We start from the raw sequence: 57671 nt of genomic DNA on the forward strand, positions 1-57671 counted from the left end.
TGGAATTATTTATTATGTAACTTAGTAAAGACTTTAATTAAGTGTTTAATATTTGATGTGATTGGGCTGCTGCGGGTTACGAAAAGGATTTGGTTCGCCTTCCGTGGCTGGTGGGGATCAAATCTTTTCGCAGCAGCCGATTTTACTCAAGCAGTAGATCGATTGAAGATAATGCGTATCCTAATGTTACCGATGAAATTCAATCTGCTTCAAGAGAATAGAAGAAGTGAAGGGATTTATAGAATAGTTTGTAAGGCAATTCTAGATTTTATCAAGAATAAAGAAAATAAATTAAGCGAAGGACAGAGAATATATTTTCTCGATAAGAAAAGTATTGCTAGAGAATTAGAGATTCCATACGTATCGTTGCTTAGATATTTCATGGGCAATCAGGAGTTAAGAGAAGCACTGATGGAATTAAATAATAAAATAAAACAGCATAATAAAATTCTTAAAGCTCGTAAGCTGAAAATAACTGTTGAGGTAGTAAGATTGGTGCTTGAGTTAACTCGTCAAGAGATGTCCCTTGGGAAAGCTGTGTCAAGATTAACCCAGCTTAAGTTGGCAAATCGTTTGGCAGTCTCAAATGGATATTTAGGGTTGTTCTTAAGAAAGAATGCATTTCTAAAAGGTGAGTTAATTGATTTAAATAAACAGATAAAGGCTCATAATAAACAATTCAAACCGCTTAAGAAACATAGACATTATAAACTTTCGCCAAGGCTTAAAGAGGCACGTGAAAAATTGCTTACATTTTTAGGAGGTATAAAGCTTTGGGGTTTACCGAAAGAATTTATTCCTAAGAAAAAAGGAGTATTAAGTATCGCTGAAATAGCGAAACTTGCGCAGGTGCATCCAAAAACCGTGCGTGCTCTCATAAAGCATAGCCGAAGTGTGAGCAAGTATTTCTCGTGTGTAAACCCAGCATTGATTATGTTGACAACAATAGAGCCGCGCATGGACACTATTATTTTAGCCTGCTTAGGATGCTGGTTGTTTGTAAAGATTTATCAAGTAGCCAGGGATTTATTAAGAGCAAAGAAAGAGGAGGTCTTACCAATTAACGAGCTTGATTTTAATCCTGCTCAAATAATCAGCGAGAAAATTAGAATTCTGAAAGATAAAATTTCTGATCATCTTGAGATAATGAGCGGTTTAATTACAAGTTTATCTAAAGCTAAGGCAGGCGAGCTGACGGCTGAAACGAAAATTAAGCTTATGAGCTTAGAGAATAAAGTAAAACAAATTAATGGGATTGTTTCTCAGTATGTTTATTCCTTAAACAGCCAATCTTTTGATGAAACTCAAGCTAATAGGGAAGATTTAGCTATTCTTTTAAGAATAATAGCGGCTACTTTGAGGCATGTTATTCTTACAAGGCTTTTTATAATTCGTGTTCCTGTCAATGACAGCATTCATAGGAATCGCATAGATACAGAAGATATTAAAACTATGCCGGAAGAATTTTTACGTATTAAAAAAGTATTTAAGCATCTTAGCAGAGTTAAGTCTGAAACGTATTTAAAAGCAGACATCTTGGATTTATATATACCCGGAGTAACATCCGGAAATCTATCGGAATATTGCAGTTTCAAAGAATATATCGCGAGAAAGAAACTGGCATCTACACCAAAACCAGCTTTTGTTCCGCAGCGCAATATTCTTACTTCTTTTGGCCGCGTAGCTTCTGCCGCAAGAATATCTCCTATTATTATCATATGTATTGCCGGATGCACCTTAAAAGAAGATATTTATGGTATTGAACCATTTTTTGTATTGACGGCCGCAGTAATTGCATACCTTATCTATAAATTAAGAAAATCAAAGCTTACCAATGAAGAAATCATCAGGCAAAATGTAATCCAAATCTGGCAGAATAAAATTTATCTATTGATTGCAGGATTAATCGGATTGCTAGGCTTAGGTATATACGAATTAATTTCATGGGCTTATTATTCCGGTTTTGTCCCGCCGGCTGGAAATCCACCTTTTTATAAAGTCCCGTTTGGGCTTACAGTGCTTATGGGTAGTATGGCTTTTGCGCAAAATTTAATGAAGCCTTATGATATTGCTACATCTTTACGGGAGATTAGGCCGTTTCCTTTGTTCGTGATTAACGGAGCTAAAGATTATAAGATTATTGCGGAAATTCCTCAAACACACATTGTTTACGGGAATTTCTCATTACCTGAAGAAGAAAACTTGCGCCGCAAGATAGAGGAAAGGTATTGTGTTGGTTGCAATTGTGCAGAGAGAGTAGAGGCTGTAATCCGTAATCTTAAAGTATTAATTTTAGAATATGCCAGGTTGCAGGATGATTGGCAGGGGCAGTTGCCAAACGCAAATAAAGGCTTAATAATTTTTAGCGGTCCGACTTCCGGAGCCTGCCTGTTGGGGAACAATTTACAGACTCATCGGCCCGGAATAAATATCCGGCTTTTGGACGATAGCCTTATAAACCGAGGATTAAGCCGCGAAGGATTAAGGTTACTGACACTGATGAATAGGCTTCATGAAGAAGGTGAGACCTTAAAATGGAAACAGAGTTTGATTCTTGAGGCAGAGACGTTGTTCTTTTTAAGCCTTAAGAAATATGAAAATCAACAGGAATTTCTAAGTAGTTTAGGGCGGGTGGAAAGTACATTTGGGCCGCAAGGTAAAATTATGCCAAGGCCAAATTTTGATTATTTCTCAAGTGTGTTTTCGGAGCAAGAAAAATTATTCACATCCGACAGGAATTTCCAATGGATTGATTTACAGGAAAAAATGTGGCAAATCTTTGAAAACGATGCCGTATACGATAACTCTATTAACTTGGTTGAACATTCAATAAGAATACATCAGAGAATTAACCATGTTAACAAAAATAAAAGCGTTGAAATGTACAGGCTTATTGTTAGCTCTGGTTTATCCAGGCAGGCTCAAATGGCCTTGCAACATATCATGCTTTCTTTTTACGGTTGTTGGTCTACGGAACAGCTGGATAATCTTAAGGGTATCGTAGAAGAGCTTATCCGTATGTTTGCTAAATTTGATAAGGCTGCCGGGTTTAATCATTGCTTGGAAACCATAATGCAAACCCAGAGCCCTAAGTCAATTGTCGGGGTTTTGGATGAACTCTGGCATGTAGATTTCTTAACCAAGTTATTAAGTAATAGATTTAATGTAGAGGTTATTGCATTTAGGGTTATTGTTAAGGATCAAACTGGGAATACGCAGACAGATATCGATTCTGTAATCAAGCTTTATAATAAAGAAAACCAGGAACTATTGGGAAATTACTGGGTACAATCTTCTTCAAAAAAGAATGGCATAGAAAGAAGATTGCGTAATATGTCAAAGGTTATAAAGTTTCTTGGTAATCCTGATTCTCATTGGAGCGTTTATCCAAAAGAATCTGAGTTTGTGATGATGGATGAAGAACATTGCTTTATTCCTGTTAAAGGGGTCTTTTTTACCTTCCAAACATTATACAAAGATTTAATGACAAGTTTCCGCAATTATGCATTGGAAGATGAATTGCCTAGATTAGTTAAGGATTTGCCGAATTTGAAAAATATACCGATACAATGCTATTTTGTTCCCGAAGCCAGATTTGTTCCCGCTATTGGTTCATTTAAAGCAAGGCCGAAAATATATGATGCAGGAGTTGATACAGCCCGTAGTAAGCCAAATTCTTTAATGGGTAAAATGAACAGCATACTAAGAGACCTGCAGGTTCTACAAGCTGATTTCCTATCGCCTGTTCCCGCAAATATTGATTCTGGAGCAAGAATTAATACTATGAATAGCCGGTTCCATCTGGATTTTGATAGCAGCGAAGAAGATTTAGGGGTTGTAAGAGGGAAAATTATTTTGCCGTCTTTTAAATTTGTTCCGCTTGATGCGCTTACCGAACGCCAGGAAAGGGCACTTGAAGGAATTGATATCAAATTACAAGAAGTAAAAGAGATTATTAAAAGAATAGGTTATCCGCAATGGTTGATTCAGGAAATGCCTTGCGGGGAAATTCCCGTAAAATTCAAAGTTACTACCAGCATAGTACATAATAAATTAGCCAAAGTTGAAATAGCAGAAGGCTATGGGCCTAATTCCATAAGTTTTTCCTGGGCAATGCTTACAAGGGCTCCGCCATTGATCGCTTTGCTAACCTTTGCCGAAGAAATCCTGCATTTTGTTATTGATGAAGATTTAGAGGTGCATAATGCTATTGATTGCTATGTTGCAAATAACCTTTATGATTATTTCTTAAGTGAAATTGAAAAAGCTAAAAGAAAAGGAATAAATCCGCATGATAATTTGTATAAATATCTCAATCGTTCCCGCCCAGTAAGCGCCAAGCAATCAATGTCAACCCCTCAGCCATATTGGAAGGCAATAGATTTAGTTAATAGTTCACAGTGCCTTCCTCCCAGAGAAAGATTACCCGTCTTAATAGATGCATTTGAGTTAGATCAAAATAATATAGTTATTGCAAATATTATTGCCCAGGAATACCTGCAAACAGCGCATCATCAATATAATACCCCGGAAGAAAAAGATGCTTGTGGGCAAGCTGTGTTTTGGGCGAAAAAAGCTATTGATTTAGGTGGTAAACTCATCCGGGAGAATGAAGAGTATTGTGTTTTCGTTGTATACAATCAAAAAAGAAGCTATGCAATTATTTTTAAGGTTCATTTGATTAGCGGCAGCTATAAAGAGGCTAAGAGAGCCGCGCAGAAGATTATTGAAATTGATCAGAGCGATTCTTTTGGGCATTTAAATTTAGCTGCTGTCTTGGCTAAGCAGGATAAGTTAGGAGAAGCATTGAAAGCCAATGATTGGTTTAAAGATAATAATGTGGAATTTCCTATAGCGCGTAAACAGCGTTGCGAAATTCTGCAGAAATTACAGAGATTGGATGAGGCGCGCGAGGAAGCCAGGAAATATATTGAGTTGGATCCTTATGACCCTGATGGTTATGAAGACCTCTGCCGGATAAGCCTTGGATTAGGTGATTTTGATACGGTTATTGCTGCAGCAGATAAAATTATTTTCTTTAATCCCGATAGTGGCTTGGGACATAGTAGAAAGGTTCAAGCGTTGCGTGCTAAAGGCGAGATTAAAGCAGCCTTAAGAGCCGCAGTAAAGTTCGTAAATCTATTTCCCAAAGATTCCATAGGCTGGAGCCAGTTGTGCGACGTGTATTATGATTTAGGTGATATGGAAGGCGCTTTAAGTTCTGCTTACGAAGCTATTAGTTTAGATCCGTCCAGCCCTTACGGTTATGGACAGTTATCAAAGGTGCTTCATTATTCTGGTTTAGAGTTTGAAGCAGCGATTGTTAGTGCTATTTCTAAGGCTTTGACTCCTGTGGGCCGGGGTTCTTTCGACAGCCGTTTTAATCTTATGTACATTTTAATTAAGGAATTAGATCTTAAGTGGTTAAACGGGAATATTGATTTACAAGAGCGCAAATTTGTCCCGTTGTTTACCCCAACCGTTGAACAAAACGAAGCCATCAACATATTTAATCAGCTTATTGCAGAAGCAATTGAAATTATCGGGAAAATGGGGGTAGTTTTAGAACCAGAATTAATCCGCACAAAGTTAAGGGTGGATACATCAAATGGTAAACTCGCTTGCGCAGCTGTAGAGGAGGCAATAGGAGTTACCAATGCAATTATTATATCTTGGGCGATGTTCGGCCGCGTGCCAAGATTAATCGCTTTGTATACTCTTGTAGAAGAAATATTGCATTATAGTAAAAATAAGGATAAGGAAGTCCACGACCTTGTAGATGATTATATCGCAGAAAATATATATGATGATTTTCTGGCGGCTGTCAAAGAAGCTGCTGATAATGGAATTGTTGCTTATGATCATTTTGTAGAGCGATATCTTTTAGAGGCACGGACTCGAGTTCTTGCGTTAGGGATTTTAAGAAATCTTCTTTTAAAAAGATATTCACAAGCATTTGAATCAACATCAAAGTTACTGGCTTATGCTACTTCTGATGAGGCACAGATAGTGTTAAGAGATGCGTCGGACATGTATCCCGAACGATTAAATCAAATAGATAGAAGCCTTTTAACTGATACTGAATGGAGTTTTTGCAGAAATTTATCTTTAGGTAATTCTCTCAAGGCTCTATATGCAGCAGCAGAATTTATCAATAAAGAAAAAGAAAGCCCTGTTGGGCATTGGCTGCGCGCAATCGCTTTAGCCCTTCAAGGACGAACATTAGATGCGTTAGGAGAAGAAAAGAAAGCAAGAGAGTTTGATTTGCAGAACTCTTTTAGTTCTTCATTCTGCTTATCTCTGCCGGTTTTGGCGCTTTTTGGCATCAATGCTTCAGGTGCATTTCCCGTAGCTGTAATTGCTATTCTTGCTATCTTTATTTTAATTCGTCAAGGTAGTTTCTCTTTTGCCCAATACGAAAGTCAATCCTTCCAGCCCAATGCATGCGAAAGTAATGATCAGATAGAAGTAGCCTTTTTCAATAGGAAATATTTTACGCAGTGCGGTAAAAATATTTACGGCCTCCATATAGGAGATCAAACATATCTTTTTGTGGTTCCTAATACGTTACCAGCCAGCCAAGATATGGCAAGTAGTATCACAAATTTGCGTTTAAGCGGCGGTAATGAAACACTGGATTTTGGTAACAGTAGTTTTGATATTGAAGATAAGAAATTCCAAAGGTATTTTAAATATCTTTTAAGATTTATGACTCAATTGAGTAGTAATGAATTGAATTATAGTGATGGTAAAATTGCGATTAAACTGTCGATTAAGTATGGTTTAGAAAGAACTCAACTAAAAATTGATTTCCCGAAAACAGAATTTTCAACCGATATTATAGATATCGAGCACAATAAAATGACTATAGATTTTCATAATTCGCCAAATTGGAGAGAAAAATCTTTAGCAGAAAGAAGTGTGTTATGTTTTATATACCTCCCGGCAATTATGCAGCGTGAAAATCTTAGACTTGGAGATATTGCATTGGAGCTTCTTTCAAATTTGCATTTGGAAATGCACCAGAAGAAAATAAGTAATATAGGCGTTAGGTGTGTAGATTTTCTTAAGTTTATGGCAGGCCAGCGCCGCGAAAAAGACTTAAGATTGTTATTGAGAAAATGGGAAGATGCAGATGAGGTATTAGCTGAAAGAATTGCGGCAAAGTTGAATGATGATTTACCGTATATAGATACGGGTCTTGTTAATTTAGTTTTACTAGGTAAAAATCCGGAAGCCAATTTCCATAAAGCAATTGCTAGTATTTTTTCCGGTTTTGGTATTTCTTTGAAATTAGAAGAATTAGCTTTCTCGTCAAGAGCATTGCATATTGTTGAATTGGTGTCTAGAAAAATCGGTTTTAATTTAGGTCCGCAGTCTACTATAAAAGAAGAAAACAAATCAACTTTGTCTTGCCATGCTTGGTCAGTTTTAGCGCTTTTTGTCGGAAGTTATCAGCAAACATCCGTCATTGAGTTTCTCTGGGCAACCGGACCGCTGTGGGTGGTGGTTGCCTTAGCTGCAGTTTTATTCTTATCGATGATGAATTTTTCTAAATTAAATCCTTGCCGCGTACCATCAACCCAAACAACTTTAAAACAGATACTTGATTCTAAGAAGATTGATATTAATTTCAAGAGAACAATTCTTTATCCGGATATCCTTTTGCTTCTTTTGGGTGAAAGGCCGGGGTATATAAGATGCGAAGACAACGGTGACCCAGATATAAGCAAGATAGTAAGAAGTAAGATCGGAAATAAGTTAAGATTATTTAAAGCCGGAGATGTCACTATTTCTATCCCTCTTTTTGTTGCAAGGTTGAAGAAAGAAGGTTTATTCTTGGTAAAAAGCGGGATTATATCAGAAAGTGATTTACGTGCAATCGTTTCAAATTCAGCTTCAACTTGTAGTTTATTAACCGAACTTCTACTCAAATACAAAGAAAATGAATCTGATAGCGTTCAATTAGTAAAGTTGTGTGGTTTCATAAGCGGTTATCCTTTAAAAGATATAGAGTATGCGTTGTCAGGTAATAATCCGCTTAGAAAAGCATGGAGTTTATACGGCCTTAAGCGTTATTCAGACCAGGGGAGGAAAGAAGCTTTATTTAATCGCTGGGATAAGTCTTTAACTGATGCTTATTCTTTATTGGCCAATGAATCATATTTTAATTCAGTAATGCCGGCTCGGGCTTTAGTTGCTTATTTGGGCCTTAAAGTTAAATCTGAGGAAAAATGGATTTATGTCGCAAATTGGTTTAAACGTTTAGCCGGATTTTTTAAGAATATGAAGTTAGCTGATTTTGAAAGAACCAAATATAGTTCAGATATAACGGATTCCCATATTATTATCAATAAGCATAAGAGTTCAGGATGGTCTGCCGACCAATATGATGAGGAAAGAACAAGAGTCAGCGTAAGCGGTGGAGAAATAACGTTTGATTACCGGTATACATCGAAAATCCATAGCGGCGGGCATGAAGATAGCTTTAAGGTTGTTTTTAAAGGGAATGTAACTGAGTGCGAAGCAAGCAGGGAATGGTCTCATTATACTGACCGTTTAACACGATATGGATTTGAATTTACATATAGAGGGCCGAGCCCGCTTGTTGATTTTGTAGGAGATTTAGATAATCTGCGCGCGGTTGTAACTCCTGATTTCTTAATCTGCTTAAGGTCAGCAATAGAACACTTTGATTATAAAAATAGAGGTTGTCGTTGCCAGGCTAAAATGCTCGAACCTGTAGAACTTAGCAATATATATTTACCTTTTGTCACAGAAACAGGTATTCAGAATAGCCCTGAGTGGAGAAGAAGGTTTTTATTTGAGCGCTTATCTTCGCATCCGCAAGAAAGCTATCCGTTTATTTTTAAAGATAGTGCAGCTGATTTCTCTAATTCTTTCTACAGTTTCTCCTTTTTGGCGATAGGGCTACCGTTAGTTTTTGATTTTCAAATAAGAGTGGTCCATATTATCCTAATTTTAGCTATTCTTATGTCTCTTTTTTATAAGTATGTTGTAAGGAAACATCTTTCTTTGAACCAAAGTGGACATAAATCAAATTATTATAAGTATGCCATATTTATTATTGTAGCGTTATTGTCTATAGCCGCCGAACTTTTTTCAAACTATACAAAACGCATTTATGACAAATTCACGGTAGTTGTAGTTAATGCTAATAATGTAAAACCATCCGAAGCCGCCACTACTCCAACTGAAACAAAGAGAAAAAATATTCTGGCGATTGTTGATAAGCGTCTTTCGGAAATGCCCGAATCTGAATTCAAAGAACACGCTAGGAGATTCAGAAGGGCACTTCTGTGCGCATCCTCTTTTGAAGAAGGGGCTTTTATTACTTCTACTATTATGGATGTTAAGAAGCACAAGGTCGGCCTTTCTATAAATTATCAGGTTTTTGTTGAATCCAAGGCGTTAGCGCAAAAACTATTTATGGTGGTTGAAGGCCGGCAGCTTTTGAATATTGCCTGTGTTGAGCAACTCATAAATATATCCAATGAGATTCCTGTAGTTCTTGATAAACATAATATTCCCCGCCATGATACTGATGCTATCGTACGTTTTGCTTTGCAAAATTCTGAATTTACAGATTTACTGCGAAGGGTTGCTAATTTAATTGTTGATGGAACGTATTTTGGGTACAGGGAGGCCATGGAATTCTTGGTTGCAGAAACAAAAAGAATGAATAATGGTAAATTCAGCCTTTCGGAATATGAAACAATGGTGAAGCAGTATATTAATTCAGGATCCGAAATGTTTATGTTTGTCTGTGAGGATGGAAGCATTGATACCGGCGCATTAAGGAGCCATTTATTTATAAACCCGGCCAGTCAAAATTTATTATCAGAATTGATTCTGTTTATTGAAATGAAACGAGTGGGCAGCGATAGCAATGCTTTGACGTCTCCCGAATTTAGTAGCCTGTTATTCTGGCTTGATTACCCTAAATATTTTTGTGATTATTCTAAGGTAAAGATAGATCATCGTTGGAAGGATAATTCTGACTTGAAAAGAATATACGGGGAGCAAGGTGATTGGTTTAAAGATTATTCGCCTCTATTTAAGCATAATTCTGATGTTCCTTTGCATTGTTTTGCGTCTGTTCCGCTATTGGCGCTTCTTGGTCCCTGGTCCATCGGACCGCTGTGGATTGCGTTAGGTATTTTTGCTTTGATATTTGTTCTGCAGTTTACACAGACAAATTCCACTTTTCCTTGTAATCCTATCGTAAAAACTATTATTGCTGCCACTAGAATACATGCCCGGCAGTCTGAAAGCCTTGCCGTGATTTCTACCTTAATTAAGGAAAGAATAGGGATTAGTTTTAATATTAAAAGTAATAAATATAACCGTGCTACAGATCCTGTTTCTGCAATTGAATTATTAAAGCTAGCCATAAATCCAGGTGATTCAATCGAAATATCTGTCCAAGGAGATTGTTCTATAGAATTATTGAATAAGGTTTTAGATATATTCATCAGAGCCTTTCAGGATCATAATCTTGATGCATTCGGATCATATGATCATAGGGGTGATGTATTGCGTTTATCAATAGATAATAGCAGAAATGGGGGAGGTTCTATTCTATCCTGCCACGCTTGGCCTGTCTTAGCACTCTTAAGCTTTAACTCGCTATGGCTGGCGGTTGCCTTATTTGCATTCTTAGGTGTTTTCTATCTTGAGAAGGCGATTAAGAACCCCAATTTATCAGCTGCTATGTTTACACCAACCCGCGGATATGGCAAGCGTAAATTCTGGTTTTTAGATAAATTTAGGTCATATATACATGAATCATGGCACATTATAGCGTATATTATTTTACATCCTTTTTCTTCGCTTCTTGGGAAAGACAGGATTACTCTTGAGTTATTAAAGGCTACTTATGGAAGTAATCGTTTTGATCCTCCGAAATCTGAAGAAGGATTGTTTGGTGCAATAGGTTGTCTGGCGGCTCCGTTTGGAAATGCCGCTTTTCAGGCATTGCTGACTTATGCTGCTATAGGGCTTTTTTCTGACGCATCCGGCATAATAGACTATGTTAAGGGGGCTTTTGTTCTTTCTATTGCTGCGATTGTTGCCCTTGATAATTTTGGCTATCTTTTTATAAATTTTGTCGCGAAAGAACCGTCCGCTGATTGGAATAAAGCTTTCTGGATGCTGACCAAAGGGAACCGAGGGCTTAGCGTAATTATAACGTCCGCAATTTCCATTTGGCTTGCGCATATTGGTTTTACGCAGATTCCTTTATTGTTGAACGGAGTAACTTCTTTATCAGTAGTTTTCTATTCCATTATTGTGCTGACATTTTTGCCTTGGACAATAATAGATACTTTAATTGTCATGAAATCCGGCAGGCTAGAATCCTCGCTCTTTCCTTTTCGCTTCTGGAATAGATTTGATTCCTCTCATCAATTGGGAAAGGATATATTATCCGGTAAAGTGCCTCCAAATATTTATGATCATCCTAATGATACCCAGATGCTTTGGCTGGGTAATGCCGAAGCGGTTTTTGCTTCTTTGAAATATCCTCAAAAAACAGAAGAATTATTATCAAAAGTTGTTTCTGAGGCGTTGGCGAGAGGTAAGAAAAGCATTGGTTTTAAGTTAACCATGACTGTAGCTATAGAAGAATTCTTAAAAGCTTTCTGTGAAAAAATGTACCTCGGTTTTAAAAAAGAGGAGCAAGCCGGTGGAGAAATAACCTTAACGCTTATACAGAAGCCGAGAGAAGATGTCTTAAGTATTAAAGGGCACATAGTAAAACCTAATTATAAAATAAAGGTTCTTGGCTCAAATATTATAGTTTGTTTTGCAGAGAGGCATTTAAGCAATATTACGAAAAAGCTTTGTTGGAAGTGCAAGTTTCATATTGATACTATCCCCGGGGTTATCGCGGTTAGAGGAAAGATCGATGATGATAGAGTGTCATATTGTCCTATAGAAAAGCACGACCCTATAATCCTATTTACTGATACTCCTAAAACTAGTACATTCTTGGTCCGAAAAGTTTCTGAAGAAACAAGGGAACTTGAGGCAAAACTTACCTTTACTGTTCTTTCCGTAAAAGAAAATGGCGAGATAGAATTGGATATTAAATCTTCTGTAGAGACGAGGATAAATATTTTCTTTAAGAAAAGTAAGGTAGATTCTTTTGTTGTCGGGCCGGAAGATGATCCAGCCCGAACAGTTCCACCTTTAAAGAATCGTCAGGCAAGAGAGGAATTAAGGGCAATTAGGAATAGGTATGCTGGAGAAATTTCAGCTTTTGCTGTAACTAATAAATATGACCCATTCCGCAGTATGGGTTGTGGTATTCTTAAAATGCTTAAAGAGAAGAAGGTCGCCAATATTCTTAAGGGAGCAGTTATTGCGCGCGCTCCTCCTGAATCAGCTTTAGTAAGTGAAATTAATGAGTTTGAAAAAAAATATCAAGTTAAAGTCCGCGCTTTAAATCTTGCCCCAAATATTATCGCAATGCTTGCTCCGAACCCTAATCTACAAGATTTAGTCCATGAAGCATCTTCTTTATCCGGCACAAATGATTTTGTCAGCGAGTCATTAGCTAAAAAATGCGCTTATTATAGGCATGCTCTTCCAAAAATAATCGGCAAGCCCGAGAAAACTAAAAAAGAATTTATTGAAAAAGTTAGAAAAGAGTTGCTGAAAAATCCTGTCATCGATATTAGCCAGATAAATATATTAATGCCTAAGATAGAATTCTTGGCTGAACTTTCCGCTAATACAGAGTTTACAGGCAGAAGTGAACAAAGAGTAGTTGTTGAGCATATACTTGGCAGGTTGAGGGATTTAATTTCTCCATGCATTATCGGAGCATCACAATCTGAGAGATTAAGGGAAATAGGCCAGCAGATAAGATGCAGCCAGATTTTGCTTGAAAATATGTGGTTAAAGCGTAAGTTTGAAGCAATTGCATACAACCGTATGGGTTGGATATGGGGAGTTGCCTTCCAGCGCGAATTTGCTTATCTTTCAGAATATATATTAGCCTTAAGGGTTTTTGGTTATCCTCAGTCAGCTGTTTCTTGCACAATAGAGAGCATGGATTATTGCCTTGCCCGCCTATTTACAGCGATAGAGCATTTTATCCCTATGTCTTCTTACGATGACGATGAATTGCGCAGAAAAGTATTCTCTCGCCTTATGGCTGATCTGGTTGAAGATAAAATATATAGCTTAAGATGCCTTTCCGTTAAAGATAGAAACAAAAATCGATGTATTAAAGTTTTGAATGAAATTGATTTTGAGCAAATAAAGCAAGTTATCAAGAATGTAAAAAGAAATGAAATGCTTCGTGAAAAAGAGTCAGAAAGAAAGTTGGCAGGAGAATCATCTTCAGGATTCTCAGGTGGTGGGTTAGGTCCGTCATTAAGGCTATATCCTCTTCAATCACAGGTTCATTCATTAGAACAGCGGTTAGCATTACTTCAGAAGACAGCCGCTATTAAAGATGAACCGATCGATGAAGTCCCGGAAGAGTTTAAGGTTGAGCTATCTACTTTTAGCATTGATTCTTTTTCTTTGAAGAGTACGATTGTAAGTTTGCAAAATCCGCGGACCTACCGATCTCCAAATGGCAATGTTTTCGTGGATTATTCCGGGAATACCATATTAATCCAAGTAGAAGGGCCTGATGCTGAGCGGGTAAGAGGCGATTTAGATATTTTTAAGATAATCGTTGAGCTGGATAAAAATGGTGGTTATAAGAAAATATCTACATTTCCCGGATTATCCGGACTAAACTTTAGAACCATTGCAATTATTCTGCAGGATTCAGAATTTAATCAAAGTATTACAAACTTACCACCGAGATTAAAAGAATATTTTGTTTTACCAGAAGTAGATGATGCTTTACGCAGACAAGAAGCTTTAGCTACTAAGGAAATACCTTTATTTGAATATCAGCAGCAGATAAACGCTTTAAAAATAGATGAAGACCTATTGGCTGCGCTTGAGGATTTAAAATTCGCAGACTCTCAGACGATCAGGCGCAAGGCAGTTGTTTACCTTGGGCATCTTGTGAATGAACAAAAACTAAGCGTGAGGAGATTCAATTCATTACAGGCAGAATTCTTCCGTCAGGATGTCCTTGAAGACTTATCTTTAATCCAGAGGGCATTTCATTCTGATATGGATTTTGTCAGTGGTATATTCCGCAATATCTTCGGCAGGGAAATTGCACCTCAGGAATACGATTATTCAACAATAAATATCAGGTATTTTGCCCGCGGCGCAAATAAATTAATTTATCTTGTGAATTGGAAGTTTTACGGTGGAGTTGAGATGCCCGCGTTTACAATTTCTACTTTACGCGAATCCCAGCTTGGTATCGGCGATTTTGATGAAGAGAAAATTCAGACAGCAGTAAATTATTGGGAAGAAGCATCTTTCTCCGGTTCATCTGGAATAGCAAAATTTGGCGCTTTACACAGAGTTGTAGACACAAGAGGCCAGAGTGTTGTTATGGACGCACATGGAGGAAAAGAATGGTGCACTGTTTATAATAATGTTTTCTTATTGGCAAAGCAGTTTATCCCGGGGATGCCTTTACATAAGGCATTAACCTCCAGCTATTCAAGAAAGAATAGCGCGTTATCGGCTGCTCAAAAAGGTTATTTTGATGTTTGGGAGAGAACAAAAGGCGCAGAAGGCACGGGCGTTTTCTTGAGAAATCCTCGAGCAGCTGACATTGTGGTTTCAAATGAAGATGAAGAGACAATCCAGGCAACGATTATCGATCCCGATACTCTTGATAGAGGTGGCCGGGAAACTCTTAAATCAAACTTCCAGAGGCTTGAGGGTTGTCCAGCCAGATTTACGAGCCTTCTTAGGCAAAGCTGTATTATTGCACCATTGGGTTTTATTGATTTTTCGGGTCTTACGCAATTTTCATTATCAAGTGTTGAGCTAACAGTATTGTTGGTTGTATTTAGTATCTTCGCACTTTTGTTTATTCAATCTTTTAGTCAAAATAAAGCAACGATTTTCCCTTCTAATCAGACCAATTTAATACTTGATATTGGAGGCGCTTGGCCTACTGCTATCAAGTTAACTCTTCAGCATCTTCATCCCAATGATTTAGTTGTTATCTTGGATATCGATCCAGACAAGATTGAATTGGCTAAACAGTCTGTTGTGCAGGCAGGGAAATTAAATCAATTTATATTCATTGAAGGCGATGTAAGGGCTCTGCCTATTGAAGTTCAAAAGTATAGGTTTAATGAAATACATGCCTACAACATTTTAAAGAAGGCTCTTACTGATTTTGATAACGGTAAGATGGAATTAGTTATACGAAGCCTGGTTCCATTGTTACAAGATGGCGGAAAATTCTATCTTGCGGGTGTTGAGGGGCAGTGCGAGCTGGGTTTATTTAGTAAAGTATTTAGTGAAGAAGGTTTTGTTTTGTCTAGAGAAGAAAAGGGCGAAAAGGCAATGGGGCATTTTGTTTCTTATGATAAGGAAAATCATTGTTTTTGTATATGGGAGAAGCTTAAGCGAGAAAATTGCGATGTAATTATTGTTGGTTCTGGGCCTGCAGGGCTTTCCGCAGGGTTATATCTTTCCAGAGAAGGATATAAAGTTGTAATCCTTGAGAAATCATTTATCGGGGGGAATCTTATCCTTGCCGCAAATATTGAAAATTATCCGGGATTCTTGAATGTAATTGGATTTGAATTAGCGGAGAACATGAGGAAGCAGGCAGAATTAGCGGGTGTCAAGTTTGATATTAAAGAAGTAAAAGACGTTGTGATTAATGCTCATAATCAAGAAAAACTGATAAGAACAGAAAATCTGGTATATGCTGCTAAGGCTGTAGTTATTGCGACAGGCACAAGCTACAAGAAATTAGGATTGGAAAAAGAAAATGAATTTACAGGAGCAGGGATTTCTTACTGTGCTGTTTGCGATGGGCCTTTCTTCAAGGGTAAGAAAGTAGTAGTAATAGGTGGAGGCAATACTGGCGTAGAAGATGCCTTGCATTTAGCAAAAATAGCTTCTCAGGTGACGCTAATTGTGAATAAAGATTATCTTAGCGCAGATAATGTATTAATAAAACGTATCCAAGCCCTTCCGGAAATAATTATTAAATATGGCAATAAAGTAATAGAGTTAAAGGGCGACATTAAGGTAAGCGGAGTAGTGATTGAGAATATTAAAACCGGCCTTAAGGAAACAATTGATGCAGAAGGTGTTTTTGTGGCAATTGGCGTTAAGCCGAATACAGATTTTATACAAGGATTGGTTAATTTAGATGGCAAAGGTTCTGTTATTGCAGATAAAGGCTATAGGACCTCTCAAGATGGTATTTTTGCTGTTGGCAGCGTAAGAAGTGGTAGTTATAACCAAATAATTTCTTCTGCAGGAGAGGGAGCAGCTGTTACAAAGTTTGTTACTGAATATCTAACCTCTTTGAGTAATTATCCTGCAATACTTTTTGGGAAGTGCGCAGCTCCTACACCGAAGCAAATAGATAATTTTCAAAAGTATATTAGTAAAGCAGAAGACGAATTGTATGAAGATTTCCAAGATAAAATAGTATTGGTAGATAGAACTAAAACAGGCAAGGTTGCGGATTTAACAACAGTTTCGGGGAAAATCGCAATCCTAAAGAATTTAGCTGCAAGGGCTCCTCCGTTTGAAGAAGCTAAGAATTCTTCGTATTTCCAATTCCTTCTTAATAAGATTCTGCTCCATGAGCTATCCGAAATAAGCAATCATTCCCATACAACAGCCTGCCAGGAAGATTTCCAGCGGTTTGATGAAGTAATAACTGATTTGGTTTCATTGATTTTTTCTTTTAAGGAATTCGGGCTTTATCCCGATCATGATTATCTCTTAGGCCTTAATAAACTGCATAATGGCATAGCTGGAGATTTGATTAAGATTGGTAATTTCCAGCGTAGAGATTTTTCATTTGAAAGGTTAGTTTTCAAAGTCATCGGGTTACTTTCTTACGAAGGGCCAAAGGCGGATTTAATCCATAAGGCAGTGTTTAACGGTTTAAGAGGTATGGCTGAGGGTGTAGATTTAGGAGAAGATGGCACAGGCAAGGTATTGGGCCTTGCTGGCGAGATATCCGGTTTATTTGAAGTAGTAATTAAAAGAGGAAGCACTTTAGAGAAAATAGCTTTAGGAGAACTAGAACAGATAAATAGGATAGTTTCTGATAAAACCGGAGTTGTTAAAGAATTTGACGCAGTTTCAAACAATACAGTTTATGAATTTAAATTTCATCTTTCTCTACGCAAGCTTTATCAACAGGTAATTGGAATTGATTCATGGCGGACACCTCATCTTGAAGTGCTTACGGATGTTAGGGAATTCAGTGGGGTACGAAATCTGGTTTATTTTGGAGAAACAGACGGCGGCAATGTTATTAAGGCTTTAAAAGAATTTATCCGAAACAATCCTGAAGTTTTACCACAATTTAATCTTACCGAAACTGGAATTTCAGTTAAATTAAATCTTGAACAGGTAAAAGAATTTCTTTTTTCCGATTCTATAATCATGTTAGCAGGGGAAGAAGAATACCAGGGAAGATTTGCAGGATCTTTTGTTGATTATAAACGCCATCATGAATATACAGAAAAGCTTATTAGCAGAAAAATTAAGCAACTAAGAGGAGAAAAGTTTGACGTTATTATCGCAGTAGGCAATGTTAAACCGAAAGATTTAGAGCAGATTAAGGAAATGTCCAGAACTAGACAACAAGAAGCTAAGCCAATAGATTCAAATGTGCTCATTAATAATTCTTATATAGCTATTCCAGTCGATACTCTGGCTAGTCCTTGTGGAGTTAATGGCCCTATTTCTAATACAGAGTTCTCTGCGAATCTTCTATTCCAAGAAGTATATGGAGGTTCTTGCTATGAAAGCTCGCTTTGCTATAGCCAGACTCCTATTGACCCTCAAATTATTACAGAAAACGCACAATTTATGTCAGATGCTAAGCTGACTTTTGAAGAAAAAGTAGATAAATTATTCGATCTTTTATGTACTGCATTTATTCGGCCCGAATATGAGGCAGTTAAGCCTTTGCATCCGGGCTTGTGTTTCCGGTTAGCTGGATTTGTAGCTATATATTTTGCTGCAGCCGGCTATTATGCATACAGGGTTAAGCAGAATGGACAAAACTTTGCAATTGTCTATGATATTGTTTCAAAGCGATATCATCTTATTGATTTTTCTGCAGCCCAATTTGTTTTAGGAGATGCCTTTGGGCATAATTATGGAGATAAATATAGGGCTTCTTATTTAGAATTAGCTACTGCCAATCCTTTTGTAGCCAATCGTCTCGGAAAATATGCAAAAAATGGAAAGAGCAACTCTGTTTTATCCTGCTGCGCTCCTTTGGCTATGGCTTTTAGCAGCAACTTTGGTTTAACTAAAACAGTATTAGAAGCTGTAGGAATATTAGTTGCGGGGTTCATAGTATTATTTATTCTTTTCTACATATTCGCAGATAGTTCCATGAAAGAAGATCAAGCAGCAGGGAAGGGAAAACACCCGGATACTTATGAAAGAATTATTAATGTCTTAGATGGAATTGTTAATGCGATTCCCCGGGTTATTCAAGGTAAGGAAGGTATATCATTTTCTGAAACCTTAAAAGAAAAAGTTTGCATTGTCATTACACAAGAGAGAAATATGGCAAGCATTTTGGCAGCACGCAAAAAAATATGGCTTAAAGTGAATCCCGAATTTGCCAGATATTTAAATAATAGCGCGCTTGCTTTTATGCTGGGACATGAGATGGCCGAAGCATGTGACTTGAATAGCACTTCGCGATATTTTCTCGATGTCGCAAGATCATTCTTGTGGCGTATTGCCAACTTGCTTATATTGTTTTCTCCTTTTGGTTTAATATTTATAGTTATTTCTCCCGGCTATTCTTCTGAGTTCTTTGCTATTTTGGTATTTAGTATAATACTCCGTCAAGCAATTAAATACTCCATGTATAAAAAAGAATTCAAGGCGGATAGTTTGGGGTATCTTTTCATGAAAAATGCCGGTTTTGATGCAAACGGAGCAAGAGATTTCTTTGAGGTTTATTCCAAATGTAAAATCAAATGGAATATTTATTCAATATTAGGCCTATTGCTCTTTTGGCATCATCCAACGATTAAAGCAAGGATCAAAAGCTTAGAAAGAAAACAAAAAATAGGCAGCTTAGTATTGCCGTCTTTGTTGTTTGTCTGCGCTCTTGGCTTGCTTTTCCTCAGCGGCTGCGGTACATCTCCGCATCATACAGCCTATACCATTCAAATTAATTCAATTATTGCTGGCCTTGGTTTATCGCAGTTAGGGTTTACTTCGCCATTTACGCATGTAGTTAATTTAGTCGGAATTGGATTATTATTGTCCGTATTTGCTTTTATGGTTTCGTCTAATTTACTTAGCACTAGGGAGAGGAGTTTGGGAAGCGTAATTAACAGAGCTTTAAAGATAGGATTGCCTACAGATAGGGAAATTAGTGTTTTAGAGAGGCAACAAGAAGCCTCGATGCCGACATTGGATGATCTGTTGAGTGCTAAAGTAAGTAATCCGGTTGAAAGAACAGCATGGAAGAGAGCCTGTAATAAATTTATTGATGAAATGAAGCCTAGCAAAAAGAACAAGAGAGAATTTCGCGAGATCGTTGACGACTTTCCTTTTTATAAAAAACAGCTGTTATCGAGGCAAGTATTTATCAATAGATACCTTTCTTTGTTGATAAATGAAGCGAATGACTTAAAGTCGCTAAAGATAGCTTTTAGTCTTGTGGAGAATTATATGAGAAGTTTTAATGATTCAAATTATCTTAATTGTATGTTTGCTCATCAAGAATCTTGTAGCTTCATATTAGTTTTTCAGAGATTGGTTAATGCGGCTAAGAGTGCCGAGCAATTGAAAGTCTGGGCTTCTCTTGTTAATTATTTTATGAAGAAAATCTGCCGTTCGGAACATTTTGTTTTAAGCCTTTCAGTTTTAGCCAGGAAACTGAGAGATAAAGATATCAAATTGCTTAGAGCTTACGCAGATCTAATTATGAGATACCTTAGGGAGAGCGATGATCCTATAAATAGTGTTCAGAGCCTTTTGGAGTTTCCCGAAGCTGTGCTTGATTTGGCAGTGTTAAATGCAGAGGTATTTTATGCGCCTGCAGAATTATGTTATCGCAGATACGATGAATTTACCGGTAGATATGTAAATGTTTTTGATAAAGATGATTTTGAAAAAGAAGTAAAGTCAGGACGGGTAATAGATATAGGAGGGAAGTACTATTTTCCAATTAAAAATCCCTTCATTCCTTATGACAATGTTCATAATCGTGCCTTGCTTTATAATTCTCGAGGAGTGGACATCGTATACAAAGGAGCAGGTGCATCAGCAAGAATTGTAAAGCACGGATTAATTCTTAACTTTAGCCATGACAAGAGCCCGCATATATTATATGGTGGGCTTCCTTCGTCCGAGGCAACCATAGATGTTGATGTTTCATTTAGAAAGGCTTACCAACAGCTTAAGGCTGAAGAAGACCCGGGGTTACTGCTTGCTGAAAGAAATGGCGCTCGTATCGATATGTATAGAAAACCGATAGCTATGGCAAGGCTTGAAGCATTTCCTGTGGTTGTGCCGAATGGTAGCGTTAACGAAAAACAAGCCAAAGAATTATTAAAACATGCGGTTAATAAACCTGATTCACTTGGCCTACCGGAAACTGTGAAGCTCATATTGGCGCAGCACTTCCTTAATTTTATAGGAATCCCTAAAGACAGCAAAGAAGAAAGGGATCCTACAGAATATATTTATAGTGTTCCGGTAAACCGGAGATATCAGGAAATGGATTCTCTGAAAGCTTACGGTCCGGTTTTTGAGTATTATGGTTATAAAGTTAAGTTTGATCGCAAGAAAGGAAGAATCTATGCCAAGAACAAGCAAGGCAAGACTGTTGATTTCTCTTCGGTCAGGCGGCAAGTCGTAATTTCTGCTGCTGTCAGGTATGCCTTATTTTTGCGTATTTTGCATAAGAAGTTTAATGGCTGCGGGTTTAATAAATATGGTTCGGTTTTTAGTGAGCATAACTGCAATCCTATCACAATATTTGATTATGATGTTATTAGATATAACGAATTAACCAAAGAAACCCGCGAAGGTGATTTAGGACAAGCAGAGGAGGCGTTGGCTAGGCTACATCTATTATATACAAGCGCTTTTCTTGGAGAAAAACGTGGTGATGATGAAGATGAATTATATGAGGATAAGTGGGCGAGCAAAAGAATTTTTGATGGAATATATAACGCTCCAATGGATAAAGGGACCGTTTCTCAAGCTGAAGCTAAAAGTGCCCCCCTTACAGATAGGAGGAACACTTCTCCGAACGGCCCAAGAACCGGTCTCCGAACAGCTCAAGAACCGGTTTCTAAGGTTGTGGCTTTATTGCTTATGCTCGGGCTTTGCCTTGCGCAGTTAGGATTTACTTCGCCATTTACGCATATTCTTAATGTAACCGGTGTTGGCCTTATTATTCTTGGGCTAATTCTTGTTTTTTCCGGGCAATCTTTTGCGCAAAGCAATAGCAGTGCCTCATCCAATAGACGCCTTTTACAAGTCAGGAAGATTGCAAATGTACTTAAAGATTTGAGATATCCGAAAGAAGGCATTAAAGATATTCTTCGTAAAATCACTCCTCTGGTTTCAGAAGTTAATCAGGCGAGGATTAATCTTAGTTGTGAAGATGATGGCCAACTTAAATCTGAGCTTAAGCGTTTGGTCGAGATTCTTAGATCCAATACCCATACAAGTTGGCTGCAATTAAACTTAATAAATGACTTAGTTGGTTTTGATATTTTTAAGGAGATAGATGGCTCAGTAGAGAAAGGTAATTCCGAAGAAGCAATGCGTAGAAAAGCGACTATGTTGGGGTGCGTGCCTCTTTCTCAGTTAATGTATGTAATTTTAAAATCATGCGGCTTGGAAGTATATGGAGCCATGACAATGAAACATGCATTTGCTTTAGTGCTTTTGGAAGATGGAGAAAAAGGCCTAGCAATTGACCTTCTTTTTGGCGTAGTAAGGAAAATTAATTTAAGTAAATATTATAACTACAATAAGGATACCAGAAGTTATATCCTTAAGCCTAAATTTGTGATGGCGGAAGAGGAAATTGAGGAGTTTAGAAAGAGTTTGGGGGAGGGTGAAATTAATCCTGAGAAATTATCTTCCTCTGAAAAAATAGGCTTTTTAAATTTAGTATGCCCATATTTCCAATTAACGAATTCTACCGGTTTATCTGCCGCTATTTATACTAACTCTGGGAATGTTACTATAAAGTATGGCCTTGAGAAAGTCCCCTTTCAATCAGGTGGTTATTCCAGAGGGCAAGAATGTTTTTGTTTTTATGAACTGGCAAAGAACCTTGATTTAATAAACGCTTTTAATAATTACAATCGTGGGCTTGCGGCTATGCATTTTGAAGATATGGAAGTCGCCCTTGATGCTTTTCAGCTTGTAATAGATGCTTTTCCTTGTTTTGAACCTGCTGTCGAAGCCTTTGAAAGAGTAGAAGAAAAACTTCAAGTAGAAGAAAATCTTCGTAATGGCGGAGATTTCTTTTCAGCGATGGATTTTAATTCTTTTTGGGGGAATAGCTGTATTATTTCCCCGTATTTAATTTTATCTTCTTTAGGATTCAGATGTGGGATTGGTTCGCAGCAAACAGGCATTATCGAATCTCTCTGGTCAACGGGTCCGCTGTGGATGGTTGCACTAATGGTATTTTCTTTTGTTACATATCTATTCTTTGCAGGATCTTCGGGTGCATTAACGAGGAACAATGCTCGTTCAAACGAAGAATCATTTGGCGTCATATTGGGATACGACTATGAGCGGTCAGTTATAAAGCCGTTATCACGCCAGTTGCAACAGCTTGCCCAAAATAAACTTAAACCTGTATTGACTATTAATGAAAAAGGATTAGCCGTAGCTGATTGGGTAAGCGATAAATTTAGAGAATACATTGTTTCCCGCAGCCATTCCATTCTTGCTCTATATAATGAGCTTATGCAGGCATTAAAGGAGAAAGGTTTTGCTCCGGCAACGGTTATAGTTCATTCTTCTTATATCGTAGCAACAGAGGCTGAAACTTTTCTCGAACCAGAGTTAACCCTAGATACTTATGCTTGGGATAAACACGATAAAATTTATAATCTTTTACCTGAACTCGCAGGGGGAGAAGAAATAGTTAGTTTTAGGGATTCAGAAGGCAGCCTTCATTTGCCTTTTGGGTATTTTATGCCCGATACAGGTTTTGCATTAACTAAATTAATGATGGCTGAGGCGAGTTTGGGCGCTTTAGCCAAGGACACAGCAGAATTAGAAGCATGCGCTCTTAATCATACTTACGAGGAGCTTTTTAATGGAAAAGATTTTACTTTTAAGCGTGATGATATTGGAGGAGATATTGACAAAAGCAGGATTTTGCCATTTTTAGCTTTAAAATATCATTTTGAAATCTTTTTGCGCAAAGTCTATGAGATCAGGAAATATCTTGAAGAAGGAGATCTTACAAACTTAACTATACTAAAAGAAGAAATGATTCAATTTATGGCTACGACAATTGGCGATTGTGGTTTGGATGAGAAGCAAATAGCTGAAAATTGGATAATAGATAAAGAAGTGACAGATGCAGTGCATAATTTTATTATTTCAGCCCGCGTAAAGAATGCAGGTGAACTTAAGCTTTCGGTAATTAACTCTGCTTTGCTTAACTTCTTTGCGTTTTTGTCTTTAAATGAATCCCCGCGAATTCCCGAGAATATTTCAGCCACAGATTTTAGTAAAACAACCGAGTTAGCAGCCCTAAAAAGCCATATTTTACAACGACAGGTAACAAAAGAACAACTCTTAAGGGAGCTTTTTAAGAGGAAGGTGGTTTATATTCTTGATGAAAAAAGGATGCGAGGCATCGCGGAGTTGTTAGGGGAGGTCCCTAATAATACCATGGTAGTTTTTCATGGTTTTTACTATGCGCTTAATTGCGGTTCTGGTATTGATGAGGAAAAAGTTAATCAGTCATTAAATGACTATCTTCAGAATGGGGATAATAAGTGCTTGGACGTTCCTTCATCTTTACAATGGGATGAAATTGCATGTGCAGCTTCAAGTTCTCTTAAAAAGGCTTTTGATTATTTGCATCAGCGCAATAGACGAGGCGCTAATATAACTTATCATACTGATTTATCCGATTATTTATTCCAGACTATTAATAGTGTTACAGTTCCTTTTGGGGATAGGATAAGTAATTTTACAAATATTTTAGCTCAAAGTGCTCAGACAAGAAAAGCAGAGCATATATTAATACTCGGCAGCCGAAGGATGTTCCCGATGGACGAAGATTTCTTGAAACCGAGCAGGAACAAGCAAGGGCCGGTTGTTGAAAGATTAATTGAGGTTTTTGGAAGAGATAATGTAGCTTTAGCCTTAAATCTAATTTGTGTTGATTCAGAAGAAAACATTATTTCCCGTGCAATTTGGGGGAGTAGTTTAACTTCTTTTGCTTTAAGAGGGCCTTTGCCAGAAACTATACTTCCTGCGCCTATTTGGGATAAGGTTGGAGAAAAATATATTTTTGGTAATTTCCCACAAGGTATTTTTGTCACTGCAGTTAAATCTGATGATGGCGATGATCGCAAGCCCGAGCCTGTAGCTCCAGATCCCGAGCCTGTAGGCGAGGATGCTCCTGTTGGGGATCTAGTTTTGGCGTGCCACACCTTGCCGGTAGTATTGTTATTAGGTTTATTAGGCCTTGGCGGATGCGGGGTCGTCTCTCATCATGCGTCCTACGTCCTTCAACAGGATTTAACTGTTGAATCCTGTTGGGCGACGGGGACGTTGTGGGTTGTTTTTGTCATGCTTTTTGCTGTGTCGATGATGTTTGCAGTGCCGGGAAATAATGGCCAATTAGGCAGAGTAAGTGGTAGTTTAAGTCTAGCCCATGCTTTAAGGTGCTCGTCAAGTTTATATAGGTATAATGTGTCGGCAGGGGATATACCAGCTCAAGCTAAAGATAAAAGGCTATATTGGGAAAGAAAGATACAAGAGGCCCGAGACAGAAGTGATAGAAGTGGTTGGCAAGCGCTCACCACATTAAGCAGGTTAAATCATATGGAGTTATGGGCAAATTTAATAATAGATAGGGAGACCACCAGAGGATTATTGATCTTCGGAGAAAGCACAAGTGGTAAATCAACAATTACTTCTTTGATGCTGGGTCTTAATCCAAAAAGTAAAGACGTTGGTTTAAGCAATCGTTGGATTCTGGGAGTAGATGATTTAGCTCAAGGATTCTTTGTAAAAGATAATTTGATAGCCGGGATGAAGCCTTCTTGTGATGGTAGGAATAGATGCAATTTAGAGGTGCCAGTAGAAGCAAAGCCTCTTTTTGTAGTTGTTGGCATGGTTGTGTTTTTAAATTTAAGATTCGTTCAAAAAGAGCCCATACTAAAAACAAGATTGACACATATCCTTAGGGAAATGCACGAATCAAGTTATTTTGCTTTGACAGAAGATTTTTATAGAACACTCCCAATATTGCCTTTATTTGAGGCCCGGGTTTTAGATAATTGTGGGCGTAGATGTGATTATCCATCTTTGGCTAAAACAATCGAAAAGACTTGGTTACAAGTTCCCGCAGTGGGGAATGCGACATCGAAAAGGTTAGCTTTGCTTAATTCTGATGCAGGGAGAAATCACTGGAACGCAACATTTTATTCCGTATTACCCATTATTTTATTCCCGCTAAGCCATTTGCAGATCCAAGAGCTAATTGAATCCCTCTGGTCAACCGGACCGCTGTGGGTGGTGGTAATATTATTGATTTGCACATTATTCTTCGCAAGCCCAAGCAGTAACAGTTTCCCCTTTAAGTCCGAAACAGTTTCTAAGAGGAAATTCTATGTAATATTAGAAGAGCATAATAGTATTCGCCTGCCTCCGGAATTAGCAAATAAAATCCTTCTTCTGTATCTGACTACACAAGATAGAGCATTAGTTTTTTCAGAGAATCGGAATCTTTTGCCGGATAAAGACTGGGTAAAAGTTGTTGCGGTTGCAGAAGAAGGCAGAATTTATCTTGATAAGAATTTAGTAAAAGGCCTGGATATAAGCGAAGAAAACGAAATCCCTCTTGTTTATTTAGAAGATAATAGCCCTAAAGATTTTGCACAACCTCTGCCTATTCGAAGTGCAGATAAGCCGGTTGAGAAAGAAAAGTTTTCCATCAGGCGTCTTGTGTATGGACAACTTTTGGAGTGGACTGAGAATTTGATGGTAGAAGATACGCAGTATCAGAAAGTAAGCTCGCCGAGTAGAGGGGGAGAGGAAAATACTGTTTATATTTTTGTAATTGAAAATAGCACTCCTGAGAAAATAGCCGGCCATGTACAAGTTGTAATCAGAAATAATGACAAATCGTTTGAACGCGGCAGTAACTGGGTGCATCCTTCGCGGGAAGATAAGGCAAGCATAGAAGAAAAGTTGGATGCGGCTTACAATAATTTTGTTAAAGAGTGGCCGACAATGATGGCAGGGAAGTTAATAAAAATGTTCCTGCGCACGAGCTGTTTAATTGTATTTGCGTTATTCGCGCTTCTCTATTTAGGCGGATGCGATTTGTTTGTCCTTAGCTCACATCCTACGGAAGCCGACTCTTGGGCATTTGGTGGGCATTTATGGAGATTATTGCTGGCATCATTACTCGCAGGCGGGTTTAGTTTTGCGGGGATTCATTATGGTTTTGGCAGTGCAAGCGCGAATTCCGCAAAGCCAACCGTGGTTCATATTATGAGTAATCTTGGGCGAGGTGGAGCGGAAAGAAATACTTTGAATCTGGTAGCAGGATTGAATAAGCAATTGTTCAAAATTATCCTTCTTGTCTGCTCTGATAATTCAGAGTATCCCGAAGAGATAAATGAAGCTATAAACGAATACGGAGTAGAAATCCGCTATTTGCCTGAAATGGCAAAACGAAGAAAACTACCTAAGGGGATTTCTTATATATATCACCGAATATATAGAGTAGTTTATTTATCCAATGTTTTAAAGAAGATAAATCCGGATATTGTGCATACCCATTGTTTCCATATGGGATTTTTAGGAGGAGTGGCTGCAAGGTTAGCCGGTATAAAAATAATAGTCTCAACCCCTCATTCTGAGCCTCCCAAGTGGCGTTATTCCTCACAAGGCAAGAATAAAGCAAGTTTGGCTTTTATGGATAGAATAATCGCCCGCGTTAGCCATTTCATCATAGCTATATCACATATTGAAGAAAGCCGGCGCAGAGAACAAGATTTTAACAGAGTCGCAGTAACAACAATTTATCATGGTATTGACCATAATAAATTCCTAAAAGATAGTTCAGTTAAGGTTAGAAATGAATTGCAAATTGATTCTAATGCTATTGTAGTGGGTACAGTTGCTAATTTGTTTGAAGTTAAGGGTTATCCTTATTTGATTCAAGCCGCAAGGGAAGTGGTTAATAAATTTCCAAAAACAGTTTTCCTTATTGTCGGCGAAGGCGATATGCGTAAAATCCTAATGCAACAGGTGGAGAGTTTGGGGCTAAAAGAAAATGTTAAATTTTTGGGGCGCCGTGAAGACATCCCCGAAATTCTTTCAGCTATTGATTTGTTTGTTCTGCCTTCTTTAAGCGAGGCATTCGGTATCGCAATTATGGAGGCAATGATTGTCTCAAAACCTGTAGTCGCCACTAAAGTAGGCGGGATCCCTGAATTGGTTGTTGATGGTAAAACGGGGATTTTAGTGCCGAACAAAAATTCTTCTGCATTAGCAGATGCGATTTGCTTCCTCTTAAAAGATAGAAAGAAAATGCAGGAAATGGGGCAAGCCGGAAGAAAACGGATTATTGAAGGATTCTTATTGAGCCGCATGGCTAAGAAATACGAAGCAGTATATTTAGGCTTACTAAATGCAAGAGCACAGAAATTGCCGATTACACCGGGTGTATACACATTTGGGAATAATGGAAAATTTTCGCCGGATAATCATTACTCAACTATACCTAAAGCCTGCGGGTTAGGGATTTATGAAGGTGGAAGAATTAAGCCGGATGTTGTGCTTCAGGCGGAAAGTAAAATCGCAAACGCAACTACAGCAAAACTATTAACCAGATATCAAGATTGTCCTGAACTTGGCCCTCAGTTAATTGAGCTAGTCCAGGGAATTTTAGGCAGGCATAATAATCTTTATGTAATTAATGATGATCAACCATTTATTTGGCATAACGGCAACAGGTTCTTATTTAGTTATGTAAAAGGGCACGATATCCATCTTACATTAGGGTTTATTAAAACAATTATCGCTGTAAATAAAATGAATCTTTTTGCTACGTTATTAGAATTTGAAAAGATGAATATTGAAGTTAAAAATGAAGATATTGAGCAGGCAGAGAAATTAGCCAGAGAAATTCTTCATGTTGTTCTATCTCATGCTATTTTCTGGACAAGCCCCATTGCAGCTTTGGTTACAAAAGGACAGTCCCACGCAGTATCTGAATTGATAAATAAGGTTAAAAAAGATGGCGCGCATATCTATGCTGCGGATACAAATGGAGAATTGGCAGAAGCTGTTTTAGGAAAAGTTCCTGAAGTAAGCGGGCAAGCCTGGCGCGTGCACGCTTTGGATTTAGGAACACAGTTTTATCTTTATGATGATGGTAGGGATTTTAGAGTTTATGGATATGTTTATTTGGATCCCGAAAAAGCCAAGGAGCATCTTCGTTATCCGCATATCATAATTACGAAAGCATTATGGGAGAGGTTTAAAGAAGGTAAGATTGATCTAATTGAACCGGTTTGTTTGACTTTGCATGCGGTTTTTGCAGAGAAAAAGTGCGATGCAAGAGTAAAAATAGAAATTGATATAAAAGAGGATGCTCTCCCGATAGGGGAATTCTTAAAAGAAGTACAGCTAGATCATCCTGCAGATGACGTTGTCCGGGAAGAAGAAAAACAAGAGTCTGTGACACCTACTGTTGTAGCCGAGGCTATTGAAGAGAAGCCTCAAGTTGCCTGTGAAGCATTAGGAATAGTGGTTGTGGGGGTTAAGATTATTAATGATTTAATCTATGGCCGAAGAAGGATATCTTTAGAGTTTAAGAGAACAGGGGTGGTTAAGGATGAGGAAGGCCAAGAGGAAGAAGGTGACGTTCCTCAGAAAGGCGAGCTTAGAAGTGTTGAATTAATTGTGGATGACCCGGAATTTAAAAACAAAAAAGAAAACAAAGAAAAGATCTGGCGGCCAAATGAACCGATTACCGAGTTTTTTAGTAATAAGACAACATTTGATAGTAAAAGATTGCTTGCTGCTTTTGCCGATCGCGAAGAAGTCTCAAAAGAATTTATGACTCATTCAAGTATATGGCAGAAACTACTTGCTTCGCCAGTTGTAAATATATTGCCTAAGAAATGGAAGAGCCTGCTTGTTTCAATCATGTTATTAGTGTTAGGGCTTACTTCAACTGGAAATGCTCAAGGCTTAAATTCTTCAATCCCAGGATCTTCTTGGCCCGGATATTTTATTCTTGTAACCGTTTTGCTTGCGATAGCTTTATTGTGTGTTAAGCCATTATGGGCAAATGAGCCAAGAGAAGGTTTTAAAAAAGAAGATGAAATTAGTTTGGGGCTTCGTATCAAAAGAGCATTGCAAGAACGCAAACAGGAGGAATTCAATGATATTTGGATTAATTTGCGAAGGCGAGGATCAAAAGAGAGCCAGATTGTACAGAATCTCCTTAATTCTCATTATATAGATATTGATTCGCTCTTTACTTTTTTTGTGTGGTCATTGGGAGAGGTGCATATTAATGTAAAAATACAGGAAGGCCTCAAGAAAATTAGAAAGGAAGCTGTTTATGATTATATTAAAGAGTTCTACCTGCCTCCTGTAATTAATGGTCTTTTGCCATTCACATTCTTGTCCCCTATAAGGTTCATAAGCCTAATTGAGAGGTATCTTAAATATGTTGAAGAAATCTTATCCTCGGATGATCAATATATGGAGCAGTTATTTATTGATGCACTTGATTACATGATTACCTTTTCGAGTATGGGCAGAGGGTTTTGCCCTTCGAACCCCTTAGTTGAAGATGTAAGGCGGATAAAATTGCAGTATATCAAAGAAATGATTATATTTGTAAGTACAGCATGTAAAGGGAACGGAAGAAACTTAACGGAAATTTTTCAAGAGTTAGTTGAATTGATTATCGCAATCGAAAAAGTAGAAGACATTGGTTTACTCCAAGAGATAAATGATATTGTGAATAATATAAGGAAGCTATTTGCATTAAATGATGAGCGTAATACATTTGACCCGCACCGTGCAAAATTTGAGATGCATCCGGATGAAGAGCAGGTTGAAGGAGATATGAGCAGGTGTAATGAAGATGTTGTGAAAGATGGATATATTCTTGGTGCGGTTAACGAAGCTATTGAACGGGTGGCTGATAAAGATAATAATGTAAAGGCTGCTTTAGAGCAAATCCGCGACACAATTGTTATCCGTGCAGGCCCCGGCCTTACCTATATATGGGCTACATACCGCAATAATATCTTCTACATAGACAAAGACCTGCTTAGCAACCAATACTTACGTTTTGAACTCCTAGTTACACTTATTCACGAAGCAAGAAAAATCGCTTATCCTGAAGCAAAAGACCATGAAAATGAAGTATTTGCGCAAGAATGCGTGAATTGGTTGCGTGAAGCCATAGGGATTGAATTGATTGTTAAGGATCATGGTGCACACAGAGAAATAGGCCAGGATGGTAAATTGCGTTTTGTAAATGGTAGGTTTGAAGATATTATCCCTAGTCTGCCGGAATATGCCGCGCACGGTGTTACCGCCATTATGTTTCCGGACGTTAATAAACATGCTCCGCAAAGCGTCTTTGAGATTATTGATCCTTTTGAAGTTAATCCCGATTGCGGAACCAAAGAAGATTTAAAGAGGCTTCTTGATGTTGCGCATAGTTATGGGATTAAGGTGATATTCCCTGCTATCTTAAATCACGTTTCTTTTGAAAGCGAGCTTTATTTAAAGGCACAAACAAGCGGCGATAAAAGTTTCTTTATTACAGATGCAGACGGCCAGATTGTGAAGGCGACGGATAGGCGAGAAAAAGGTGAGTATTTCTGGACATTTGATGCAGCTCAATTAAATTTAACGCATCCCGAAGTAAGAAAGTATCTTTTAGATGTTGTGAGGTATTGGATTAGCTTTGGTTTTGATGGGCTTTGGCTTGATGCGGCAAGCGCTTTATTAAAGAAAAATGTTAAGAGGAATTGGCAGGATTTACTAAGAGGGGTGGATAACATTGAAAGAAATATGCCGGATGAATTTATCCCTGAAATAATTAGAACCATCCGGGAAGTCAAATTATCGGCAAGGGTTATGGCCGAGTGTTACGATGTTTTTGACCGACCAGATATGGAAGCAATGGGTGTTGATTTAACCATGGATTTTGAGGCAATTGAAGCGATTGTACAGTGTTATACTCGTAACAAAGATAACTATCCTTATTTCCTGAGAAAACTTTTAGAGGAAGATGCAGTAAGGCCGGAGCATGAAAGAATTAGGTTTGACCGTAGGCATTTTGCCCGTGTTAACCATGATAAATTGGAGTTTTGGAATCGCCAGGGGACATTAAATAATTACGAGGCTATTTTTACCCATAGTATTCTAGGCGCTTTAGGCAGTTCACTCTGGCTTTGTGAGGGAGAGTTTGAAGGTAGAGGTTATCGTTATGATAGGATGGGGGTAGTTCCGCTTGGAGATACATTTAAGAGAGAAAAATTAGGGGATTTCTTAAGGCGCTTATTGCCTATTATTAATCAGCCTGTATTTAAACACGGAAAATATCATTATCTTTGGCCAAATGCCCGTAACCCTGATTGGTCTCCGGTATGCGCCTTCGTCAGAGTGTATAAAGATGAAATCGTAATTATAGCAGCTAATGTTCCGACTCATCCTGGTGATAAAGAAGTTGGCTGGGCGAATTTTGATATCAGTTGGTTAATAAAGAATAAAGAAGGTTTTTATAAAACCGAAAATTTATTTACAAGAGATACTTATGCCTTGGCAATATACCCACTTAGGGAAACATCAGATCCTAATCGGAAGTTTTTCCTCACTGTTGCTGTAATGCCAGGTGAGGTACAGTATCTGAAGGTTATCAGAGTTGAGCCTCCTCACGATATTTCCGCCTTTAGCGCATATCGCGACAGTGTTATTGCTTTTATATTAGGCAGCGCCTTAATCTATTTTATTTATTCTTCACTTGGATTCTATCCTGCTTTGGCAGTTGGCTTAGTCGTTCTTTGGGCAACAGTGCAGTTTTATATTATTGGCCGTTCAACCTTTGAGGTAGTATCTGGTGAGTTGTTTTCAAGAATCTCAAAAATTGAGGTTGCCGATACGATAGATATACCCGGGAAGAGGCCTAAATTCATTCCCGAACAAGATGCGATAAGGATGTCTCGAAAGCAGGCTTTACATAAGCCAATAGCTACAAGTAATGGATTTGTCTGGCAACAGGCTTTTGATGGATTGCATCCAATCATCCAAAAATGGATTTTGATCCATGAAACTGGAAGGTTACATCTTTCAGGGATGCTGAAAATTATCCCGCGGGTAGACATCCCGATAGTTTGGTTATTCGGATACTTAAAGGAACAGACAAGAAATTGGTATAAACAAGAGCTCGCTTCTGCGGAGAAGGAAATATTAGATAATGTTTTTGAAAAAGCTAACAATTTTGATTCTAGATCAATTCAACCGCTAATTAAATTAGGGGCTTATTTCCGCTTGATTAGTTTTGTCGCTTCGGAAGTTTTTGAATTAAGCGTGATTATAGGAGCGGTGATTTTATTTAAAATATCATGGCCTATAGCAATTGTGTTATTTGCAATGCTTGCTATCTTTGGCTATTCCTTCGGAGGTATATGCCGGGAAATCACAACTTTTATCTGGGCAAAGCAAAATCCCGATGTGCGTTTTAATATTATTAAACGCTGGGCTTGGTTTACGATCCCCGGAACAAATATCTTCGTGATTAAGCCGGTATTATGGCAAATAAATAAAAATATGCGTTCAGATTTATCCGCTGATGGCGATTCTGAACTTACCAGAGAAATTGTAGATCGAATTATCGCAAATTCTTCAAAATCCCGCGTCGAAAAGATTGAGGAAGTTAATATTATATTTACTATTCGGGCCTTCTTTGAAGAAGGGCATGATCCAGATAAGAGTAGCCGCGCGTTTATTTACGGAAGGATTGCCTGTTTATTAAGAAAAACAAAGACAGAGGTTTATGTTTTAAATAATTCTCCGCATTCAGGATATTGGCAGGTATCAGCTTTAGGTGCAGGGGAGCATTTGTTAAAAATATTTATACGTCAAGATGAAGATGTTAGAGCTAAAGCTATCCATGAGACGGCAGCTGCACTTACTGCTATTTCCGGATATCCTACTTCGCATGAAACAAATTTAGAAATTGAAAATGAATATCTGTATTGGCATAAGACTATCCAGATTTGCCATCATGAAAATCATTTTGAGGAATTTATCTTTACAGAACATGCTTTAAACGAGATTTTAGGATACGAAAAAGGAAAAATAGACTTTGCTGGTGATAACTTAAAAGGAATTAATCCTAATCTTTTAGTCTTTATTGGTTTCTTTGCAGGGGTATTTATCATAACCGAATTCGGCGGTTTCCCACTTGGGAAATTCGTTAAGTTTATAATCAAAATATTACCAACTATACTTTTGCCTGTTTGGTTGGTTATGTTTTCGCCTTGGTTATATAAATTTTTTAGGAATGATAACCAGCTGCCGCCTAATGATTCCGATCTTTCGGCTGAAGGACCGAATTTGATTACTGTATCAGAGAGAGATAAGTTGGTTGAATTAATGAATAGCAAAGGTGCTGGCTATTATAGAGTTTCTTATAATGGCGAAAAAGATTCAATTGTGGTTGATAGGGTTAACTATAAACAGGAAAGAAGGATTTATGGGAATGATAGATTTTATGATAGTGAGGCGTTTCAGGTGGTGCGAAATGCTTTAAAGATGGCTTATGAAGTAGTTAGAAAAAATGCTAATGAATATCCGGAAGTCCAGGAAGCGGTAGAAAATTTGCAAATTTATCTGATAAATGAATTGCCCCAACATAAAAAAATTAAGATTGGAGAAGAAGGAGAAGTGATGTTTTTGGCGAAAACAAAACAAGGCCAAGATAGGCGAGTTTGGGTAACTCGGCTGGATGATAAAGCGATCCTGACAACCGAACTGCTTTTTAGTTTATTGGATGATTGCCGCAATAAGGATCATTGGCAAGGTAAAGGGTATATTCCGGAAAATATGGCTGTTGTAATGCTGGCAGGGGATATTGTTCATGAATTAGTTTGTAGTAATGAAGTTTTAGTGCAGCGATTACAGCCTGATGCTAAGGTTGGTGTTAAGGGGTATGGAGAGTATGCACATCTTGAAGGTTTAAAAGCAGAATTAGATGTCCTTAAGTTTGCTAAAGATAAAAAATGCTTGCCTGAGAAGAATATTAAGAGTTTGTCTTCAGATATGATGGAAGCAATTAAGTCCGCCGAAAAAAGCATTAAAGTTAATCAGGGTAGGGATATTGATTTGCAAAGTGACAGCGGTTATATAGAAGCCAAAGAAAATTGTGGAGTTTCCGAGGAATCTATTAGGGAATTTGAGGAAGAGGCTCTCCAAATTTTGGAATCCAATAGTTCTGATTCAGTGTTTTGGGGAATAAATACCCGGGTTTGGGATTCACATAGAATGTTAATTATACCAGTTATAGATAGTTATAATATTGAAGTCGGACAAGAAATAGCAGTTGGAGCTGGAATTGCGGTAAATGTAATGAATATTTTTACATATTGGAAACAGGCTTGCCGTAATTTTATAAGTAAAATAGATAACGGAATTAAATTAGCAGTAGACGATATAGAGAAAATAGTTTTTGAACTGGGTTGCAATATCCACAAATACGGAGATAAAGGCATAATTACTTTAAGGATAATATATTTAGAAGACAGGATTGCAGGGGTTGAGATTGTTGCAAGGGATGTGGGAAAAGGTATTGGTGATGTTGAGCTAAAGAGGAGAAGTGCTTTTAGTGAGGTTAGTTTGAATATTGGCGAAGGAAATGGATTAAGGACTATTATTGGGTATCCTGAACCATCAATTTTTTCCAGAGAAGGCGAAGTCGTTTATGAAACAGGCGATGGCAGTATCGGCCGCAAATTTATTTATGACTCTGGTAAAAATGAATTCGTGGAATTTCCGGAAGGAAGCAGTATCAAGCAAGGTACTCGCGTCAGATTAACGCTAATTAAAGGAAATCCCGGGAGTACTTTATTAGGTATTGTATTTTTGCCAATTTTTGCGTCTCCATCGTTTACTTTTCTAGTAAGTGTGGCAGCAATTGTCTTATGCGTAGCTATGCTTTTACTTCTTCCGCTAATAAGAAATACCTTGAGCGCTATAAAATCGAAAAATCCTTTATATAAAAATAAGTTAGAACTTGAAGCGCAGATTGCCGAAAAGGTAAGGGTTTTGTTTGGAAAAAAGATTTCATTCAAGGCCCTATTTAGTAGAAAATCAATTTCAGTTGAGCGGGCTCGTAGAGGATTTAGTAATTTTACAGTTAAGAATATTACCGATAAAGGGGAAGAATATCAGAAACTTCGGAGTTTGGTTAAGTTATTAGCGCAAAACTATGAAGAAATAAGCGCGGCATCAGAAAAGAAGAAGGAAAAGAAGAAATACCTTAAGGCAGCGCTTGTTTTGTATGAGTTGCTTATGCTTTCTACCCCGGATTTTATTGAAAAGCATCATTTTTGCATTAAATCAGCTGATTGCCATAAATTATTAGGGGACAGAGTTGGCGAGAACACTTATACGCATGCAGCATACGGGATGCTCCAATCAGCTAAAGATAATCCTCAATTTGCTGAATTAGAAAAACAGGTTTTATCCAGAATACATTCTGATAATCATCCTGTTCCGGAGCAAAGCCATATAGGCATAGATTCTATGGGCCCAGAAGAGTATGTTTTTGGGATAGGTGTAAGAATGACAGAAACAGCCGATGGAAAATTAGGGTTGATTTGTGATTTTGATAGAAATATCCCAGTGGATAGATACGAGGCAATTTCACAATATTTAATTGGCCTATCGAAATGCTATGGCGTGGGGATATTGATTAATTTAAACAGGGTTGAAATTTGGCGTAATTTAAGCACCAAGTCAGCAGGCGACTTTGCTTTAGGTACTATGCGTTTAGATGAAAGATTATTGAATCCAGAGGCAAGGCCTATTTTATGGGAAACCATTTTCCATGAAGTGATGACAAGCCTGTTAGTGTTGATTGAGCCAAATCGCGGGGTGCGCGAAGCTGTAGCAACAAATTTAAGCATTAAGCATTATTTAAATCCGAAAGAATTTATTTTTGGTTCGCAGAATGCCCTGGAAGATACTTTACGATATCGCAGGAATTTTATTGTAGCATTAAACTCCGGAATCTTTGAAGTTGCTCAGCCGCTTCGTGAGTTATACGGCAGCATAGAAGCTGCTTCCGGTAATGAGTTCGTAAATATTAAAGTATTTGAGAGTATTAGAAGCCAGCCACGTTATAGCCTGGAAAAAGATAAGTTGGAAGAAATTGAGAAACAAGGCGATCCATATGAAATAGTCCAGAATTCAGTTAATTTAATGAATTGGTTCTTGGAACAAGTCAATACTGTTGATTTTGTCTGGAGATATATAACTAAAGGCCAAGCAGGAAAAGATAATATCCTTAATATTATTAACGCGTCTAATAATGATAATCCTGTGACGGTATGGAACTTAATAGTTTCGTCGCTAATAGCAAAAAGATTTACTCAAAGCAGAAGAATGGATCAAAATGGATTAATTATTGCAAACGCGATAATTGTATTAGCCCGAGTTTATGAACGCAGAATTATATTAGAAATGAAGAAAACTATAAGCTATGAGGAGCTTTTATATTTGTCTTTAATATTAAATGAGCAGGGCCCTGTTAAGACTGACCTTCAATTCTGGGCTTTGGAAAGAGGAGCGTTTAAAGATGTCACTGTAGCTATAGAAAAAATTGCAAATTTAAGGGGTAAGTTGGAAATTCCCGAAGTCAGATTCTATAGGCGGTTACCAGCTTTAATAGAATTTGCTTTAGCGCCGAATACAGTAGTCCCTGAAGGGGCGCATTTGGTTGTAAGTGGATATGGCGATAGGTTAAGAAAGGTACGAAATGCACAAAAACTCACTAAACAAGAAGTCAGTTTTTTAACCGGTGGAAAAGTTGATGCCGGGCGTATTAAAAGATGGGAAACGGAAAGAGTTTTGCCTCAGATGGATTTGTTAAAAATAGTAACCGATGCATTAGGTGTGCCTTTAATCCACATAACAGATAATGCAGGAGATGTGGATTGGGATATCTTGAGATTGCGAGCGAATCGCGCTCCAAGAATAAGAAAGGTAAGGGAATTATTTGGGTTTAAGCCTATTTATGTTGCCAAGGCTTTAGGTTCAAATGTCGGGGATTATGTGTTGAGGCTTGAAGAAGGGGAAATTTACCCTAGCTTAGAAGTCATTACAAAATTAGTTTCAGTATTTAGAGATGAAGTGAGTGCAGAATATTTCTTGGTAGGCACAAACGAGCCTGATTGGACAAAAATAGGTGTTGTTGATGGATGGGAAGAGCGGATTAAAAATGTTATAAAACAACTTGATTTGAATGTTGTAAAGCTATATCTAACAAGTCATATTGATGATCAGCGTTTTAAACAAATGATGCAGGGGGTTCTCAGGCCTTCTGTTTTAGAGATGGAGAGAATTGCTGGATATTGTTGTATTCCTCCTGAATATTTGATAAAAGGCACAAATGAACCGGATTGGAGTTTGTTTGCATATATATTACCCGGATATGGAATGCGTATTCGTGATTTAAGAGAAAAAAATATGCTTAAGTCTTGTGAATTAGCGGAGGTAGTTGGAGTTGGTGATGATACTATTTGTGATTGGGAATTTGAGAGAAAAATTCCTTTAGATGAAAATATTACTAAATTATCTAACGTATTAAAAGTTGATAGAATGTATATTTTAAAGGCGCTAAATCCTCCAGATTGGGATAATTATGGAGTAAAGCCTGGCTATGGCGGGAGAATTTCCAAAGCAAGATTAAAACAAGGATATTTTATTAGAAATTTAGCAAAGTTAGCAGGATATTCTCAGAATACAATAATTGGGTTAGAGAATGAGGATATTGGGCTTAGCCCATTTATATCAGAGGTTCTTGCAGAAGTATTGGGAGTTACAGTTGATTACCTTGCGCGTGATAAGAATCCTCCGGACTGGGATAATTTTGGCATTACCAAAGGCTATGGCAAGAGGATTAGGCGAGCTAGGTTGGCTAAAGGGTTGGCTCAATGTGAATTAGGTAGAAGTATAGGTTTATCAGTTAGTAGGGTTGCGGCTTGGGAGAAAGAAGAGATTGAATGTCCGACACACGAAGCATTAGAGCGGTTTGCTAAAGCTTTGGATGTGCCGATTGAGTATTTAAAGAATGGGCAAAATGCGCCAACGTGGATAAAAGAATATAAGTCAAAAGGTGCAATCGCAGGATATGGCGCGAGAATATATAAAACAAGAATAAGAAATGGTTACACAATTGAATACTTATCAATATTAACAGGCATTGACCTCCAGACATTATTGTATCTTGAGTTAGAAAGAAGAGATAGGGTTATACCAAGAAGAAATATTTTAAGTAAAATTGCAAATGCATTAGGCGTATCTGTGGAATATATTCAGCGATCTCAAAATCCTCCGGATTGGAAAACTTTCGGAATTATTAATGGCTATGGTAGAAGAATTAGAAAAGCACGAATGGCATTAAGAATGAGTGGGGAAGAATTGGGATTAAGAATGAATATAACAAAAAGCAATGTTTACCAATGGGAGAGTAGAGAATGGGTGGCTGGTTGTCCTATACATGAAAAATTGGTAGCTTTTGCTTCTGCCTTAGGGGTTTCATCAGAGTATATACGAAGAGCTACAGATGAACCAGATTGGGAAACCTTCGGTATTTCTCAGGCCAGCAGCATCCTTATTGGAATCCAGCGGGAAAACAAAGGCATGAGCCGGAAAGATTTAGCGGAAAGAATCAAGGTCAATGAAAAACAAATAGCCGAATGGGAAAACAGATATTGCCAAGACCTGCCTACATACACTAATTTTAGGCTTATGGCCGAAGCGATGAAAGTGGATATTGAAACGTTAATCCATCTTCCAAAACTTGAAGAAGCAATCGGGTTAATTGATAGCCTAATTTATAAAGGCATGCATTTAAGCGCGAAATTGTTGTTGGAGTGTTGTGTTGATACATATGGATTATATACAAATAAAGAGTTTTCTCATTATTACGTAAAGGATATTGAAAAGAAGCTGTCCAGAGATTTGAGTGAAAAGAAGAATTATTTGATCTCCCTGGGAGTAGAAATAAATGATGAATTATTAAATAAGCCTTTACATGTTCTGGAATATCATATTGACCAGACAATTCTTTTGCCGCTTCTAAACGGAAACGGAGAATTTGATAGGCAATTGATTATGCCGCTTTTTATTTCGGAAACACTAGATGAGTATTGCCCACGCTCAACTGCATTTAGGAGTTTAGCGCGTTTGGCAGAAATTCAACCTAAAAGGCTTGCGGATAGATTTCTAACGTTATTGCAATTACCAAGTGGAAACGGCCATGGCAACCTGCCGCGAGATTTACTAAGATTTCTTAATACGCCTTCAGGAGGGGTGTTAATTAATGCTTTGCAGAAAGAAGGAGATGGGTTGGCGAGTTTTATAGAAACGCACAGAATATTAACTGAAAAAAGCAGTTTAGCTCATGTTTTGCAAATCCAAGACCAGGCAGGGAATGGAGAGAAAGACCACAAAAAAGTAGATTCTGCTATAAAGATGTTAAGAAATGAAGGAAAGGTGAGAAAGGCAAAAGCTTCAGAAGTTGAAAGTAACGAATCTGAGAAAAAGTTTGCCGAAGAAACCATCGGCCTTGTTTTGGATAAACCAGTGCATTGGCATACCATTAACGCTATCCCGAGAGAATTTCCATTTGGCGGGCATATACATCAATGCAAGAATCATTACGATATTTATATACGAAAGGATCTTTTGAAATCAGGAAAAGCAGCGCACGAAGTTACGGCCGGGCTTTTGAGAGATTGCAGCCCGGGAAGAGTGCATTCTGCTGCCTGTAGTGTAGAAAACGCATTCCGCAGTAAATCAAAAGATTTATCTGAGCCCCGCGGAGAAAACAAAGAAGACTCTTTAACTTTCTCCGAATTAAAGATTAAGCAGCGGAATTATCGTTCGAATCCGCACCAGCCTTATTGGTTTTTAGAAGTTGAGCATCCGCATTTTTATGCAACAACCGCGGTTTGCGGGATAGATTTTCTCCCTCCTGATTTACAACCGGCTTGCGGAGGAGTGGTGTTTAAAAGTATTAAAGGTTGTGATTTGAATAATGTAGCTCTGCGCAGAAGATCGCAGAAAGAAGCCGGGTATCTTGCTCAGGAAGCAGACCGTACTTCAGCTAGATATAACGGATACTCCCGCGGTGTCGCAACAGTGGTTGTCTCAGATGGAGAAATAAGCAAGAAGAAAGTTTTGATAGAATTATCACGGGCTTTTGCATCCAGAAAACTTTTAGGTTGGAGATGCATTGCCGCTCCCAGTTTAGGCACTACAGAAGAAGATAGTAATATTATTTCAGATACAGCATATGAGACTTCTTTACGTGAGTATTTAAAAAATTCAAGAGTTAATTATGTGACAAAAAGAAAGATAGAAAAGATTATTAGGGAGAAAAAATGGAATGAGATTGACCGTGATTTACGCTGGAAATTAAGATTAGTTAAGCCGGCAGTAGGTTGTACAGAAGCTAAAGGTGGGTATCCACCGTTTGCATGGCTGTTGGGTGGAATTAGTTTAGCAGCTTCTATCCAAACCCTTATTTTGTTTAAAGGTTATGATTGTTTTGTAGATATTATGATAGATGGCTTCGGCCGAACAGGGCAATCTGTTGCGCGTAGTATTATTCATGATCTGCCAGAAGAGGTAAGGATTGTAGCGGTAAGGAGTAAAGGGGAGAATGCGCAAGGGATTGTTAATCCAACGGGTTTAAATAAAATCAGCCTGTTAATGTGTGTGCCGGAAGTAGAAAGAGGGCAGGAAGTTTGTTTAAAGTCATGTTATAAAAGTGAATGCCAGGCTGTGCTAAAGCCGGAATTTTTCAAGCAAAAAGCAGACATATTGATTCTTACTGACCGCACGTGCAAGATTAGGTATAGAGATTTAAAGGAAATTAAGGCAGATATTATTATAGAAGCAATCCCTAATATTCTTTCCCGCAGGCAGATAAATTGGCTTTCCCGCCATGGCAAGACTTATTTTTCTTCGCTTTGTTTTGATGGAGGAATAGCGTTTGGGAATAATCGGGAGGAAGTTATACATGAGGATTGTCCGCAGGAAACCGAGCATATTGATAATATGCGTTTACATGTGCAAACCGGAATTAATGAGCTAACAGTAGCAATTATGTATGATGCCTTGAAAAGGCGTGCAGCTGCAGCTAAAAGATTAGGAGTTGGCAGAACCCTTCCTTGGCAAGCCGGGAGAGTGTTGGCTAAAACAATACGCCGGAACGAATATGAATTATGGAAAGAACTGCAGGCAATAACAACAAAACAAAAGAAAATTGATTGCGAGAAAATAATGGATTGGAAGGATGGATGGAAAATAGCGAAACATCTTATTCCTTGCGCCAGCCCTAAATTAATCCCCGTGTTGAATTTAGCAATTCAAAACAGCCGTAAAGGAAGAAATACCGCCTTTGCAATCTCCAGCGCTATAGCTGAGGTCGCGCGGCAACAGGCGCTCTATGACGATAACTCACCCGAGGAAGCGATTATTATTTTAGAAACTGATCTTATGCAGTTGTTATTTTCTGTCGAGCAGATAGCTATCAAGTATAAAGGTAATATTTCTCCAGAAGATGTCATCGCCGAATTAAAGATAACAGATTCTTTCAGGATTGATTTAATTGAAAGATTGTTTGTAGAATTTAATAAAGGAAAATACTCCTGGCCATTAGCTGGAGATGATAGAGAAAATATCCTTATTAGTTTAAGAGGGTTTGAGGTGATGCAAAAGAGGGTAGCAGCTTTTAGATTAACGCGATTAACTCGTCAATTGGTAGAGCTCGGCCTTTTGCCCCGGGCAAGAGGCGTTTTACTAAAACAATTGGAAGATGCTGATGATTTTCATGTCCGCGAGGATTCCGCGCATGCGTTAGGATTTCTTCTTCTTGAAGAGAAGAATAAGCAGGCTCGGTGGGTGATCGCTGAAGCTTTGTTGCATGCGTGTTCCGACCGCAGTGAGGCAGTAGCTTTATGGGCTCATTGGGCAATTTCTATGGGCGTTACCGTTAAAGCAATAAATCTGGATGAGTTATTAGTAGATATTTCTGATGAGATAAGAATGATTAAGGATGAAATTCGCGGAGTAGATTTGAAGCGTAGCCAAAAAAGGAATACTCCCGATATTTTAGGTTATTTATATGAGATGAAAGCCAACATATGTGCTTTAAAAGACCAGAAGAAGCGTGCGTTACAAGCTTATAGGTCTGCACGAAAACAGTACAAAAAAATGGAGAAATTGATACATGGCCCGTTAGCATTAAAATGTTCTTTGTCTTTGGCCAAAAGTTTGCAGCAGGCAGGCTATAGATCATTGGCGATGAAGGAATTTCTTAGCCTGGTTAATCCTGAACAGATGAAAAAACATGCCGGGTATTCAACTATATTTGGGAAATTAGGCGGGCAAGAATACTGCCTTTTGGCGCTGGAAGGCATTTTGCATATATATTCACCTATGACTCCGGAAGTTAATATACAGGTGGCAAAAAGAATTAACACTTTATTGGCTTGTATAAGCGAAAAAGGTTGGAAAAATGTAGATTTAAAAAAGAAATTTAACCCTCTAGTTGAGATATCAGAACTTATGGTTGCGGATTTATCCGGGCAGGTGGTTTCTTATGCTCATTATCTAGGTTTGATTCTTATTTATGGAAGTGAAGTCTTTCATAGTGAAGGGTGGGAGAAAATTCAGTATGTGATAGAAGATGTTTTAATGTATGCTGATTTAACTGATAAGAAAAATAAAAATCTTCCGGATGTAGCAATAATTTCACAGCTTAATTATAGATGCAGAAAATATAAATTAAACCCGATTGAACATGATTTATTGTTTGGGATATTCAAAATCCTAAAGATTATTCAATCACGCGTATTTACTTTCTCAGACGAAGTTGTTTCCGGGGAAAGTATTTTCTCTTCTCGTAGCCAGGTCTCAATGAAGTTGAGATTTAGCAAAGGAAGATTCCAAATAGAACAAAGGGGGTTTCCTTTATCAAGATTATCCCCAGATGAGAGGGAGGAATTTAATAGTATACTGGGTTTTGTAAATCACAGCATACATGCGCCTCCGGAATATGATCCGAGTTTGCGTTTTTCTCCGAGCCACACCTCTGTTTGTAATCTTCGTTTTGTTTCTCACATAGATTCTGTCCAAGGTAGAAATCCTTCCATTGTTTATTGTCCTGAGATGCGCACTCTTTATATCAACCGTATCCTTTTGGATAAGCGCATTCCTTATAATTACAAACAAGTTGCTTTCTTTGAAGACGCAGTCTTGCATATGTTTTATGGTTTGGATGAAAAGGAAGCCAAGCCGTTATTGCGGCGGTTTATTCAGGATAATATGCTTGCAAGGCCGCTCGAGGTGTTTCTTGTAGACCAGCAAGGAGCTGGATTATTAACTAACGCGCCGCTTTTAAGCCTTATTGGATCAGGGAAGTCAGTTACTCCGGAAACTGTGGCATTATACAGTTTTCCTGTATGCCTATTTGTGGCTGCATGGGACTTACTTAAGAAAATAAGATGGTTGATGATCGGGGTTGTTATTTTTATTACAATTTTATCCGGCTGTGCTACTAAAGGCAGAGTTAGCGTTATCGGCCAATCAAAGGGGAATAAAGATATTTTAAGGGAGTTAGAAAAGGAAACAGGTTTTATCCCTGAGTGTAAAGCTGAAATCTTAGCGATTGGTTTTGAAGGGCTTGGCAGCCATAATATGCGTAATTACCTGGCAAATTTACACGATAAGTATATCCCTCAACTTGAGTATTTTATGATTGATGACCATCGTAAGGATGCTGTTGAAATAGTTAAACGCGCAGTTAGGGCAGGAAAGATTATTGCTATTCTTACTTATAGTAACAACAGTAGCGTCTTTATGGGGCTTGGTGGTGGATGGCATGATTTTAGTGAAGATTTAAAAAAGATAAAGGTATGGATTGATATTGCTAAGTTTGACGATGATAATTGGAATCCTGAAATTGCAGATAATATTATTATAGTTCTTAATCTTCATACTGATGATGTCATTCAAGGCCCATCAATGTATGCGCGAAGATTTGAAGGAGAGCCTTTAGCGATTGTTGACCGGAAATATATTAACCTTGGGCATTTGCGTATGCCTCTCGTCCCAGAAGATGCCACAGAAGATGAATGTTGGTATGCTATATCTTCAAATGAATTGTTTATCAGGGCTTGTAATCTGGTTTATGAGTTAAAACAAAAAGGCAAATTTCCCAGCACGCAGCCGTATGTTAAACCTGTAAAGATGCAGCATAAACGCCGCGGTTCCATCTCTTGGCAGGCGCTTCTATGCTGTGCGGTTTTCACGATTCTAGGATTTGTGGGCATTGCATTGTTAAATATTCATAATGATGCTGTTGCTCAAATGGCTTCTATATCTGGAGCAAGCCCGGAGAATAATCCTGCGAGCTTAGTTCTAGATACTGCAGTAACTTTCGGTGAAAGTTCTGTTTTGGGGCTGCAAGAATCTTTATTATGGATCGTATTTGTTTATGCGGCAGCGATTATTGTGTTATTGGTTGCTGTGGTGTTTGTTTTCCACAAAATCCTGGCCGAGAAATCCATAATTAAAGACAGCGGAGAGGTATATTTTGAAAACCAAAGTTATCAGGCGAAATTATTTAATCTATCTATTTCCAGCCAGGGCAATGATGCTGAAACAGGTTTTGGGTTTAGTAAAGAGGGAAATAGCGGCGAATTGTTTATAGGGGAGAAAAACGGAGTTGATTTTATTGGAATCCAAAAAGGGCAATTTTATGGAGCAGCGCATTGGCATCCGATAAATTCAAAGAAAAATTATTTTCTCCCTAGTTTTGAAGATATATACGAATCTTATAGATACGGAATAGACTTAGCCGTTGTTGTTTGGGGAAGAGGGAATGATCTATTTGCGACTGAAGTATCCTTGCCTTTGCTTGAAGACGGCCCGATTAAGCCCTATCAAAGATACCAGAAGTTTATGGATGATTACGGCCCTAAAAAAGCGCTTAAAATATTAGAAAAATATTCTGTAATAAAATGTTATCAGCTTAGGCTGGAAGCAGGAAGGTATATCTCTAAGCAAATTCATGCAAGGCAGGTTTTAGAGGCGGTAAAAAGATTAAGTGGAGAAAAGCCCGGTTTACGCTGTTCGGGTTTGTTGTTTGCTAGCGTAATTCCGATGCTGGCGAGTAATGATGTAGGAAGTGTAATGCCGCATGCGCCTCCATGGATCCCAATATTGTTTTTGGCCGCAATTTGTTTGTCGTATCTTATCAGTATTTCTAATTTTTCGCAATCAAATGCAAATTTCCCTCTGGAACAAGATTCTGAAATTACGTTGGATCAGCTAACAGAGAAGATAATTAACAATTGTATGAATGGAGACTTTAGATTGCTTAGGCTTGATTGGGGACAGGCAATCCACCAGCATCAAGAGTTTATTAAGCACGCCGCTGCAATAAATTCCGCAATTAAACATTTGCTTAAAAACCGTCAGGAAGATTTCATAAATTTTAAAGATTTCCTGAAAGCTGCGATTGCCTGCCGGATTGAAATGTTGGAGCATTATCAAGCTCCTTTATCAGCTGAAGGGCTAAGGCAGATTCAGCTAACCAAGAATGTTTTAATAAAGGACAATCGTTTAACCCAAGAGGTTCTATTGAAGGAGCTTAATAGGGTATTGAATCCTTTTAGGAATTGGTTTATCTATTTGTTTAGCGGAGAAAGAAAGGGTATTTTTAATAATACTTTTAAAAAACAGACTGAAAGGATATATTTGGTTGCGACTTGGGGGTGTTCTACGCAATGTGACCATTGTTATATTGCAAGTTTAATCCAGGTTACGATTTTTCCTTGGGTTTGGCTGGAAGAATTAGGAAGTATTAACTATTCTAAGCATGTTGATACATATAAAAATGATTTTTTAAGAGATTACTATGATTATGTTTTTGATAAAGATGCTTCGGATGTCGCTGATTTATTTAATATAGGGTCGGTCTCAACTTCCGGATTTGCTCTTGGTTCAGTAGGAGAGAGGGCTTTTGTGAAGTTCTTGCAAAACAAAAAAGCTATAGGAGGGATTATTATTAGTGTTGTGCAAAGCGCTTGGGTGCGCAAAATAGGCGTAGAAAAATATATCAGGTATTTGCAGAATATCGATGGATTGTTCCAAGCTCATGGAAGAAAAGGGACTTCTTTAATATATTTCGAGTTTTCTCTTAACCGCAGGACTGATCCTGAAAATTGGTTTGAGCCTGTTAAGGGTTTTCTTAAAACGAAGGAAAAAGTCTCGCCAAACTTAGTTTTAGAGAATGCCGGAAGAATGCGCCAACTCTTTGAATGCGGATTAATAAATGCTAATGTGGTTTCTTCAATGTTTACTCATGAAAACTATAGAAAATATTTTATAATTCCTGATGGGCAGGTTGTACGTGGAATTGGGTATGATAAAGATGATAATTGCGCAAGCTATAAAGTAGTTCCGGGTTTAGAAGGCATTGGTAATAAATTAATTAGATGCTGGTATTGCAGGAACAATTGTAATGGGGATAAGAGAATTAATTGTGTTGGTAGAAAAGATTATTTTGCCGCACAGGGGTTATCTTGTGCAGGAGGGTTTGCTGCGGAAGATGTGCGTGATTTGCATTGGGCGAAAAGGGTGAATAATCTACCGTTAAATTATGATGCAAGAAAAGAAGCGGTGTTGAAGGAAATTTACTCAAATACTAAAGTTGTTTCTGATCCTAATACTGTCGCTTATGTAAGGGAAAGAATCAAAGCGGCAAAAGAAAAAGTCCGCAATCATCCTCAATGCGATGGAAGAATTATTGTTCAGCTTCAGCTTATGGAAGAATGCCCAATCCGCGCCGGCCCAATGCCTAATTTGCATGCTGTTGTTAATCGTGAACACGAAACATCTTTCCAAAAAGCAATCTTCCTTGATACAACTGAAAGCCAATCCCTTCTTGATCCAGCCAACGAGTCCAAATTGCTAATCGGCCTTATACATGAAGCAAGAGCGCAGGCTTATCCGGCCAGCGCAGATGCGGAGAATGAAACCTTTGCCAGTATCTATTGTGGCGTTTCAATAGGAGATACAATTGAGGAGCTATTTGATCATGATCTTTGGCTTTTGCATCGTGACGAAGATCAATATGAAAATATCCCCCCGCAATTCGGGCATCCCAAGACTTACCTTAGGGAATTATTAGGAAACTCTAAAGTCTGGGTTGATGTAGGGTGTGGCTTGGGGGTTGCTGCAGTAAAACGGGCGTTTTTTGAAAAGTATCCGCTAAAAGTTTATGCTGTTGATATCGTTGATTGGGCAAAGAGGGTTGGGAAGATCAAAAAGTACTTAGCAGAGCAACACAGTTATCTTTGCCTTGAGGACTTTCTTGAGCTTCGCGGGAAAATGTTATCAAGCGGAAAGTTCTGTTTTATTGAGGATGATATGGCATCTGTTGTTTTGCCTGAGCCGCCGGATTTGGTTACAAATTTCTATGTATTGCAGTATATGCGCGATCCGTTTGCCGCGATAGTCAATATTTATAACCAGCTTGCATTATGGGGGAGGTTTGTTTTTGCGGTTGCTGTCCCTAAACGGGCAGGTGTTTTTAAACAATATGAATTACTATTTGATTACTTATACAATGAACACAGTGCGCTTGTTTTAAGATGGCATGACAATTCGTTGCCTGATGTTGAAACCTATTTAGTTGAGATAAACAAAAATCAGCCAGGTACTGTCCGGAATATATTTGAACTAAATAATTCTCAAGAAGTTTTTGTTAGGCTTAGCGTCCGTGATGAGAAAAGGGTTATTATCCGAGTTCCAGCTTATGCTGGAAAATCAGTTGTTAGAGAAAGCGCATTTTTATGCCTTAACCCAGGCTTGTTGCTCGCAGCGTTCAGCGGGAGCGGATATGCTATTGGGCAGTCCTCGTTAATAATTTGTTTAGGCATAATTGTATTGGGGTATTTATTGCTAACTATTTGTTTCAGTGATGATGTTGTGAGATTGCCAGAACCAAATCCCAGTGCCTTTACTTTATGGTCAAATTTACTTATAAATAAAAATAAAAGAAGAGGGATGCTTTTATTCGGCAATAGCGGAAGCGGTAAATCATTGCTTACTGCGCTTATGCTTGGTTTTGATGAATTCGGCATAAGAGTAAATCCTCAGCCTCAATGGTTATTCGGAGGGGATGATGTAATTAAAGGTATTCCTTTAGGGAATAAGCTTTGGGCAGGTTATGATTATAAGAGCCCTGTAATAACTAGTTACGACCCCGCAATCCAAAAACGGCTTAAGGAATTAGGCTTTAGGGATCTTAGAAGAAGAAATTTAATATGGACTAATATATTCCCGGTTAACATGTTTGTACCGGTTAAACTCGCAGTTTATTTAAATATTACGGATAATGATAAAAAATTAACTCTTGCCCGCGAACAGCTTTTTGAGAAAATTATTGGAACAATCCAATATTCATCTTTACCTCAATGGTTTTTAAATGCTTTCTCCGGAATAGAAATGTTGGAGGTGCCCATAGCAAGAAATCGCAGTATAAGAAATTATCCTCAGGCGGCTTTGCGGATAGAAGAAGCATGGCGCAGAAGTAGTTCAATAAAAAGACAAACTTCGACTTTATCGTGTTACGGTTTACTTTTGGCCACGATTCCTGTATTAACTAATGGTATCAGCCCTATTGTGCTGTTGTGTGGAGTGTCCGCCTTAGCAGTAATTACTCTTTGTATTGTTTCTTTATTTGCTCAATCAGGAGAACAGGCTTTACAGAATTTGAATCAGGATAATAGAAAAGGAATCAACCTGGGAGATTCTGGGGTTGTAATTATTAATGATTCGGTAATAGAGGCAAAGGCAGAAGTGCGGAAAGCATTCAATATGCTTGGCGATCTATTAGATAAGAAATCCGAAAACAAGAAAGTTAAATTAACAGATCAATTGCTTCATAAGTTTTTTATCCGGGGGATTGAAGCTTTGTGGGCTTTTGATTTTTTCAAAGGGGATATTGTAAACCAAGAGGAAATCAAAAAGAGGATAGCTAAAGCTATTGTGGTAATTTATGAGTACAAAAGATTAATGGAGGCATTTTGTGATTATGGTTCACAGTTAAGGAATTCCGACGCGGCAAATATGGAGTGGGGCAGGAATATGCTTGAATGTATTGATGCAGGAGTATTTGATGCGGAGTTTTTTGCTGGGTTTAATAATTTTGTTAATGTTCTTCAGGAAGCAGCGGGTAAATTGAGAGATTTTCTGCTTAATTCTTATGATCCTCATCGTGCAGCGTTGTCTCTTCGTCCTGTGATTAATACTGATATCAGGGCCTGCGGCTCTGATGAAGTTTATTGTAATGACGGAAGAATGACGAAGCCCGCTATTGCTAAAACCATAGAGGTTTTAAAACTTGCTAAAAGGCGGGGTTTGATTGAAGAATCCAAGACGGATTTATTTGAGGGAAAAATAAAACTCTACCATGTTTTTAATAACCTCAATCCGGGAGAGGATTTTTCTACAGTAAATTATCTTTGGCGTGAATCTCCAGCTAATTATTTGTTTGCAGTAGCTTTAAGAAATCCTGTAGAGGACGAAAACGGTGGCAGCCTTCCTCCTGGGATTTACATTCCATTCGCTTTGTATTTTTGGCTGGCGTTCTGCAACTTTGATTTATTCAAGGAATTGCTTGGATATGAAGAGAAAAATTTCTTAGGCCAGAAAGTAAAAGCAAAGGATAGAAGGTCTATTGTAGACAGGTTAAGCGCCAAGCCGCAATTGACAAAACAACAAAGGCCGCTAGTCGTAGCAAACTTGCTTACTTATTGTTTATTGTATGAGAAAAAACTGGCATTGCTGCAGGATTTGCGTCCTGCTTTTAAAGAAGCTTATGACAATCTAACAGCTAATCGTTTTAACACTGCTGAAATCCCGGAATTATTTAGCAGATTTTGCCTTGTTTCAGAAGATATTAACCATATATTTGGTTCATTTATAGGGTTATGGCATACGGTTGAGGGGGTATTGTCTGAATTATATAGGGATGTCGATAAGCTCGATAACCAAGAAGAGTTGAAAGTTCTCCAAACTTTATTTGAGTTTTTGGACAAGAATACACTTTTCTGGCAGAAACCAATTTCTCCGATTATCATGACTTTGATGGATACAGTTTCGTCTTATAGCTATATTGACAGCGTAGATAAAGAAGGATTTCCTTTGATGTCAGAGGTAATTAAGAATATGAGTATATCGCGCTGGCTATACCAAAAGTTTGCAGCAATCAGGAAACAATTAGGGATTTCTATTCAAAAGTGCATAATCTTGTTTCCTTTTGCCGGGCTTTTGCTTTGTTTGGGCGACCTGCATCGCGCGAAGTGGGGGATGAAGCCTACTAAAGCCGAGATTGAATCTGATATCTCCGGATCAAGCAGTTTTACAAAAAATACATATTTCTTAAAGGTAGTTGAGGATGCAATTACATTAGCTGAATCAAAAGATAACCGTGTAGCAAGGACATTGAGGGCAATCAAGGATTCTATAGTAGTAAGGGCAGGGCCCTTTACCTATATATGGGGAACTTTCCGCAACAATACACTCTACCTCGACCAAACATTACTAATTAACCCTTCCTTACGCGAAGAATTAGCCTTAACCCTTATCCATGAAGCAAGAAAGATTGCTTATCCTAAAGCCCAAGATGAAGAAAATGAGAATTTCGCAAGGCTCTGTTTCCGCGAAAGCAGCCATAAAATATCATTTACCTTAGATGAACTAGTTTCAATAATTCTAAACGAATGTACAAACGGAAACTTTGCTTCTCTTTCTCTGTATTGGAGCCAAAAAACATACCAATACCAGGAATTTATTAAACATGCCTGCGCTATTAATACTGCGATTAAGAAACTCATCTCCGAGTCAGTAACAGTAGATAAGGCTTTCCGGAAAGAATTTTTCAAAGCAGCAATCGCGACGAGAATTGATATGATTGAACATTATATGGCACCTCTTTCCGATATGGGTCGGGATTTGATTCATGATATAAAGCAAAGGATGGATAAGTTTACAGAAGATTCTTGCTTGGATATCATTGCAAGTCTTATGAAGCCCGATCGAGAACTCTTTATCAAATTATTTAATGAGGAGAGGTTAAGGATTATTGGTTATCAACTATTTGCTCCAAAAGTTGTAGCTACCTGGGGTTGTTCTGAACAGTGCGACCATTGTGATGGCGCAAGCCTGTTCCGGGTAGATTGTTTCCCATATATCTGGCTTGAAGAAGCCCAAGAACGCGGCTACCAGATTGACCATTACAAAAATGGGTATTTTAAAGATTACTATGATTTTGTTTATGATAAGGATGGGTCAAGTGTAGTCGCAAAGTTTGGTGCAAGCTTTGCTTATACCGCGCCAATTGAAGAAGGATCGGTAGCAGAGCGTGCTTTAGAAAACTTATGGTTAAGTTTTACTATTTATATCAGTCTTGCTCCGAGTGCATTCTGGCGCAGGGTTGGAACTGAAAGATATATGGATGCATTGATTAATATGGAGAGGATATGCCTGAATGCAAAAAATAGTAATATTGCTTATAAATATATTGCATATAGATTTTGCCGTTTAGATGATCCCCAGATGTATTTTGAGAATTTGTTTAAATGGGATAATATCGTAGAAGAATCAAGACAAGGGCAGCCTACTGAAATAAGTAATTGCGGGAGATACTGGCAGTTGGCTTCACTTGGAATATTGGATTTAACCCAGGCAAGTGGGTCGTTTGCTATTGAAAGAGAAGATACCGGCCGAATTTTTATTTTACCCGATGGCCAAGTTATTAGAGGATTGACTTGTGAAGACGATATCCATTTACGCCGCTATGAAACCGTTCCTTCTCTTGGCCCAATCAGCAAGAGGTCTATTAGGTGCTGGAATTGTCATTTTGATTGCCAAGGTAAGAATCAAGAAGGCTGTCCGGGAAGAAAGGCATATTTTACTGCACATGGATTATCAGAAACAGGCGGGTTTAGTGTTTATTGCGGCATTCCTTTGCCTGCAATCCGGGTATTATTCAAGGCATTTTCGATAATTAGTGTTGTGTTGCTATCTTTATTCATTAAAGGCTGTGGTTATATCCCAGGAATTGTTAAAGATGTTTTTGCCCAACAATCCTATTGTTCTGATAATTCAAAATATATTGAAGAAAACACGCGTGTTATTGATAGAAATGGAATTTCAGTTAGATATTTTGACGCAGGTGATGCTTTGGAAACAATTTTATTGGTTCCGGGATTTGATGAAACTATTGAAATATTTAGATGCAATGTTGAAGCTTTGGTCCAAGCAGGGTTTAGAGTAGTATGTTTTGACCTTCCGGGGTTTGGACAGACAGGTATCCCGGGTAATTTTGATTTTTCAACTGCAGCATACGCCGGCTTTATTCACGATATGCTCAATGGATTAGATATCCAGGAAGTCTATCTAACCGGGCATTCCATGGGAGGAAAAATAGTACTTAAATTCTGCTTACTATATCCGGAAATGGTAAAGAGGGCTGTAGTAATTAGCTCGGTAGGTATTGTTTCAAAAGATTCTTGGCTTGATTTTGCTATGGAGTTATTTCCTCAAACATTCGATAATCCTGTTAATGCGGCAATTTTAAATAGTGACGCTTTAGATCCTCTCAACGATGAAGAATTTGCTGCACTTTCAAATCTAAATATTCCATTTTCAATTCTCTGGGGTGAGGGAGATGTCATCGCCCAACCGTGGGAAGCAGCTGTTCTTTCCGAAAAACTTCATAATTCATCTGTAACTATTTATGATGACGCCGGGCATCTTGTTACGACAGAAGAAAGTACAAATGTTAACAGCTTGCTAATTAAATTCTTCCAATTCAGCCTTGCTTTTGCTGCGGTTTTAGCCTTAGGAGGATGTACAGAAGGTTTAAAAATTGCATCTTTAGAAATTGATAATGTAATGGCAGGGAAAGAGATATTTTTATTAGTAATAATCCTTTCATTTCTTGGCATTCTTAGTTTTTCTCGATCAAATTCAAATTTTCCTCAGGAAAAAAATTCAGTTAAAAAGTCAATCGAAGATTATTCTGAAATCACATTGGATCAATTAATAGAAAGGATAATTAACGATTGCAAGAATGGAGATTTCAGGCTGCTTGAGCTTAATTGGGACCAGGTAATCTATAGATATCAGGAATTTATTAAACATGCCTGCGCTATTAATACTGCGATTAAGAAACTCATCTCCGAGTCAGTAACAGTAGATAAGGCTTTCCGGAAAGAATTTTTCAAAGCAGCAATCGCGACGAGAATTGATATGTTTGAGCATTATAAGGCTCCTCTTTCGAGATTTGGGATTGATGTGGTTAGGGATATAAAAGAGCGCTTAGCCACTATTACCGAAGAAGTAGGCTTGGATGATTTAAATAAGCTTATGAATCCGGAGAATTCTGGGTTTTTTGCAAGGTTATTTGACCGTGAGTGGCAACGGGCTTTAGATGGAATAAGAGCAAAAGTAGTAGTTACCTGGGGCTGCTCTGAACAGTGCGACCATTGTGATGGCGCAAGCCTGATATGCATAGATTGCTTCTCTTGGCTTTGGCTTGTAGAAGCGAATAATCAAGGATTTAATATAGATTCTTTTAAGAACGGTTATTTTAAAGATTATTATGATTTTGTTTGTGATAAAGATGCATCTGATGTTATTGATTTATTCAATAGTACTTATGTTTATACTGCGCCGATTGAAGAGGGATCAGTTGGCGAGCGCGCCTTGAAAAAACTATTAAAGAACCTGAATCATAGATTCAATATTGCTGTTAGTATAGCTCCGAGTGCTTTCTGGCGCAGGATTGGCAATAAAAGATATGCCCAAACCCTAAGGAACATGGAAAGATTATTCCAACAGGAAGTCAACCCGCAATACCGTTTGGCATTTGATTATATTTTCTGGATATATAATTTTAAGCGAGCGGATGATCCTCCTATGTATTTTGATTATTTCTTCTTAGAAGAAAATGTCGTAAGCAAAGCCAAAGTAGCAGAGCATTATATAAATAATTGCGGTAGATACTGGCAGTTAAAGTCTGCCGGGTTGCTTGATGGAGAATGCGAAGCGAGTAATCAACTAAATCTAATTACATCAGACGTAGATCAGTATTTCATTTTACCCGATGGCCGGTGTATTAAAGGAGTATCTCGTAAAAATAGCATACCTCTGCGTTGTTATGAAACCGTTCTTTCGCTTGGACCAATCAGCAATGAAGCTATCACATGCTGGAATTGCCAGCTTATATGCGCAGGAAAAAAAGGAAGTTGCCCGGGAAGAAAGTCATATTTTGCCGCACAAGGATTATCGGAAACAGGAGGGTTTATTAATCAATCCGGAAATAAAGCAGGAAGAAATAGCTCTAGCAGTGCGTCATTTATAAGTCAGGGAGATAGATCTAAACACGAATTCCATTCTCGCTTAAATCTTATCAAACAAAATAACCTGTCGGCAATTTACAATAAGCGCTTGGCTGTCTTATTAAGCAATGTAGTCAAGAATCTACGGGCATTAGCAGGAAGAAGTAAGAAACCAAATGAAAAATTGCTCAATGATATAGGATGGCTTGGAACGTTGTTGGAGAAATTTGAGCGGGGCGAGTATAAAATATACGGTTTTAATGCGATTGTAAATGGTTCGGATGACTTTTTCCTGGGGTGGCATGATATAAGCAGAAGCGAGATGTATATTTCTACTGATATAGTAACAGATTTTAAAAACGAAGGTTCTAATAATCTCATAGATCACTATTTGATTCATGAACTTCTTTGTCCAATATTCGAGCACTACCCGTCTATTAGGGTGCAGCAATTACTTTTGCCTGGAGATTATCCAGACAAAGAGGCGCTTAAGGGTCAGGCTCCGAATAACCCATATAAAGGGCTTTTAGGACAACAGTTAAGGAGGTTTATCAATCGAAAGGTGGATAGTATCCAAGCCGTATTATTTCTTTCTGAATTGGATGGAGATCGTCCTAAGGAGGTTAAAGTTTCTCCTGAGGTAAAAGAAAAAATTGAGGCTCGGGAAGAACAGGAGTATAGAAGGACAGTTGAAGAAGAGAGTAACGAATATCTAGAACATCTTGCAAGAGAATCAGGTGTTGATATCAAGGAAGAGACGGAAGAAGAAATCCGGACGCGAAGGAGATTACAAGATAAACTTGAGTATAAAGGTGATTTTGGGGAAAGCGACAAAGAATTAATGGAATTTTACTCGGTTCGTTCCAGGCAAATTATTAATTCTGAGAAGTTAACCTTGCAGATGGTAGCGGAAACGCGTGAAAGAATCAAGATCGCCAAAGGGTTCGAGGATTTCGCGTTAATTACAAAGCCGCTTCTTGAGCTTATTGAACCAATTAAAGGGATGTTGCAGAAATTGGACGCTTGGCAGTATTTTATTGGGAATAAGAAAACGGATGAGAAAGAATTAAAGAAGCAGATTTTATTGGTTATTGATGTAATTTATAAATACCTTGAGAATAAAGCTAAGATTGAGGCGGAAAAAGAAAAACCCATACCTATAGAAGAGCCGCAAACGCAAACAGAAGGATCTCTTATGGGTGTTTTAAAGGGCGATGAGGTTGTTATACATCCCGAGCAGCAAATTAACGCACAGTTATTTCATAGATTCCGGGTTTTGAAGCATGCTTGGGAAGATTTTAAGAAAAAATGGAGGATTGTTAAGATAGATGCGTTGACAATTCAGGTCAAGTCGAATATGAATATGCCGGTTTTATTGGAAGAAGCCATTCATTTGACAGAACAGCCTTTAGCTGAATTCTATAAAAAGGAAGTAAGAAATTTGGAGGTATTAGATATTGTGCGGCAACAAAATCTAAATGGCGCATATGAATATTATCTCGTTATGGAAAAGGCTATGAGAAATAATAAGTGGCAGTTTGCTATAAAACCGATTCGCACAAATATGGACATGCAACAAAAAACATTAGTATTAAAAGAAGGATTGGATAAAGATGCCTATGTTTGGCGTATCATAGAAGATTGGAGTAAAGTTAGCCAAGAGGTAATCAGGAAAATAAATGAAGAAGAAAAGCTCGCATCCGAAAATAATACTAAGCCATCTGTCCGTCCACAAGATAGGGCACGTCAGGACGACATAGATATTTATGATCTTGCTGAAGATGATAGTAATTCTTCTTCACAAAAAAGCTTTTGTTTTGGCCTGTTGCTCGCAACACTCCCTATTTTGGCGAATGAAACTAGATTTATATCACTGTGGTTCCTGCTAAGTATTTTAGCTATAGGAGCTTTGTTCCTGTTTAATATTTCCCATTTTTCCCAATGGGGAGTGCCCGGAGATAAGCCTAATGATTGCTTGGAGCCAAGTGTAATTAAGCAATTAAGCCAAGATCCTAATTCAGCTTTCTTTGCGCTTGATGATGCAGTTTGCCAGGATATAGCAAAAAGAGCAATTAGAATTTCTGCTCCGGAAAAAGGAGTTCCATTTATTATCGCAGGACAGAAGTTAGACTCATTTGCAAATGATAATCCGGTAATATTCATCGTTACAAAAGGGCAAATTAAGATAATTACTCAAAAAGAAGAAAATATAATTATCCCCAATGTTCCGGCGTTATACGGCGAAATTATATTCTTCACAGAAAATGGAGAACGTACTGCAACGGTTTATGCTGATTCGGATGATTTAATCTTGTATGCTATTTCAAAAAAGGATGCAATTGAGTTAATAAAGCAATATCCCGAATGGCATATTTTGCTTTCTAGTATTTCTAGTGTACGCAAAGCATTCCCAAGGGGGTTAGATGATTCGCTAGTAGATGGGCGTGCACAAGGCCAAGAGGCCTGGACTAATACTTTCTTGAATCTCGACAGTCTTCAAGCAATGCTAAGTGTTGAAGATGAACGAGGTTCTGTGGGATTAGAATATGATTTATCCAAGATCTTTCGGAAATTATTTGCTATGTATATAAACCCGGAAGTGCAGCA

At 38.0% G+C, this 57671-nt stretch carries 1 protein-coding gene (running past both ends of the window); it reads left to right on the forward strand.

The coding region annotated (gene galE / locus PHO70_01135) for a UDP-glucose 4-epimerase GalE (GenBank protein ID MDD5431584.1) crosses the window boundary (this coding region is incomplete at its 3' end): on the forward strand, positions 1-57671 show 57671 of its 124572 nt. The annotated region is longer than the window, extending 57630 nt past the left edge and 9271 nt past the right edge.

The sequence above is a fragment of the Candidatus Omnitrophota bacterium genome (assembly GCA_028715415.1).
GTDB lineage: Bacteria > Omnitrophota > Gorgyraeia > Gygaellales > Profunditerraquicolaceae > JAQURX01.